Here is a 48,596-nt window from a genome sequence, read left to right on the forward strand (position 1 = left end):
AACTAGCTAATGCGACGCGGGTCCATCCATAAGTGACAGCCGAAGCCGCCTTTCAATTTCGAACCATGCGGTTCAAAATGTTATCCGGTATTAGCCCCGGTTTCCCGGAGTTATCCCAGTCTTATGGGCAGGTTACCCACGTGTTACTCACCCGTCCGCCGCTAACTTCATAAGAGCAAGCTCTTAATCCATTCGCTCGACTTGCATGTATTAGGCACGCCGCCAGCGTTCATCCTGAGCCAGGATCAAACTCTCCAATAAAGTTAGTTTGTCTAGCATCTAAAATAAAAATTGACGTTTCACGTTGTTTGTTTCGTTCAGTTTTCAAAGAACTACTTCGTCACTCGGAAGCGACTTTATCAATATAACATTTCGTTATATTTTCGTCAACAACTTTTTTTCAATAAGTTGTTTTTCGTTTGTTTTGTTTGTTACCTTTCGTGGCAACGAATATAAATATACCAGTTTGATTATTAAAATGCAATAGTTTTTCTAATAAAATTTTTAACTTAGTAAAAAAGTATAAAAACAGCACATTTCTTCTATATAAATATAATTTCTCGCACTATCAAGACTTACTATACCCACGCAACTCATGCTCAAATAAAAAAAGCTTTGGAGAAATCTCCAAAGCTTAGTCTTGTTTATGGCGCATAGCAGGGAATAATAATACATCACGAATAGATGGTGCATTTGTTAATAACATAACTAGACGATCAATACCGATTCCTAATCCACCCGTAGGAGGCATACCGTACTCAAGAGCTTCAATATAATCGTCATCCATCATATGAGCTTCATCATTACCTTGTTCGCGCTCTTTTAATTGCGCTTCAAAACGTTCTTTTTGATCGATTGGATCATTTAACTCAGTGAATGCATTTGCATGTTCACGCGCAACGATAAATAATTCGAAACGATCTGTAAATCTTGGATCTTCATCATTCTTTTTCGCAAGCGGCGAGATTTCTACCGGATGACCGTAAATAAATGTTGGTTGGATTAATTTATCTTCTACTTTTTGTTCGAAGAATTCATTTATAATATGACCAACTTCCATTGTATCTTTAATTTCTACATTATGTTCTTTTGCAAGCTCACGTGCTTCTTCTACACTCATCGGATTCCAGAAATCAGCTCCAGAGTATTGCTTAATCGCATCTACCATATGAAGACGTGTCCATTCTGGTTCTAGATTAATTTCATAATCACCATACTGGATTGTTGTTGTACCCAGTACTTTTTTCGCGATATGAGCAACCATATCTTCTGTTAACTTCATAATATCTTTATAATCAGCGTATGCTTCATATAATTCAATCATCGTAAACTCAGGGTTATGACGAGTTGATACACCCTCATTACGGAATACACGGCCGATCTCATATACTTTTTCCAAACCACCCACAATAAGACGTTTTAAATGTAGCTCAATTGCGATACGCATATATAATTCCATATCTAACGCATTATGATGTGTAGTGAAAGGACGCGCAGAAGCTCCACCTGCAATTGCATGCATCATAGGTGTTTCCACTTCAAGATAACCGTTGTCATCTAGGTATCTTCTCATCTCACGAATGATTTTACTACGAGTAACGAACGTTTCACGACTTTCCATACTTGTAATTAAGTCTAAGTAACGTTGACGGTAGCGTTGTTCAACATCTTTTAATCCATGGTATTTATCTGGTAATGGACGAAGAGATTTCGTTAATAGCGTAAAGCCTGTTGCTTTTACTGAAAGTTCTCCAACGTTTGTTTTGAACACTTTACCTTCAATACCTACTAAATCACCTAAATCTGCTGTTTTAAATAATTCATACTCGTCATCTCCAACAGCATCTTTACGAACATAAATTTGAACTTGTCCATGTAAATCTTGAACGTGTGCAAATCCAGCTTTCCCTTTTCCGCGTTTTGTCATAATACGACCAGCGATAGAAACAGCGATTTCCTTCTCCTCTAATTCTTCCTTAGAGAACTCTCCATATAGACTCACTAAATCAGTTGTTGAATTTGTGCGTTCAAATCTTTTACCGAACGGGTCAATTCCTTGTTCACGTAAATTATGTAGCTTTTCACGACGAACAATCAATTGGTCGTTTAATTCTTCGTGGTTCATGTTATCCATGATATTGATATCACTCCAGCTCTATTTAATTTTACAATATATACAGTATAGCATTTTCTACTCAACTAGAAAAACTGCCAGCAACTAACTGGCAGCTCTTCTTTCTTTCACGTAATTATAGGAAGTGTATAGAAGAATGTCAATCTCCTATGTCCATTATTAACCAACGTAAATTGTTTGTTGTTTCGCTTCCACTTCTTCTACAAATGTACCTAACACATTTGCAAGGTCTTCCCGTGTGTTACAAGCATTAATACCATTACGTACACTCGCATTACCACGAACACCTTTTAAATACCAAGCTGCATGTTTTCTCATCTCTCTTACAGCGACACTTTCGTTCTTTAAGTCAATAAGACGATCTAGATGTAACATACATACATCAATTTTCTCGCGCACTGTTGGTTCCGGCATTAATTCACCTGTCTCCAAATACTTTACCGTACGATAAATCATCCACGGATCTCCAAGAGCCGCACGACCAATCATAACACCATCTACACCAATTTCATCAAGCATACGCTTTGCATCTTGCGGCGTTGCGACATCACCATTTCCGATAACCGGGATATTTACAGATTGTTTTACTTGTTTAATAATATCCCAATCCGCTTTTCCTTCATACATTTGCACTCGTGTACGTCCGTGAACCGCCACAGCTTGGCCACCAGCACGCTCAACAGCCCTAGCATTTTCTATTGCGAAAATATGTTCTTCATCCCAACCGATACGCATTTTAACTGTAACCGGCTTTTCTACAGCATCTACAACCGCTGCTACCATTTCATATATTTTATTCGGATCTAAAAGCCACCTTGCCCCCGCATCACATTTAACGATTTTCGGCACTGGACAACCCATATTAATATCAATTATGTCTGCTGTCGTATATTTATCTACATATTTCGCAGCATCTACAAGAGTTTCTTTCTCTCCACCAAAAATTTGTAAACTTAATGGCTTTTCTCTCTCGTCGATATATAACATATCTAATGTTCTTTTATTATTAAGTAATATTGCCTTATCACTTACCATTTCAGCACAAACTAAGCCGGCACCAAATTCTTTTACTGTTAAACGGAATGCAGAGTTACACACTCCCGCCATCGGTGCTAGTACAACCGGATTTTTCATCTCGATATTTGCAATCTTTAACAATCAACCTACTCCTTCCTGTACAATCACTTTGGCATTAATTCCTCTATCGAAACATTTAATGCCTTAGCAACTTCTACTACAAAATCTTGAGAAGGCGATCTATTCCCTCTCTCAACCTCACCTAAAACAGATACAGATACCCCTAGTTCTTTAGCAAAACCTTCTTGTGTATAGCCTTTTAGCTTTCGAAAAGCACGAATGCGTCTTCCCCATTTTTCTGCTTCCATACCGTTACTCCCTCTCGCCTTTTCATTTCTTCTACTTGTGAACGTGAAATGTTTTGTTTTATGTCTTGATTAATCTCTAACAACGGAACGATAACAAAAGCTCTTTCAAACATCCGCGGATGCGGAACAATAAGATTCTCTGCTTCAATATTCTCTTGATTATAAAGTAAAATGTCAAGGTCGATAGTCCTCGGCCCCCACCTAATTTCCCTTTTTCTTCCTAGGTCATTTTCTACTTTTTGTGTTACTTTCAATAACTCTTGTGGTGATAAATTGGTAGAAATTTTTATAACTAAATTTAAAAAGCAACTTTGGTCAGTATAGCCAACTGGCTCAGTTTCATATACAGATGAAATATCATCAACCTGAATATAAGGATTTTTATTTAAAAACTGAATCGCTTCAGTTAGATACGTATAACGCTCTCCAATATTTGACCCTAATGCAATGTAAGCTATATTGTTCATGGACGTTCTCTCGTAATTTCTACTGCTACAGCACGATAATGACCCGGTATCGGTGGATCCGGCTTAATTACCTTAATTGTACAGCGTGAAATACTTTCATATTGTTTTAATATATCTGCAGCAATATTTTCAGCGATACTCTCCACAAGCTTATACTTTCTATCCTCAACAACTTTTCTACATAATTCGAAAAGCTCTCCATAATTGACCGAATGCTCTAAGTCATCACTTTCCCCTGCACGCTTTAAATCCAACTCCACCGTTAAGTCAACTTTAAATCTCTGACCTAATTTATTCTCCTCTGGGAACACACCATGATAACCATAAAACTCCATATCATGGATATAAATTTTATCCAATTACCTTACCCCCTTACCAATCATCGCATCCATCATTTTAGCCATACGCGCCATTTCTTTCACATCATGGACACGAACAAACTCACAGCCCTTTTCAATACCAAGACAAACGGTAGCTCCTGTTCCCTCAAGGCGTTCCTCCACTGGCAAATCTAATACGTGCCCAATAAAGGACTTTCTCGAAGTACCTAAGAGAACTGGATAACCTAGCACATTTAACTGTTCTAAATTACGCATCGCCTCTAAGTTCTGCTCAGGTGTTTTAGCAAAACCGATACCTGGATCTAAAATAATATTCTCATCTGGCACACCAGCATTTTTAGCAATTTTAATACTGTCATACAAATCAGCAATCATATCCGCCATTAAATTACGATAATTCATATTATCACGGTTATGCATTAAAATGATGGGTACATCATAATGAGCTGCGACTTCAGCAATTTTTGGCTCCGCCTTCGCTCCCCAAATATCATTAATAATATGAGCACCAGCCTCAATTGCTTGCTTTGCAACTTCAGCTTTATATGTATCGATAGATATAGGCAATTTTACTTCTTTTGAAACTGCTTGAATCATCGGGACAACTCGCTTTATTTCTTCTTCTACTGATACTTTAGCAAAACCTGGGCGAGTAGATTCGCCACCAATATCAATAATATGAGCACCTTGACCTTGCATTTCTTTTGCGTGACGTACCGCAGCATCTACCTCGTTGTAACTCCCACCATCAGAAAACGAATCTGGTGTTACATTTAAAATCCCCATAATTAATGTTTTTTCATTTAAATTCAATGTATATTCGCCGCAGCGCAAATCATAATCCCACTTCAAACTACACATCTCCTCTTCGTAATTCATTTCTGCTCCATAATTTCTCTCTTTGCATTCCATAAAGGTACATTAAACTTTTTGTAACCACTCCTACTTTACCCGGGAAATCCTGCGCTTCTATACGATAAAGCGGAACAATTTCTTGAATGGAGTTTGTTACGAAGACTTCATCCGCTGAAAGTAGCTCATCTTTTGTAAAGAAACCTTCCTTTACTTCTATATTTAATTCTTCAGCACTCTTTATAATAAACGCACGAGTGATACCATTTAAAATCCCTGTCTCTAACGAAGGTGTATATAAAACATCACCTTTCACAAAAAATAGATTCGAAACAATGCCCTCTGCAACATAACCTGCTTCAGTGAGGAAAATACCTTCCTTACTCACAACATTTCCAATTTCACGCTTCCCTAAAATATTATTTAAATAGTGATGAGACTTCAGGCGAAATGTCCCTTCCGGTGTATTTCGCACTTGTTTTAGAATAACACCTTCTTTTTCCACTACATCCCCTGGAGCTGTTAAAGGTTTTATAAAAACAATAACAGAAGGCTCTTCATACATTTCCGTTTGTAATCCTATTTCATCTATACCCGCCGATACATTAAAACGTACATATGCATGCTTCAATTCATTCTTAGCGAGTAAATCTTTCAAAATAAGCATCACATCATTTTTTGTCATTGTCCATTTAATTTGCAATGTATCCAGCGCCTCTATTAAACGGTTATAATGATCATCCAATAAGAAAGGATGACCATTATAAATACGAAACGTTTCAAAAACTCCAAGACCATATAAATAACCATGATCATAAGGAGAAATTCTCGCTTCACTTGCTTCTACATACTGACCATTTACGTAAATTAACATAATGTCGCACTTGGACTGTATTTACGAATGAAATTCTGCAACAGCTCTTTCCCATGAGAAGTCATAATAGATTCTGGATGGAATTGCACACCCTCTATCGGTAATGTCTTATGACGAAGTGCCATAATTTCCCCTTCCTCTGTCCAAGATGTTACCTCTAAGCAATCGGGTAACGTCTCTTTCTTAACAATAAGGGAATGATAGCGCGTCGCAGTAAACGGATTAGGAATATCCGAAAAAATCGTCTTTCCATCATGATGCATAAGCGACGTTTTTCCATGCATTAATCGCTCTGCACGGACAACCTCTCCACCAAACACTTGTGCAATGGATTGATGCCCTAGACAAACACCAAAAATCGGAATCTTTCCAGCAAAGTATTTAATAACTTCCATACTAATCCCAGCTTCATTAGGACTGCACGGACCTGGAGAAATCATTAGAAAATCTGGTTTCATATTCTCAATATCTGAAATGGTCACTTCATCGTTACGTTTAACAACGAGCTCTTGTCCAAGTTCTCCAAGAAACTGCACTAAATTAAATGTAAAAGAATCATAATTATCAATCATTAATATCATTTCTCTCACCTAACCGTTTCTTCACTACGTTCTTTTGCACGCCATAAAGCAATCGCCTTTTTTAACGACTCTTTATATTCATTTTCCGGATTTGAATCAATTACAATTCCCGCCCCTGCTTGTACATGAGCTTTTCCATCTTTAGCAAGAAGTGTTCTAATTACAATATTCAATTCTGTATCTCCAGAATAACCAATCCAACCGATTGAACCTGTATAAATCCCTCTTCGAACAGGTTCTAATTCCTCAATAATTTCCATCGTACGTATTTTTGGGGCACCAGTAATTGTTCCCCCAGGGAATACAGCCTTCACTAAATCAAAAGCATCTTTATCTTCTTCCACCTCACCACGCACATTAGAAACAATATGCATAACATGTGAGTATTTCTCAATTACCATAAATTCATCTACTTCTACAGTGCCATATTTACAAACACGTCCTAAATCATTTCTTTCTAAATCCACAAGCATTACATGCTCTGCTCTTTCTTTTTCGTTCTCAATTAATTCTCTTGCTAATTCTTCATCCTCTTGCTCATCCGCGCCTCTAGATCTCGTTCCAGCAATTGGTCTTGTACTTACTTCAGTTCCTTGTTTCTTAATTAACAACTCTGGCGATCCACTAACGATTTGAAAATCCCCAAGCTCCAGGTAACCCATATATGGAGATGGATTAATTTCACGAAGACTTGTATAAATTTCTAGTGGGTGTGTCTGTAACGTTCTTTCTTGTCTCGTCGACAAGTTTACTTGGAACACATCACCCGCTCCAATATATTCTTGAATACATTCAACTGCCTTCATAAAGCCAGCTTCAGTAAAAGCAACTGCTTCACTTTTCTTTTCAGGACTTTCAAAGGGCACGGTCACTTCAGGCGCTTTTGTCATCCAAAGACTCTTCCACTCATTTAGCCGTTCTTTCGCCTCTTCATATTTATCTACATAATGCGTAATAACCCATAACACTTGTTCTTTTTGATCATAGACAAATACGTCATCAAATAATAAAAAGAAGATGTCAGGTATATCAATATCATCTTCCGCAAGAGAAGGCAGCTTTTCAATATAACGGATACAGTCATAACTGAAATAGCCAATTGCACCACCTTGAAAAGGCGGATACTCTGGGTTATAGTCCGTCTTCCATTGTTCCATATATTCTTGCATTAAATCTAACGGATTCCCTCGTTTTATTGTTTCCTTACCACTTTCACTTATATGTAACGTTTCATCCTTCCCTCGGATTACCGCTACTGGGTTCAGCCCTACAATGTTATAACGACCGCCACGGCCGCTTTCTAACAAAATATGTTGCGATTTACCCTGAGAAAGAAATTTATATTGCTTAAAGAAATCTAACTGATATGGAATAGAAAGCGCTAAAGATTTTCTTCGTTGCATATCAACACCCCGTCTTCTTTTATCCCACCCTCTTAGATAAACCAGCTCAAACTACATAAGTTATTTATATAGAGATTGATTATACTCGAAGGCTAGTGAAAATAATTTAATTATACTACCTCTTATTTTACATGAAGTTTTCTAGTCATTCACTCTTTTCCTATTTCCAATCCCAAAAGAAAAAGCACCCTTTTTCAAGGATGCTTTTTCAATCGCGTTTAATTAGGATTCAAATTGATAAAGTGGTGTACTTAAATAACGTTCACCGTTACTCGGGATAATAACAAGTACCTTTTTCCCTTTACCTAACTTTTTCGCAACCTCTGTTGCTGCATAAATAACTGCGCCTGAAGAGATACCAACTAAAATACCTTCCTCTTTAGCCACTCTTCTCGCATATTCAAATGCTTGCTCTGTTTTCACTTGAATAATTTCATCATATACTTCTACATCCAACGTCTCCGGAACAAATCCCGCCCCAATTCCTTGGATTTTATGTGGACCTGGCTTCCCACCAGATAATACTGGTGAATCTGCAGGTTCTACTGCATAAATTTTAATATCTTTATACGCTTCCTTCAGTACTTCACCAGCACCAGTAATCGTTCCACCTGTACCAATACCTGCAATAAACGCATCTAATTGGTCGCCCATTTGTTCAATAATTTCTGGACCTGTTGTTAAACGGTGAATTTCTGGATTCGATTGGTTTTTGAACTGTTGTGGTATAAAGTAGCCATGTTCTTTTGCTAATTCAGTCGCTTTACGAATTGCTCCACCCATTCCTTCAGGCCCTGGAGTCAATACTAATTCCGCACCGTAAGCACGTAATAAATTACGACGCTCAATACTCATTGTTTCTGGCATTACTAAGATTGCATTATATCCTTTAGCAGCCGCTACCATCGCTAAACCAATTCCTGTGTTACCACTTGTCGGTTCAATGATTGTATCGCCCTCTTTTAATAATCCCTTTTTTTCAGCATCTTCAATCATAGCTAATGCGATACGATCTTTAACACTACTCCCCGGATTCATAAATTCTAATTTTAAGTATATATCTGCGCTGTCTGATTCTACGATGCGGTTCAACTTAACGATCGGCGTTTTCCCGATTAATTCTGAAACTGATTGTGCCACTCGCATTCCTGTCACTCCTAACACCGAGTATTTTTATTGGTTTTATCTATATTTAGATTTTGTCAGAAAATTCCCTGTTTGTCAATTCATTTGGAGGATTGCTCCTCTTAATTCCCTTATTACAAATTCTCGATTAAATTTGTAATATCTTCTTTAGAGAACTTGTATCGTTCATTACAGAAATGACAGTGAACTTCTGTCTCTTCCTCTTCTTCACGAACTTGCTCTAACTCTGTTTTACCTAAACTAATTAATACACTCTCAATACGCTCGCGTGAGCATGTGCAATTAAATTGAACATCCATTGTTTCTAATACTTTTACTTTATCTTCTCCAAGAACTGCATATAGTAGCTCTTCCGGAGAAAGACCTTGTTCAATCAACGTTGATACAGGTGGAATCTTTTGTAAACGGTCTTCAATAAATGAAATCGTTTCATCTTGCGCACCCGGCATAATTTGAAGGATGAATCCACCTGCCGCTAATATGCTATCATCTCCATTTACAAGAACACCAACACCTACAGAAGAAGGCGTTTGTTCAGAAACTGCAAAATAATACGTAAAGTCTTCTCCTAATTCTCCTGAAACGATTGGAGATTGACCAATAAACGGCTCACGCATTCCAATATCTTTAATTACAGTTACAAACCCCTCTGTACCTACCGCTTGATATACACGTAACTTCCCTTGTTCTGTTCCTTCAAAATCAACATGCGGATTCGTTACATAACCACGTACATCTCCATTTGCATGAGCATCTACTAAGATAGGGCCAATTGGACCGTTACCTTCTACCTTAATCGTTAACTTTTGCTCACCCTTTAACATTGCGCCCATCATTGTACCCGCAGTCAAAGAACGCCCTAGTGCCGCTGAAGCTGTTCTCCATGTATCATGACGTCTTTGCGCCTCACTTACTGTATTTGTTGTACGTACACTATACGCACGCACTTCTCCATCAAATGCTAACGCTTTTACTAAATAATCTTTCATACGTATTTATTCACCTTTCTCATGCTGTAAATTTGCATTACGTTCATATAACATATACAAACCTTTTAACGTTAAAAACGGATCTACAATATCAATTACATTCGATTCTTCGGAAATTAATTTTGCCAATCCACCTGTTGCAATAACTTTAGGTTCTTGTCTAGCTTCTTCTTTCATACGCTTAACAATACCTTCCACTTGTCCAACATAACCATAAAGAATACCAGATTGCATCGCACTTACTGTATTTTTCCCAACAACACTGCTTGGTTTTGTAATTTCGATACGAGGAAGTTTTGCTGCTCTGCTATATAAAGCCTCTGCTGAAATCATAATTCCTGGCGTAATAACTCCACCCATATAATGTTTTTCTTCGTTAATATAACAATATGTAGTAGCCGTACCAAAATCAACAATAATGAGCGGACTTCCATATAAGTGGATTCCTGCTACTGCATTTACAATTCGGTCTGCGCCTACTTCACGCGGATTTTCATATTTAATATTTAGTCCTGTTTTTATCCCAGGCCCTACTACAAGCGGTTTAATTTTAAAATATTTTTCACACATGCGCTCTAAAGCAAACATAATTGGTGGTACGACTGAAGACACAATAATACCTTTCACATCTTCAAACGAAAGACCCTCATGCTCAAGCAATTGCTTTACAAGCATTCCATATTCATCTTCTGTCTTATGACGATCTGTTTCCATGCGCCAATGCTGACGAAGTTCCCCCTCTTCAAACACACCTAGTACAGCATTTGTGTTCCCTACATCCAATACAAAAATCATATTCTCACCACTTATCTTATTTAATCTATATTTGTGCAGTATGTATAAAACTTATAAAAACATCATATCACACATACTTATATAATCAGCTTTCCTATCCTCATCATTTTACAAAAAGATTGCTCTCTATTTCAATTTTTAATACTAGTTTTACTTAAATTACTTTATCCACTAAGTTCTCAATAGTAATTAACAAAGATTTTAACAAACAAAAAAGGAGTGACGATAGTCACTCCTTCACTTCTTACTTATCTTCTTTATCCTCATCGTCTTTCTTCATGTTGATGTTTACTTTCACATCATCTGAAGATGTTGGACGTTCTGGCAATCTGCCGTAATCACATAAATGATTGATTTGCTCTGCATCTAACGTTTCTACTTCAAGTAACGTTTGTGCGATAATATCTAGTTTATCACGGTTTTCAGTAAGAATTTGTTTTGCACGAGCATAACATTCTTTCATAATTGATTGCATTTCCATATCGATTTCATGTGCAATCGCATCACTATAGTTTTGTTCTGAGTGGAAGTCTCTTCCTAAGAACACTTGACCACCTTGCGAGCTACCAAATTGCATCGGTCCAAGTTTGTCACTCATACCAAATTCCGTAACCATACGTCTTGCAATACCAGTCGCACGTTGGAAGTCATTATGAGCACCTGTACTCACTTCACCAAATACAATCTCCTCAGCTACTCGGCCACCAAGTAAACCAGTGATTTTATCAAGTAACTCTGGTTTCGTCATGAAGTAACGATCTTCTTTCGGAAGCATTACCGCATATCCACCAGCCTGACCACGAGGGACAATTGTTACTTTATGAACGACATCTGCTTCATCAAGAACAACACCAATTACAGTATGACCTGCTTCATGGAAAGCAACGATATTACGTTCTTTTTCAGAGATAACACGACTTTTCTTAGCTGGACCTGCAATAACACGATCCGTCGCTTCATCGATATCACTCATATCAATTTTCTTCTTATCTTGACGTGCAGCTACTAAAGCAGCTTCGTTTAATAAGTTTTCAAGATCCGCACCAGAGAATCCTGGTGTACGAGTCGCAATTGCTCTTAAATTAATATGCTCATCAAGTGGTTTATTACGCGCATGTACTTTCAGTACAGCTTCACGGCCATTTACATCTGGACGATCTACTGTAATTTGACGGTCAAAACGACCTGGACGTAATAACGCTGGGTCAAGAATGTCTGGACGGTTTGTCGCAGCAACGATAATAATACCTTCGTTTGCACCGAATCCATCCATTTCAACAAGTAATTGGTTCAATGTTTGCTCACGCTCATCATGACCACCACCAAGACCTGCGCCACGTTGACGACCTACTGCATCAATTTCATCAATGAAAATGATACAAGGAGCATTTTTCTTTGCATTTTCAAATAAATCACGTACACGTGATGCACCGACACCGACAAACATCTCTACGAAGTCAGAACCACTGATAGAGAAGAATGGAACGCCAGCCTCACCTGCAACAGCACGTGCTAATAAAGTTTTACCTGTACCTGGAGGTCCAACTAATAGGACACCCTTTGGAATACGAGCACCAACTTCAGAGAACTTACGAGGGTCTTTCAAGAATTCAACTACCTCAACAAGTTCTTGTTTCTCTTCATCCGCACCAGCAACATCTCTGAAACGAACTTTTTTCTTTTCATCATTATATAACTTCGCCTTACTTTTCCCGAAGTTCATAACACGGCTACCGCCGCCTTGAGCTTGGTTTAATAAGAAGAAGAATAAAATGAAGATGATGACAAATGGAATGATTGAAGTAAAGAATGTTACCCAAGCACTTGTTTCTTCTGCTGGTTGATACTTAACTTCGGCACCTTTCGCTTTATCATTAATTTTCTTTTGTAATTCCTCAGTATTTGGTGCATAAGTAACAAATTGTTCTCCTTGGCTAGAGTTATTAAATTGTCCTTTTACCTCAAATACACCATTTTTCGGTTGAAGTTGCACATTACGCACTTCACCGCTTTCTAGTTTAGTAATGAATTTGTCGTAGCTAACTGATGTCGTTTTTTGTGTCGAACCATTAAAATAGCTCACGATTCCAATTACTACTAAGAATATCAGTAAATAAAAGATGGTATTACGGAAGATACGATTCATTCCTAACCTCCTCTCACGGCATAAACACTATAGTAAATCGTAACATAGAAAAACTTTCCTATACAATTGTGAAGCCTATATTTAATTAATTTGAGTAAACGCTTGGTTTTAATACGCCTACATAAGGAAGATTACGGTATTGCTCTTTATAATCTAATCCATATCCTACTACAAATTCATGTGGAACAGTAAATCCAACATAATCCGCTTTCAGATCAACCTTACGGCCTGTTGGCTTATCTAATAATGTAACAATTTTTACAGACTTCGCTTTACGATATTTGAATAAGTCTACTAAGTAGCTTAGTGTAAGACCACTATCAATAATATCTTCGACGATTAAAATATCGCGACCTTCTACAGAAGTATCAAGATCTTTTAAAATTTTCACTTCGCCTGTTGAAACTGTAGAGTGACCGTAACTAGATACAGCCATAAAATCCATTTCAAGATATGTATCTGTTCTCTTTAATAAATCTGCCATGAATGGCATTGCGCCTTTTAATACACCAATTGCAAGAGGTACTGTGTTTTTATAATCCTCTGCAATAATTGCACCTAGTTCGCGCACCTTTTCTTGTATTTGCTCTTCAGAAATTAATACTTTTTCGATATCTTGATTCATCATTTCATTATCCTCCCGGAAGACTCCTTGCTTTTGTAGTGAATAATCATATATTTATCCTTCTTTGCCATCTCTTTCGAAATTGCAAATGCAGATCGTTTCAACAAGGGTACCCAAATAATAGTCCCACTTGCATCACAAACGACCGGCCATTCTTCTCTTTTTTCTTTCGGTACTTTCGCTTCGATAAAAATAGCTTTTATCTTTTTCGTACCATTCATACCTTGTATTGACATGCGATCTCCATTTTCTCTAGAACGAATACGAAGTGGATATGATATATCATTATACTTAGCAACAAATACTGTTTCATTCATGTTACTTGGTATATCTTCGCTCACCTCTGTTACAAATTCATCCCCGTTCAATAGCGTAATGGTCCCGGGTACTAATAAATCTTGTGAAAAAGGAGAGACAATTTCTTGTTTAAATCTAAAGCTACACTCCTCGTATGAACGAACAATTTTCAAATCACCCGGAAAATCAAGTGAACCTGAAGGTTGTGTCCGCTTAAAAAACTCAATCAACTTGTCAATATGTATAGAAGAAAGAGAAGATGGAATCTTATATTCATAAAGATAGTTTAATATTAGTTGAATCCCTCTTCTTTGTAAAGGCATAGACATGGATTCAAAGGCAGGAATTGATAAGCTAATTTGTTTATCACTTTTTTTTGTAATTACTTTATTCATTTTCTCAAAAGCTAATTCCTGCAAATAAGCCTCATCCTCTTGCATCTGCACGCTAAATTTTTGGAATTTCTCATGCATTTGTGGATTTTCTTCTTTCAAATGAGGAAGGACATATTTACGTAATCGATTCCTTGTATATACTTCCTTTTTATTACTCGGATCTATACGTGGCATTAAATTTAGCTTATTACAGTAATCAACAATTTCTTCCTTCGTTACGCCAAGTAACGGCCTAATTAAATATCCATTATGAAAAGGACGCTTCACTGCAATTCCTGCATATCCTTTCGGAGTACTCCCTCTTACAAGACGCATTAAAATTGTCTCGACTTGATCATCTCCATGATGTCCAAGAGCAACATATCTCGCATCATATTTCTTCATTATTCTTTCCAAAAATGCATATCTGCATTCTCTCGCAGCAACCTGTGCATTCATTCCGTATTGCTGTTGATATTGTGATACATTAATCCTTATCGTTTCACAAATAATTCCCAGTTCTTCACAAAGGCCCTGCACAAACTGTAAATCCTCATAAGATTCATCACCTCTAAACATATGATCCACATGAGCAACTACAATTTCCAACTGTTTTTCCGCTCTTTTTTCTAATAAATAATATAAAAGCGCTAACGAGTCAGGACCACCAGAAACTCCCACAACAATTGTTGAATCATTCTTTAATACATCATGCTGCTTTACAAAGTCATCTACTTTTTCAACAAATGTATCTTTCAACTTCGCAATCACCTTTCATTAAACAAGAACAGCAACCTTAGTCACCTTGTCTACAATGGTACAACTTTTACAAACATTGTGCAAAAAAAAGATATACAAAAATTACATTTTTATCTTACATCCTCCGTGTATATTCACAAAATTAATAACATTACCTTTTCCCACAAAAAAACCTAGGTATTCACCTAGGTTTTTAAAATCAAATTATAGATAAACATTCCACTTACATTTTACTGCGCCTGCATTCCTACAATCGGAATCGTAGCCCACTTCGGCATATTTTTCTTCACTTTTGCCACTACAATAGTCATATCATCATTTATATAACCATCACAAGAGCGAATCACTTCTTCCATAATGATATCAGCAATTTCTTGCGGGTCTTCGGTTTGCAATTCTTTAATTTTTCGTTTCATCCACAATTCATGATTCTCCACATGCTGTGCTCCTTCAAAAATCCCATCACTCATCATAATAAGAATATCGCCCGTTTTTAATTGTTCACCCACCACATCAACTTCAACATCTTCGATGATTCCCATCGGCAAATTACTTGCTTCAATTTTCAAAATATTATTTGCGCGTTTAACAAAACTCGGCGTTGATCCAATCTTTAAAAACCTTGCACTCGCATCCCGCAAATCTACCATAGCTAAATCTAATGTCGTAAACATTTCTTCTGTCGTTCTCAAAGAAAGAATTGAATTGATAGACTTAATTGCTATTTCTTCATCAATGCCTGATTGGAGTATTTTTTGTAATAATTTCACCGTTTCCTTACTTTCCATATGAGCTCTTTGCCCATTACCCATACCATCACTAATCGCAAGTGCGTATTTACCAACACTTAAATCCATCATCGCATAAGAGTCACCCGAAACAAATCCACCGCCTTTTGCAGCTGTAGCCAATCCTGTATCAAGAGAATACGTCTTCGCCGAACCAAATGATATTAAACTATGGCCATTTGGATAAGAAGACTTTTCTTCATGTTTAACGACAATATTTTCTTTAAGGATATCTGAAAGCATCGGTGCAACTAACTTTTCACACTCACCATGTTCATTAGATGCAACTGGAATTAACATTTCAATATCAATACTTCCTCTATCTAAACAATAAATATCAACATGCTCTACTTCGACACCAAAATCTCGGAACGCTTGCATAATCTGTTCTTCCTGCACTTGATGATTTTCACGCTCTCGTTGTATCTCCTTAGCAAAATCCTCCATAACCTTTGATACACCTAATAGTTGCTCCGCTACTATTCTACGATTTTCCTTCATTTGTTTTCGTAATTTTTGTCCCTCATAGAAGTGATCTAATTCACCGGCTACTAAATCCGTCACTTTTTTCCCTCTCACACAATGCTTGTCCCACTCACGAACTAATTTACGATTATGTTGCAGGGTTCCTTCTTCCGTTTCATTCATTATTTGTTTCATATAATCGTACGTTTTATCAAAATTCACTACCCAGCATTGATCCTTTTTAAAGCATGTTTGACATGTTTTCGCAGTAATTGTACTCAAAAACAAATCTGCTTCTGTCTCTTTATCTTCTTCCTCTACATACCCATATACAGAAAAGCTATTAGATAAAGCAGCAAATACATTTGCAAATTGGTTGATTTTATTTGCTGTAACATCACGTATCCTTCTTAAATATTGTTGTTGATCTTGCGAATGCTCTTGTGTACCTGGCATAAATTTAGCAATACGATCCAAAACAAGCTTCGGTGTTAATAAGAAGATAACAATCGCTACACCTGACTCAATTAAAGTTGTTACAATATTTGTCTGTTTGTCTACATATAATGTAATTAAGCTTGTCCCAATTAATAAACCTAAACTAACACCTAAACGCTTTCCTTCTTTTAACAATCCACCAAGCAATCCAGAAAAAGCAAGAAGGCTAAGCTGAGACAAGCTAGACACATTTGCTAAACTTAATATTAGTCCTGTTACAACCCCCACTGTAGACCCTGTGGCAGCACCCGCAATAAATGCAAATACTAGCACTAAATACCTTGTAAAAATATGTTGAATAGAAGCATCATATACAAACCAATCTGTTGTACCCGTTAAAACAGATGCTAGTAATATAATCAAACAAACAATTTCTTCCGTCTCTAATGCCTGTTGTTTTCCTTTCCTTTCCACTAAAAGTGGGACACTTTGTAAAAATATCATAGTTAATACAAAACTAAGCCCAGCCTCAATGGTACTAACGAGTAAATCGTACATGGTGACAGTTTGTTGTGCAAAATATACAACAACTAAGTGTGCGGTTAATGCGGAGATAAATACTTGAAATGGAACAAGTCCAACAGTTTTACGTGTAAATCGACTAAAGAAGATATTATAAATGAAGAAGGTAAAGATAGATGCAAAGGTAAAAAACAAATTATCTATCGATACTGAAAGAGCTCCTCCCATTAGAGCTAAAAATGCTAGCGGCATCTTATCCCGCTTCATAACATAAACAGCAGCAAAAAATGGCAGTGCAAACGGTAAAATATTTGTTAATATATATGCTCGTCCCAAAAGAAAACCAATAACAACAATAATAAATCCCCATCTAAAGAAAACTTGCTCAAATTTCATTCGCAACTTACTCGTCCACTTTATTCCATCAAGCTGACTCTCATTCATTGCCAATGCACTTGTATTCATAGTATTCCTTCCTGCTTTAGGCATATTTTTAACACCACCTGCATAGTTTAATTACTGTCATTATAAAAGATGATTGTTGGTTTTTTTGTCAAAACAACAGTTTTCACTTTTATAATCGTTCGACTTTTTATTCGAAATAACTCTACAGATATACAGGGTATGTAAGTTATTTCCGAGATTTTAATTAAACATTCAGAAAATATAGGGTGATTTTGTAGAAGTGTTGTATATCTTAATTTATTTAACAAAAAAAAGATCATGCAAATTTGCATGATCTTTTTAGATGACCCGTACGGGATTCGAACCCGTGTTACCGCCGTGAAAGGGCGGTGTCTTAACCACTTGACCAACGGGCCGTTAAATTAAATATAGCGGCGGAGGGGATCGAACCCCCGACCTCACGGGTATGAACCGTACGCTCTAGCCAGCTGAGCTACACCGCCATGTCGTCTTATTTAACGGACAATTAGTATCTTACATCAGATACTAATTAAAGTCAACACATCTCAAAAACTTTTTTGAAAATATTTTTTACATATAAAAAAGCACCCTGAGACATTACTCTGGGTACCTCTCTATATGTTAAAAACTAAACGTCCTTATTATCCGCGACGCGCGCCACGGCCACCACGTTTAGACTCTGTGTTACGCTTTAAAGAAGTTAAACGATCTTCGCTATCTTTTAAGAAGCGTGCCATCTTTTGCTCAAATGTTTCTTTCGGAGCTCGGTCGTTACCGCCACCGCGATTATCTCTGTTGAAAGAGCGATTATTACGTTGTGGACGTCCAGAACGTTGTTGATCACCACCGCGTTGGTATTCACCACGTGGACGATCTCCTTCTGTTTTTTCACGTTCTTTCGCTTTTTTGATAGATAAACCAATCTTTCCATCTTTTTCAACATTAATAACTTTTACTTCTACTTGGTCGCCCACTTTTAAGTGATCGTTAATATCTTTTACATAGTTATCAGCAACTTCACTAATATGAACAAGACCCGTTAAGCCCTCTGGCAGCTCCACAAAAGCCCCAAAATTTGTAATACCTGTTACTTTACCCTGTAACTTGCTGCCTACCTCGATTGACATAAAAAAAATGCTCCTCCTTAGTGGTTAAAAAGTCAAATTTTACTTTATTATATATAATCCTAAAATATAGTGTCAATAAGACATACTCTACTTAGAAACAGGAAAAATTATCTCCCCTTTACCAGAGAAGAAATAATCCCTTCTAGCAATCTTTAATACGTACTCTTCATCATTTAACTTTTGAACTTCGTCTTTTAGACTTTTTTCTTTATTCGTTAATGAATCCAGTTCTTTTTTCATGTCCTTAACTTTTGCTTCTTTTGCTTTAATGGAACTGTTTTGTTGATAAAACGTTACACTAATACTCGCAATAATTGTAAAAGTAAAGACAAGAAAAACCGCTAAACGGCGATAAAGTCGCTTCCTGTTCTCATCCGTTTGTATTATATGCTCTTTAACAGGATTTGGACTCTGTTTTTCGATTGTTCTTTGTCTCAGTTCCCTCATTTCCGAGGTCCCCCTAACTTCTTTTTTATATGCTCCCATAGTTGGAAGATATGTCCCTTCAATTTTGCTATATATTGCAGGAACCCTATATGTTTCACTATAAAAAGTTTAACACGATTAGGGAGAAGTTTCCATATGAGCGAAGCAATAAATCGAACAGGCCAGAAAAAAACTTTCCATATGAAAAGTAATATCCAAATCACCATTTTCCATAACACATGTCCAATTGAAAGCAGTATACGAAATAAGAATAATATAAATGCAATAAATAGCTGCGCTATAATAATAACAGGTTTTATCATGAGTAGCTGTATAATTCGAACAAAAAAATATGTTGTTTGCATAAAAATATAGATGAGAAAATTTAACAGCTTCATGTATAGTGCCTTCAATAAGCTTTGATATGCCGCAAAACCACATAATAATGCCAAAAACACATATATACGTAGCTCAGCTTCATTTACGAGAAGCAATACATAAAAGACGAATAATGCTTGGACAATCCAAAATAATATATCATGTATAAATACAAGCCAACGTTTACGTTCTTGGCGCTTTAAAAAACGTTGATATGTATCTAAAGACGCTCCAATCCAAGCACCCATTCCAATCATTGAAAGCATTGTATACAACTGAATTGTTAAGCTCATTTAAACAACTTACTAAAGAAACCTTTAGTTTTTTCCCCTTGATTTTCATCAATATACAGCATCTCATTAACTTTCCCTTTAATCGACACAATACCTTTTTCCACATCTAAATTTTTCATTTGTAAATTTTGACCACGAATCGTTAAAAAACCCATTACGGTCTCTAGTAAAAACTCTTCGCTATCAAAACTCTCTACCTGCTTCACACCGGTAATATCAATTATACGCCTGCCACGCATAATAATGTCATGCTCTACAGAAACATTTTGTTGATTAGAAGACGTAGGTGAGTAACCATTATTCACGTAAATCCCCCCATAGGTTTTTACTAGCTAATAGTAATGTATGAGGGGATACATGATTTTAGAACAAGCCTTCTTCCGCTTTTACTTTTTCTTCACGAACTAAGCTATACATATTTGCTGCATCTTCTTTTTTAGTTGTTTCTTTTAATTCATTTATTTTCACAGTCACTATTTTTTGACCAAAACGAATTGTTAATTCATCAGCTACTTTCACATCAGAACTCGCTTTTGCCACTTGGCCATTAATAGATATTCTTCCTTGATCAGCTACTTCTTTCGCTAATGTTCTTCTTTTAATTAAACGTGATACTTTTAAAAACTTATCTAGACGCATATCAAATCCCCCTATTAACGCTCTGTTTGTTTCGCTTCTTCCCATAAAACATCTAACTGTTCTAATGATAAATCTTTCATCTCTTTATTCATTTCAGCTACTTTTGCCTCCATGTATAAAAAACGACCAGTAAATTTCTCATTAGTTGAACGTAACGCCTCTTCTGGATCTATTTTGTAATGACGAGCTATATTAACAAATGCAAATAGTAAATCACCAAACTCACCCAGCATCTTTTCCTCATCCATATTTGTAACCTCTTGTTGGAACTCTTGCCATTCTTCCAAAGCTTTCTCTATCATCGGTTGCACATCAACCCAATCAAATCCAACCTTACCAGCTTTCTTCTGAATTTCATAGGCGCGTAGTAACTGTGGCAAACTTTTGGGAACGCCATTTAAAACAGATTCTTTCACGAATCCTTTTTCTTGTTTTTTAATTTCTTCCCAATTTGCAATCACTTCATCAGCGCTGTTTACATCCGTATTTCCAAACACATGCGGATGGCGACGAACCATTTTCTCAGATAGAGTTCGAATGATATCATCTATAGAGAACCAACCTTCATCTTCTCCGATTTGAGCATGAAGCATAACTTGTAATAATATATCACCTAATTCTTCTACTAAGTGATCATCATCCTCTTCATCGATTGCTTCCAACACTTCATAAGCTTCCTCAATTAAATATTTCTTTAATGATTGATGTGTTTGCTTTTTATCCCACGGACAACCATTTGGACCACGAAGTTCCGCAATAATTTCTCTAAGAACATCAAACTGTTGATACAAAGACGCACGCTCCTGAACTGGCGGCACGTACACACTCGTTAAATTATTCAATTCCGTTTCATGATCTAACATGTACAACGGTACCTTCTTTACTTGTTCAAATGAAGTTCCTGCAGCTGTTACGATATACACTTCATAATCATCTGGTAACATCTCCATTAATGTTAATTTCACATCAGATGCAACGAATGCATCATATACTTGGCAAAAGATTAAATGTTGACGCAGTTCTAATTGCCCTCTTTCAAATGATGTAGCATCAAGTAATTGGAATCCTTCAATCGGATCAATCTTTAGACTTGCAAACATAGGATCAAGGAAACTTTGTCCACCCTCAATTCGCACTTCAACATTTGAAACTTCTCCTTTTTCTAACAGTAGCTGAACTGTTCTTTCTGCTACAAGTGGATGCCCGGGAACAGCATAGATAATTTCTGTACCTTCAGCTTGTTCTAGCAATTTATTCGCAATTGTTTCATATACAATTTCAAACGTATCATGCGCTTCATATACAGCATCAAAAGACGTATATTGTACGCCTTCTTTCTCCAATTCTTCTATAACTGGATGTTCCTTCGTTCTAACAAACAGATGGTCTGCTTCTTTTATTTTTCGATATACACCCATCGTTAGCTGATCTAATTCACCAGCTCCTAAACCTAAAATAGTAATGATTCCACTCACAACCAGTCACCTCTATCCACTCTTCTTCAATGAACCTTCTTTTTTCTCTTGTTTCATAACGGTTCCTAATTCTTTTTTTGTAAATACACGTAATTTCAAAATAAAAAACATATATGTCAATCCGCCGATGGCTACACCTAACAACGCTTCAAGCGTCGCGCTTCCTCTATGTTCCGTATTAATTACTAATCCAGACATCTGTAACACACGTGTGAACATCATTAATACAAACCCCATACAGATACCACTAATTACTATCCCTAACATATTTCGCTTATTGATAAGTGACCCTGATACAGCTCTCGTAAGCAACAAACTATTTAATCCAGAGATTATAATTAACGCACATAAAGTCGCAAAAGCTGCACCTTTCACACCAAAATAAGGCATGAATATATAATTTAACGCTAACTTTAAGCAACCTCCAAATACAACAAATAACGCTGGCTTAAACGTTTGCCCTAATCCTTGTAAAATAGAAGCTGTCGTAATTGACAATGAACTAAATAAAATAGATAACGATAAAATAGATAAAACATCTGATCCATCACTGTTTTCAAACAACATAATATTGGTAGGTTGAATAATACAAGTTAGTCCAATAGCTGCTGCAAGTCCAATAACAAATGTTATTTTCATTGCTAACTTTACCTTTTCTTGAATAAAGGAAAGATCTCCTCTTTCCTTCGCCGCTGTAATAATCGGAATAAGTGACAACGAGAAAGAAGTCGTCACAACAGTACCTAATTGCATTAGCGGAATACTTCTATCATAAACACCCTTTAATACCTTTGCATTTTCAGCCTGTTCTCCCGCACCAATAAGTAAGCTGTAAAAGGACACTGAATCAGCCATCTGTATAAAAATAAGCACTAAATTACTAACACAAATCGCTAACCCCTGCCAAAAAAGGATTTTAACTATCTTCCTTTTACCCTTAATTCTCGCTGCACTTTTGAAGAATATAGAACGAAAATCTTGACGCATATACAATATAAGTACAATAATCCCAATAAGTCCACCCGCAATTGAGCCTAACATAGCCCCTGCACCAACTGTATATAAATCAAATCCGTGAGCAATTAGGAATAGCGATAAAAATACAATAATAGAAACTCGAATTGTTTGTTCTATTACTTGCGAAACAGCCGTTGGCATCATATTATTAAATCCTTGAAAATACCCTCTTGCTACAGACAAAAATGGCATCAATAAGAATGAAAATGAAATAACACGTAGTAACTTATCTAAGTGTATATCGCCCATAGCTACCGCAATTGTTTCGGCCCCAAAAAACAGTGTAAAGAAGCCTATAAAACCAATCCCTAATAAGAACCAAAAAGATACACAAATAATTTCTTCTGCTTCTTTTTGTTTTCCCCGCTCTAGTCGTTCTGCAACCATTTTCGAAATGATAACAGGAAATCCATAAGTAGCTAAAATTAAACAAAATCCATAAAACGGGTAAATTTGTTGGTAAATATAAAACCCAATATCCCCCGCTATATTTTGATATGGAATACGGTAAAAAGCGCTTAATACTTTTGTAACGAAACTTGCAATCGTTAATATAATAGCCCCACGCCAAAAGGCTTGATACTTCTTCGCTTCCATACAAGAAAACTCCTTTTTCTATTCTCACCTCTCGTATTATATCATAAAGAAAAGAACAAACTCCCTTACCAACACGGGTAATAATGAGTTCCTAAATGTTAAAAATATTCAACGAAAAAAGGTAGCAAAGTGCTACCTTCATTCAATATACATATATCTCCAAATAATTGATTTCTCAAAAAGAAAGATCATAATTAGGAAAGATTGCTACTTCTAAAATCAATATACCCTTACTGTTCCATTTGTTTCGCTAAGAAACTGGCAGCAGTATTAACCGCTTTATGCTCGATCTCGCTTATAATGGCTTCTTTTGAAAAAATAATGACGGCTCCAATCGGATCTCCGTTTGCAACAATCGGTCCAACTGTATAAGAATGAACCTTTTCTGTTACACCATCAATAATGGAAATATCACTTTCATCCGTCATAATAACAGACTTTCGTTCTTCCATCGTTTTTTCAATTAGATCGCCAACACTTTTATTTAAGTATTCTTTTTTCGATACGCCTGATACTGCGATGATAGAATCTCGATCACACACAAGCACATTATGTCCTAAGCTGTCATATAAAGCATCAGCATATTCTTTTGCAAAATCACCTAGCTCACTAATTGGAGAATACTTCTTTAAAATTACCTCTCCATCGCGATCAACAAATATTTCTAGTGGGTCTCCTTCTCGAATACGTAAAGTTCTACGAATTTCCTTCGGGATTACTACCCTGCCTAAATCATCAATTCGACGTACGATTCCAGTTGCTTTCATTCTAATGCTGCCTCACTTTCTACTGATGATCAAAGTGGTGAATTTACCTGTTCATGTAAAAATCACCAACTGTTAGACATAGTATTTTACACATTAGTTCTTCTATGCACGTCGAATTGTATTTTTTTATCTTATTTTAGGCATTTATTACTTCTTTTTTTACATCTGGTAAGCCTTTTAATAAATTTTCAGCAATTGTTAACCACTTCGATGTCTCTAAGCCATTTGTTTTCATAACAATTTTCAATTGTGATCCTTCCATTCCTAAACCGATCATACGTCCAAAACTATTTCCGAGCATGAATAATTTTCCACCATCAATATTTTGACTTGCTTGTTCAGAAAATAGGAATGTTACTTCAAATTTATTCTGCTTAATTAATTCAATTTGTTCTTTCATTGCCAACACTTTAATATTTGCAATTTGTAATAAATAACCAACTTCTTGTGGATAATCGCCAAATCTATCGATCATTTCTTCCTGCAATTCTTCAATATCCTCAATTGCAGAAACACCTCTAAATTGTTTATACATCATAATTTTTTGCTTACTATCTGAAATATAAGCATCTGGTAAATATGCATCTACCTCTAAGTCAATTTCAACATTAACTATATTTTCAGCCCCATCTGTTCCTCTACGCTGTTCAATTGCATCTTTTAACATTTGCGAATATAGATCAAATCCGACAGAATCAATAAATCCATGCTGTTCTGCCCCTAACAAATTACCTGCTCCACGAATAGATAAATCTCTCATCGCAATTTTGAAACCAGATCCAAGTTCCGTGAACTCTTTAATTGCTTGTAGACGCTTCTCTGCAACCTCTGACAGCACTTTGTCACGTTTATATGCAAAGTATGCATACGCAACACGATTAGAACGTCCAACACGCCCACGAAGCTGATACAACTGTGATAATCCCATACGATCTGCATCAAATACAATTAACGTATTTACATTCGGAATATCTACACCCGTCTCAATAATTGTTGTACTTACAAGAACATCATGCTGTCCTTCTAAAAATGATAGCATAACAGACTCTAATTCGCTTTCGTTCATTTTCCCATGTGCGTACGTTACGCGGGCATCTGGAACTAACATCGAAATTTCATCTGCTTTTCTTTCAATATCCTCTACACGGTTATATAGGAAGTAAACTTGACCACCTCTTGCAAGCTCTCGCTCTATTGCCTCTCGCATTAACGCTGGATTATACTCGACTACATACGTTTGGACTGGGAAACGATTTTCTGGTGGTGTCTCAATAACAGATAAGTCGCGCACACCAAGCATAGACATATGAAGCGTCCGCGGAATCGGAGTTGCCGTTAATGTTAATACGTCAACATTTGCCTTCAATTGTTTAATTTTTTCTTTATGTGTTACACCAAATCTTTGTTCTTCATCAATAATAAGAAGCCCTAAATCTTTATACGTAACATCTTTAGATAAAATACGATGTGTTCCGATTACGATATCTACTGTTCCATCCTTTAAGCCCTTAATTGTTTCATTTTGTTGTTTTCTCGTACGGAATCTACTTAATAAGCCTATATTGATCGGATAATCTTGAAAACGCTCTCGAATTGTTTCATAGTGTTGCTGCGCAAGAATCGTTGTCGGTACTAAAATTGCAACTTGTTTTTCATCCATAATTGCTTTAAATGCCGCACGAATAGCCACTTCAGTCTTTCCATACCCTACGTCACCACAAAGGAGCCTATCCATCGGGCGTCCGCGTTCCATATCTTTTTTAATCTCGTCAATAGAACGTAACTGATCCTCTGTCTCTTGATATGGGAAAGAGGATTCGAACTCTTGTTGTTCTGCCGTATCTGGCGTATATGCATAGCCTTTTGAAGCTTCGCGCTCAGCATATAGTTTAATTAGGTCATCCGCAATGTCTTGTACAGATTTTTCAACTTTCGTTTTAACCTTTTTCCAATCATTACCACCTAATTTATAAACTTTCGGATCCTTACCTTCAGATCCTACATATTTTTGGACTTGATCAATTTGTTCAATTGGAACGTATAGCTTATCATTACCTTGATATTTAATATTTAAATAATCTTTGTGAACACCATTAATCTCTAATGTCTCAATACCTAAAAATTTACCTATACCATGATTTACGTGAACTACATAATCTCCAACTTTTAATTCCGAATAACTTTTAATACGTTCAGCATTCGATAACTTTTGTTTACGTTGTGATTTTTTAACTTTCTTATGAAAAAGCTCCTTTTCAGTAATGACAACAAGCTTTTGCATCGGCATTTCAAATCCTGCATGTAAATCACCTACAGCAATTTGTAACCTTCCAGGCAATAAGATATCTGTACCTTCTACAATATCTGCCTCAATATCATAATCACTTAAAATATGTTGTAATTTTTTCACACGTTCATCATCTGTTCCAAGTACAACAGTCGTAAAATGCCCTTCATTCCATCTATCAATTTCTGTTTTTAACAAATTCATCTGTCCATGGAAATCTTGCATTGTTTTACATGTTACATTAACAATATTTTGCGGATGTGTGTGTGCGATATGACGCAAGAATAACGTTAAATATACAAAACTTCTTTTTTTATGATGAAGAAACCCCTCGAATGGGTGAGAGAAAGATAAATCTTGAATAATTGTTCCTTCACCAAGAAGTGATATATACCATTCCGCCTCTTCTGTTTCAAGATGCGATGCTGTTTCTTGAATACGGGAAATCTCGTCTAAAATTACAACACCGTCTTCTGGTAAATAATCTATCAGACTAGCAGGTTCTTTATAGAAAATAGATAAGTATTTAAACATCTGTTCTATACTTTGCCCGTTTTTCAACATCTCAATTTCATGACTTACCGTCTCAAGCACTGTAGTCTTTAGTTTATCATCAGAAAGTTTTTGCATCGTCTTAGTTAAACCTTCTTCAAGATGCTGAATTCCTGATTTTAATTCTTCCTGTGAAAATAAAAACTCTGTTGCCGGACCAAATCTAACGCTTTCTTTTTTACCTTGAGAACGCTGTTCATCCACATCAAATAATCGAATAGAATCGACTTCTGTATCAAAGAATTCAATACGAAATGGTAGTTCTTCAGTTAAAGGATAAATATCTAATATTCCCCCACGCAAACTGAACTCCCCTGGAGCTTCTACCATCGACTTACGTTCATAGCCAATATGATGTAAAGTATGCAAGAGCGCATCTAAATCAATCTCTTGCCCTAGATTGATTTCAACTTGCTTTTGCTTCCACAATTCTTTTATTGGTAAAAATCTACGCAATCCTGCCACTGGCGCTACAATGATTCCATTCTCTCCCGTAGCCAAGCGATTTAACACTTCTATACGTTGCGCCTTCAATTCTGGACTTGCAACCCCAATTTCCGATGCTATCAGTTCATTCACTGGATATAGCCACACATCTTTTTCACCAAGTAACGCCACTAAATCTTCATGTACTTTTTGTGCTTGGTATAAGTTATGTGTCACGATTAATTGTGATTTTTTTGTTTTTTTATATAAAGCCGCCATTAATAACGAACGAGAAGACGTTGCCATCCCTGATATAAGTTGTTCTTTTAACCCATCTTCTAATCCATTAATAACCGATTGTATCTCTTCATTTTTATAAAATTGCTCTAATAAACCTATCATTTTTAAAACTCCTCTCAACATAAAGAGCAAGTCATTCTATTTTATGCAAATATTTTGGAAAAGGAAAACAGAAAAATGCTTTGGACATGCCAAAGCGACAACATTTTATTGCAGAAATTTTTCATACTCATAATACTCAGGATAAGATGCGAGCGTTTCTTGACACGATTCACAAATCGTTTTTATATATATATTTCCATTCTCATGAAAATGAATCATTTCTACTACTTCTTGCTCTGTTAGTTGAAATAAAACGTCGCTATATACTTTTTCTGCGTTAATGGAGCCTACATTACCTCCGCAGTGTCTGCAATAATAATACCCTTCCATACTAGCCTCCTAAAAATTCAATTACTACTAGTATGGGTAAAACAAAAGAGAAATATTCCCAATCTCATTTTTAACTATTGAAAGTATTCATGATTTGGAGAAAAGGCTTATTTAGCCACTCTTCACATGCATCCGCTGCTTTTTCAATAGAATGGTTAACATCCGGAATCTCTTCAGATGTAAAGCGTCCTAATACATAATCGACTACCTTCATTCCATTTTTCGGGCGATCGATTCCCATACGGATACGTTGAAATTCTTGTGTTCCTAGGTGCGAAATCGTTGACTTTACACCATTATGTCCACCAGCACTACCTTTCATGCGAAGACGCAATTTACCTACAGGAATGTCCAAATCGTCGTACATAACAACGAAGTCCTCAACATCAATTTTATAATAATCCATGAGTGGACGAATACTTTCCCCAGATAAGTTCATGTATGTTAGCGGCTTTAATAAGATTACCTTTTCTCCATTAACAAACCCTGCACCAAATACACCTTTAAATTTTTGTTCATTCAAAGAAATGTTCCAACGCTTCGCAAGTTCATCAATGGCCATAAATCCAATATTATGCCTTGTTAATTCATATTCTCTACCTGGGTTCCCAAGTCCTACTATCAATTTCATTCTTGTACCACTACTTTCTTTTTTCGATACGAAAAGACGTAACCAATTTTGGTTACGTCTCATTCTATCCAATTAATTGAATAATACACTCACAGATTCTTCTTCGTATACACGAATGATTGCTTCTCCGATTAATGGAGCAACTGAAAGTTCATGTACTTTGTCGATTTTCTTCTCTTCTGGTAATACGATAGAGTTCGTTACAACTAACTCTTTAATATTTGAATTTTGAATACGCTCAATTGCTGGACCAGATAATACTGGGTGTGTACAGCAAGCATATACTTCAGAAGCACCGTTCTCAACAAGAGCGTTTGCTGCTAATGTAATTGTACCAGCTGTATCAATGATGTCATCAATTAAAATCGCTGTTTTACCTTCAATATTACCGATAATGTTCATTACCTCTGATACGTTCGGGCGAGGACGACGCTTATCAATAATAGCGATTGGCGCTTTTAGACGATCTGCCATTTTTCTTGCACGAGTTACACCACCATGGTCAGGAGACACGATTACGATATCTTTAAGACCTTTTGTTTCAAAGTAATCTGAAAGAATCGGTACACCCATTAAGTGGTCGATTGGGATATCAAAGAACCCTTGAATTTGTGGAGCATGTAAATCTAGAGTGATTACACGAGTTGCACCTGCTGTTTCAAGCAAGTTTGCTACAAGTTTCGATGTAATTGGTTCACGAGAACGCGCTTTACGGTCTTGACGCGCATAACCATAGTAAGGAATAACAATATTAATTGTTTTCGCAGATGCACGTTTTAATGCATCAATCATAATAAGTAATTCCATGATATGTTCGTTTACTGGGAAGCTTGTAGATTGAATAATGAATACATCGCAACCACGGATACTTTCTTCAATGTTAATTTGAACTTCTCCATCACTAAAACGATCAACAGAACATTTTCCTAGCCCTACTCCAATATGCTTTGCAATCTGCTCAGCAAGTTCCTTATTAGAGTTTAAAGAGAATACTTTCAAATTAGAATTTAGATATTGAGTCGACATCTAGATTAACCCTCCACATTATGATTTTTTCTTATTCAGCAATTGATCAACATAGTCTTCTTTGTTAACTTGACGTGCACGTGCTACCGATAATGCTTTTGATGGAACATTCTCTGTAATTGTAGAGCCTGCTGCCACATAAGCACCATCTTCAACTGTTACTGGAGCAACAAGGTTTGAATTACATCCAATAAATACCCCATTACCAATTACAGTTTTGAATTTATTCTTACCGTCATAGTTCACCGTAATTGAACCACAACCAAGATTCACGTCTTCTCCAACTTGTGCATCCCCGATATAACTCAAGTGTGAAGCTTTACTTCTATTACCAAAGACAGTTTTTTTGATTTCCACGAAGTTTCCAACGCGTACTTCGTCTCCAATAACTGAATCTGGGCGAATATGTGCAAATGGACCAACCGATACTTCTGTACCAAGCTTACTATCATGTACAGTAGATTGTCGAATTGTCGTACGATCTCCAATTTCACTATCGCGAATTACTGTATGCGGTCCAATTTCACAATCAGAGCCAATTACAGTGTTCCCCTCAATAATTGTTCCTGGATGAAGAACTGTATCACTACCGATAACTGCATCAGCAGAAATATAAGTGTTACTTGGATCAATAATTGTAACACCGTTTACCATGTTCTTTCGGTTGATACGGTTTTTCATAATAATTTCCGCTTGCGATAGAGCGACTCTGTCGTTAACACCTAACGTTTCGTCGAACTGCTCTGTTTGATAAGCTGATACGATATGACCTTCATTTTTTAAAATCTCAATAACATCTGGAAGGTAATATTCACCTTGCACGTTATCATTTGAAACTTTAGAAAGTGAAGCAAATAAAGCCTTATTATCAAAACAATACGTACCTGTATTGATTTCTTTAATAGCTAATTCTTTCTCATTTGCATCTTTATGCTCAACAATCTTTTCAACATGACCATTCTCATTACGAACAATACGGCCATATCCAGCAGGCTCTTCTATGTATGCTGTTAGCACCGTCGCCATTGCTCCTGCTTCTTTATGTTGCTGAAGTAATGCTTCCATTGTTTCAGCAGTTATTAGAGGCGTATCACCACAAATAACTAAAGTTGTTCCTTCTTCATTTGCAAGTACACTTGCAGCTTGATCTACAGCATGTGCTGTACCAAGTTGTTCTGCTTGTAATGCAAATTCACTTACGTTCCCTAGCTGTTCTTGTACCATTTCAGCACCATGTCCAACAACCGTTACAAGTTTCTGCAATCCTAATTGAGATACTTGATCGACTACGTGTTGTACCATAGGTTTTCCACATACAGGATGCAGCACTTTGTATAGCTTAGACTTCATACGTGTGCCTTTACCTGCAGCTAGAATCACTGCAAATCTGTTTGACATATAGACCCTCCATCGCAACCTATTTATCCATTAAAGATATTATCCTAAATCATCATATATTTCAAGAAACACATTTTAACTATTAAATTTTACCATAATTCTTATAAGATGTTTTACTCTTTAGTATCTTTTTTAAGAAATAAGCTATACTATTTAAAATGATTTTGAAAAAATTAGTAGTTTCTTCTTTTTATGTTAATAAATTGTGCAATTTCCAAATATAAAGCAAAAAAAACAAACTCCTGTAAATGCTTACAGGAGTTTGCTACAAAATTATAAGGCTTTTTGTCAAAAGCCCTTTTCATTCGAATTTTACGAAGCACCCGCTTCTTCAAACTCAACCTCTTCTAACTCGCCTAAACGATGATACTCTGTTAAAACCGCATCTTGAATTTTAGAGCGTGTACCAGAATTAATTGGATGTGCAATGTCACGGAACTCTCCATCTGGAGTACGTTTACTTGGCATTGCTACAAATAATCCATTATTACCATCAATTACACGAATATCATGAACAACAAATTCATGGTCTAGAGTAATAGAGGCAATTGCTCTCATGCGGCCTTCTGTGTTTACGCGGCGTAATCTTACGTCAGTCACTTCCATCTTGTGTTCACCACCCTTTTCTAAATAAGCGATATATTTGTATAAATTCCACAAATTTTCTATTTTCCCTTTAATTTTTTAAAAATTTTTAAGATAAAAATTTTTAAAGTAGTTGAATATAGAGATTAGTGGAGGTTATCGCTTACAAAAGGTTACTTAACTAGGGCGATTACTTCAATTTCAACGGAAACATCTTTCGGTAATTTTGCTACTTGCACACAAGATCGAGCTGGTTTATGAGTAGAGAAATAAGAGCTATACACTTCATTCACAGCATTAAAATCATCCATGTCCTTTAAAAATACTGTTGTTTTTACGACTGTATCAAATGAAGCACCTGCTTCCTCTAATACCGCTTGTAAATTTTGAAATACTTGTTCTGTTTGTACTGTTACATCTCCTGTTACAAGCTCCCCATTTGCCGTCAATGGAATTTGTCCTGAGCTATAGAACATGTTATTTACAATAATCCCCTGTGAATAAGGTCCAATTGCTTGTGGTGCCTTGCTTGTTTGAACAACTTTCATACTTTTCACCCTTTTATTATTTATTTTACTCTTTAAAAATAGTGTACGAAAGGCAGTTTGTCCATCTATTTTATAATCTATAAATAAAATAAAAAAAGATAGAGCTATCTGCTCTATCTTTTATTCCGCCTCTACAAGCCCTTCATCAAATGGCGCAAGAGAATAATTCCCTTTTTCCACTTGAATCGTTTTTTCTTTCACATCAACTTCCGATAGACGAATTAATGATACAAAATTATTAATTAGTCGTTCTTCAATATCTGTGGATTCTACTAATACACCAATACCAACAACATTAGCCTTGAACTCTTCTAACATACTCATCATACCTTGAATTGTTCCGCCAGCTTTCATGAAGTCATCAATAATTAAAACATTCGACCCTTCTGGAAGACTGCGTTTTGCTAACGTCATTGTTTGAATTCGTTTAGAAGAACCCGACACATAGTTAATACTAACAGTCGGACCTTCTGTTACCTTATTATCTTTCCTTGCAATTACAACTGGTACATCTAAGTAATTTGCCACTGCATAAGCAAGTGGAATCCCCTTCGTTGCCACCGTCATAACTGCATCAATTGGTTGCCTAGCAAAAACAGAAGCAAACAAACGACCTGCGCCATTAATATGGCGAGGATTACTCAATAAATCTGTCATGTATAAGTAACCGCCAGGCAAAATACGATCTGGGTTTTCAAATAAGCCACAAAGCTCATCAATAATTAGATCTGCCTCTTCTTCACTTATATACGGTATATATTTCACTCCTCCTGCTGCTCCTGGTATCGTTTGCAATGTGCCGACCCCTTGTTGTTCAAACGTTTGCTTAATAATAACTAAATCTTCACTAATGGAAGACTTAGCCGATTGATACCTTTCAGCAAAAAAAGTGAGAGATACTAGCTGACGAGGGTTTTGTAGCAAGTAATAAGTCATATCGACTAATCTTGTACTTCTTCTAATTTTCATACTCTCACCTCAAATCACGAATATTCTAAACAAATCATAACGTATTATACGTCTTTATTCAAGCGTTTCTCGCTCTCCTAATAAACGTACCGCATAGACTTGTTCACAAAATCCTTTTAATCCGTTATAAATGCGATGCATTCGTGAATCATGGTGTACAAGTCCAAATACAGTTGGACCACTTCCACTCATTAATACAGCATCCGCTCCAAATCGCTTCATCTGTGATTTAATACGGGCAACTTCAGGATGCATTCCAAATGTTACATCTTCTAAAACGTTACCAACAGTATCACAAATTCCTTTATAATCACCAGAATTTATGACATCAACCATTTTATCTACATTCGGATGTGTAACTCGATTTAACTTTAAATTTCCATACACATCAGCAGTAGATACACCTATATGTGGTTTCGCTAAAATAACCCAACAAGAAGGCGGAGTCTTTATATGCTCAATTTTCTCTCCTCTTCCAGTGGCAATTGCTGTGCCTCCGTATACACAGAACGATACATCTGATCCAATTTCTGCGCCAAGCTCTGCTAACTCATCAATTGTAAGCCCTAAATTCCATAATTTATTAAGACCACGTAATGTCGCTGCTGCATCACTACTTCCACCTGCTAATCCAGCTGCTACTGGAATCGTTTTTTCAATAGTAATAGATACACCTTTTTTTACATTAAACTTCTCTTTTAATAATTTCGCTGCCTGATAAGCTAAATTTCGTTGGTCGTCTGGGACATACCGATTATGGGATAAAATTTCAATACGGTCTTCTGCTAATTCCGTTAGTTCTAGACGATCTGCTAAATCAATGGTTGTCATAATCATTTTCACTTCATGATATCCGTCTTGTCTTTTTCCCAGTACATCTAACGACAGATTAATCTTTGCTGGTGCTTTCACTAGTAGCTTCAATCTATTCACCCACTCTATGTACTCAATCTTTTATCGTTTATTTTACCATAAATTTATAGTAAGACGATGACACTTCCCTAATTATAACGAAAAGCATTCAGAATGAAACTACTTATGTAAAATGATGGCACCTTTTAGAGTACAAAAAGCCGAGGAATGTCTCCTCGGCTACCGTAGCATAGAAAGTATCTTACAACTACTGGTTTCGTTTCATTAATTGCTGTTCTGCAATTTCTATAGCACGTTTCACCATGTTACCAGCATCTTTCGCACGAATTCCGCCCCATCCTTCTTTCTGAACAACATCATAAAAGCCAAGCTCTTTTGCTAGCTCTTCTTTAAATTGGTTTGACATGACACCTCTTCGTCTACTCAATGCAGAGTCCCTCCTTATTTTGCTACGGTATAGTTAGTATGCAAAATAATATAGCTTTTCATTTATGGGAATATATGTAATGATATACGGATTATAAAATGACCTCATTATGAGGGTCTCCATAAAATGTTAACTCTACTGTCTCTGTTAAAACATCTGCATAACTATAAGATACACGTTGCAACGCATCTTCTTGTTGATCTAATTGTACAACAAAAACGGAACGGTATGTTTCTGCTAGTACACCTGATTGCTCCACAGTTTTTCTTCTTCCACTATTTGCTTTTAACATAAGTCGCTGTCCAAGATGGTGATCTAATTCGCTTTTAATTTCATCTAAACGTTTTGACATATACTTCGCTACACCTCGCTGTAATTTAGATTGAACACTTAAAGCACGATATATCTATCCTAATTATTAACCGCGATTCACAGCTAATATCATCCTGCGTTTGAATAGATAGAAGAAATACTATATTGTAAAAGTATCATTACGTAGTCTGCACGTTCTTACCTCTTTTTATCCAAATTCATTTAAATCCTTCCATACAAAAAAGCAAGATACATATGTATCCTGCTTACTCTTCGTAATGTTGAAAAGGTAATCCCGTTCGTAAAATCCCTCTCGTTTCAATTCCACCTAGTCCCTTTTCACCAGTAATTGTATTACGTACGACATCCCATACATTGACTCTCTCCATAAATGAAGTAAAACTAATTTTACCAACTACATATACAGGATCTAGTGCATGAATATTAATTCTAGATGGTGAACTAGCGAAATTGGCCCCTGCACGAATTAGTGCCTCAAAATGTGATTGACATGCCCCAGCAAAAATAACAAGTTGATCCAATGATGGATATTTTTTTCGCACTTCACGAACAGCCTGTACAAAATGTCTTGAATGCCTATATGCCGCTAAATCTCCCTTCACTCCTTTTGATTTTGTATATGCATCATGCCCTGTAATAACGAGAATGTCTGGGCGAAAGTGATCTATTAAGTCTACTACTTTTTCATGCATCTCCGTTTCTTTACAATGAATACCTTGAACAGGAACGCCAATTTTATTATATAAATCTAAGCACTTGCGCAAATATAAAGGGTCTCCATCTATATGCAATACACGTCCCGGCATTTGAAAATAATTCACCTCACTTGTGTATCCACCAGTTGAAGTATGTTCATGCCTTTGTTTCATCAGTACATAATCTTGTTGAAACAAACGATACGTGCGCTCCATTGTTTCTTTCTCACGCTTCACCCTTTTTTTATGTTCTCTTTGATCTATACTAATTAAATCTTCAAGTGGCGCATCCGCCACCAGTCTAATTTCCTCTCCAAACAATATAGCTATCTCGCCTTTTATTTCTATAATACGAAAAAGAATATCCCTCTTATGAGAATATCGTTCCACTAATTCTCCAACATGTAAAACCATTCTCCTACCTCCAAACTCATTAGGCCATCTTACCTGTTTTTAAAGTATGAATTTAAAGAGAGAAAGGTGACAAAAGGGACCGTTCAACTTGAACTGTCCCTTTCATATTCTTATGATAATTTATGAAGAACTAATGCATTACTTAATGTTGCAAACTCTTCAATAGATAGCGTTTCGCCTCTTCGCTTTGGATCAATTCCTACTTCTGTTAAAATTCGATCCAATAATTCCTTATCTTTCGGGAAACCATTTAAATTATTTGATAAATTATTCATCAAAGTTTTACGGCGCTGTGCGAAACTTGCTCGTACTACTTCAAAGAAGAATGTTTCATCTGTCACCTCTACAACCGGTTTCGGACGCTTTAGAAGGCGAATAATTGCAGAATCAACATTTGGCTGTGGTACAAACACTGTACGCGGTACAGTCATAACTGTTTCAACTTCTGTATAATACTGAATAGCAATCGATAAAGAACCATACTCTTTCGTTCCAGGTTTAGCAGCTAAACGATCTCCAACTTCTTTTTGCATCATAACAACAAATCCACGAACTGGTAACTTTTCTTCAAGCAATTTAAATAAAATGGGCGTTGTAATATAGTATGGTAAGTTAGCTACTACCATTACATCTTGCCCTTCTTCAAATTGCTCATTAAATACTTCATGTACATCTGCTTTTAGTACGTCTTTATTAATAACTGTAACGTTAGCATATGGCGCTAACGTCTCATCTAAAATTGGTAATAGTCTTTGATCAATTTCAAAAGCCACTACTTTTTTAGCACGCTTTGCTAATTGCTCTGTTAATGCACCAATACCTGGTCCAATTTCAATTGCACCACTTTCTGAACCAATTTCTGCATGATCGACAATACGATTTAATACATTTGTATCAATTAAAAAGTTTTGTCCTAAACTTTTTTTGAATGAAAATCCATACTTTTCAACAATGTCTTTTGTACGATTTGGCGTTGCGATATCCTTCATTTTTTTTCCTCCTGTATTACTTGCTTATAAGCTTCTGCAAATGATTCCTTTGAAACTTGAAACATCTGTAATCGTTTATGTAACTGTTTTGCATTTGTATAACCAATCTTTAATAGCTTACCCATTCTTTCTCTGCGGCTCTTTGCCATTTCTCCGCCCACTAAGCCTGCATCGACTAAATCACTCCAACTAATTTCACTTGTGTAAGCTTCCATTTCTTCATGTATATTCTCTAGAGCGCGGCGAATCGACTCATTAGAAGCGTGTTCGATCCCGACACCCTTTTTCCTTTTAGCAAGCGCTTCTTCCTTCGGTAAAAAGGCATGCTTACAGCCAGGAACCTTGTCAGAAATAATTTTTCGAATACGCTCTCCAGGATAATCCGGATCTGTGAAAATAATAACGCCCCTTTTTTGCTGCGCTAATTTAACTTGCTCAATAACATGATCACCGATTGCTGAACCGTTCGTTTCAATTGTATCCGCATCAACAGCACGCTTAATCGCAACTGTATCATCTTTACCTTCTACAACGATAATCTCTTTTATTTTCATGCTTGCCTCCACACTCATTTCGTCTCTACTTAGTAAAACAAAAAAATGACGACTTTTCCATTATTATTTTCCCCATTCTTATATTTTAAAAAATAGAATAGAAAAATCTTTGTTCTCTGTCCTTATTGTAACACTTCATCATTCACATTTATTTTCTTCATCACTTCTACTAGTTTTTCTCAAAATAAAAAAGAACAGGTTTCCCCATTCTTTTTTATTCAACACCAAATAAAACTTTTGCATTTTTAGTTGTCATTTCTGCTACTTCCTCATAAGAAATTCCTTTTAAATTCGCAATTTCTTCTGCCACGAGTTTTACATAACTCGGTTCATTTCGTTTCCCTCGAAATGGATGCGGTGTTAAATACGGACAATCCGTCTCTATTAACAATTTCTCTAATGGAATCTCCGTAGCAACCTCTTTCGGCTTCTTAGCGTTTTTAAATGTAACTGGTCCACCTAACGAAATTAAAAAGTTCATATCAACACATCGCTCTGCTACCTCTACGCTGCCGCTAAAGCAATGCATAATGCCTCCTACTTCAGCTGCATTCTCTTCTTCTAGAATATCAACAATATCTTGAGTTGCATCGCGGTTATGTATAATAATCGGCAATTTTACTTTTTTCGCTAATGCAATTTGTTTACGGAATACTTCTTTCTGTATTTCTTTTGGAGACTTATCCCAGTGATAATCTAAGCCCATTTCTCCAAGTGCAACGACTTTAGGATGAGAAGCAAGTTCTTCTAACCAAGCTAAATGTTCTTCTGTCATGTCGATTGCATCAACTGGGTGCCACCCAACCGCAGCGTAAATAAAATCATAGGCTTCAGCTAATTCCATCGCCTTTTTTATCGTTACTTCATCAAAACCAACAACAACTGTATAAGTAACTCCCGCTTCTTTCATTCGGGCAATAACCTCTTGCAAATCTCCTTCGAATTGCTCTGCATTCAAATGTGAATGTGTATCAAACAACATAATACATAACTCCTTTTATATTGAAATCAAGTTTATTCTACAAAAATAAGTTCTTTAATAACTTAACGATAACAATACTACAATCTTAATGCAAAAATAGAGAGTGTAAAAAGAAAAAAGACGCTTCACACATGTTACACGTGAAACATCTCTTTTCTTGTCTTAATTACTTGATTTTTGTACCATTTGGTAGATTTTGGTCAATTGATGCTAATGACAATACGCCATTCTCTTCACCCGCTAAAATCATACCTTGCGATAATTCACCGCGTAATTTTACAGGTTTTAAGTTTGTTACACAAATAACCTTTTTACCTTTTAAGTCTTCCGGCGAATAGAATTTTGCAATTCCAGAAACAACTTGACGCTTTTCTGTACCTAAGTCTAGTTGAATTTTTAACAGCTTGTCTGCTTTTTTCACAGGTTCAGCAGATAGTACTTCAGCTACGCGTAATTCTACTTTAAAGAAATCATCAATTGTAATTTCTTCTGCCTTCGGTTCTTCTTCTTTTTTCTCTTCTACTTTAGGAGCAGAGCTTTTCATTTGTTCTTTAATGTACTCTACTTCCACTTCCATTTCTAAACGAGGGAAAATTGGGTTTCCTTTTTCTACTTTTGTTCCAGCTGGAATGCAGCCAATTGTAGATAGACTTTCCCAAGATTTATGAGCTTCATCAGTAAGGCCAAGCTGAGCAAACATCTTGCTTGGTGCTACTGTTAAGAATGGCATAAGCATAATACCTGTTTGACGAAGTACTTCTGCTAAATGAGCCATTACAGAGGCTAACTTTTCACGATCATTCTCATCTTTTGCTAATACCCATGGTTGTGTTTCATCAATATATTTATTCGTACGACTAACTAGTTGCCAAATAGATCCTAACGCTACAGAGAACTCCATATTCTCCATTGCTTCTTCTACTTTTTTCAAAGTATCTTGTGCAAACGCTACTAACGTTTCATCAAATTCCGTCACATTTGCTTTAAATGCAGGGATTTCTCCGTTAAAGTACTTATCAATCATAGCTACTGTACGATTTAATAAATTACCTAAGTCATTTGCTAAGTCGAAATTAATACGCTCCACAAATCCTTCTGGTGTAAATACGCCATCAGATCCAAATGGAACTTCACGAAGTAGGTAATAACGTAATGCATCTAATCCGTAACGATCGATTAATGTAACTGGATCTACTACGTTTCCTTTTGACTTACTCATCTTTCCATCCTTCATTAAAATCCAGCCATGAGCAAAGACTTTCTTCGGAAGAGGTAAATCTAATGCCATTAAAATTATCGGCCAATAAATTGTATGGAAACGAACAATTTCTTTCCCAACTAAATGCACATCTGCAGGCCAGAATTTTTTATATTTCTCTTCATTTGCTGTTCCATAACCTAACGCCGTAATATAGTTAGATAATGCGTCAACCCATACGTAAATAACGTGTTTTGGGTTACCAGGAACACGAACTCCCCAGTCAAATGAAGTACGAGAAACTGCTAAATCTTCTAATCCTGGTTTAATAAAATTATTAATCATTTCATTTTTACGAGACTCCGGCTGAATGAAATGTGGATTATCTTCATAGAACTTTAATAGTCTGTCGACATATTTACCCATTCTAAAGAAATAAGATTCTTCACGAACAAGTTCTACATCATGACCACTATCTGGGCTTTTTCCTCCAACTACTTTGTCGCCTTCCATAATTGGATCTACTAATTGATGCTCTGTATAGAACGTCTCATCTTGTACAGAATACCAACCTTCATATTCATCAAGATAAATGTCACCTTGATCTACTAATTGTTTAAAGATTTTTTCGACAACATCTTTATGACGATCTTCAGTTGTACGAATAAAATCATCATAAGAAATATCCATCTTCTCCCAAAGCTCTTTAATTCCTGCAACAATGTTATCAACATATGCCTGTGGCGTAATATTTAACTCTTCTGCTTTCTTTTGGATCTTCTGTCCATGTTCATCAGTTCCTGTTAAATAATGCACATTATAACCTTGCATACGCTTATATCGTGCCATCGCATCTCCTGCTACTGTCGTATAAGCATGTCCAATGTGTAATTTTCCACTTGGATAATAAATTGGGGTAGTAATATAAAAGGACTTATTTTCCTCTGTCATTGTTTTGGACCTCCCGAATAACCTCATATGTATTTATAAACAGTATATCAAAAACTCATATATAAAGTGAAACTTTAATCAGTAGGGTTTTTGTTCCTCCCCACTAATTATTAGCCTACGTTAATTGGGCTTTTACGAGCAGCCCAAATCTAACTTATCTTCTTTACGCCAACCTAATTTTCAATTTAGATCTTAATGCTCAATATCTTTATCATCTATTGCTCATATTTCAAAAAAATATACAATATCCACTTTTAATTTATTATTTTTTCAGAAAATAATGTAAATAATTGTGGAATTTCCTCTCAATCTATTATATATAAGAAATAAGAAATCTATAAATCTTTTTAAAAAATATAGAATTTAAGAATTGACGGAAATGTAAATGATTGGTATCATATGTCCATAGGGTATTTTGTCGAAAAATGACGAATCTAAAAATAGACTCGAAACTTATAAACTATTTATTTAGGAGGAAAAAAATTATGAAATCTACTGGTATTGTTCGTAAAGTTGATGAATTAGGTCGTGTAGTAATTCCAATCGAATTACGCCGTACTTTAGGTATTGCAGAAAAGGACGCTCTTGAAATCTATGTTGATGACGAAAAAATCATCTTAAAGAAATATAAACCAAACATGACTTGCCAAGTAACTGGTGAAGTATCTGACGGTAACCTTTCTTTAGCTGAAGGTAAAATCATCTTAAGCAAAGAAGGCGCTGAGCAAATCTTAAACGAACTTCAAGATTATATCGAAACAGCAAAATAAGCTTCTCAATTATGAGAAGCTTATTTTTTATCGACATGATAGATTTGATATACATCTCTTTTCGACAAATCTCGATCTTTAGCGACTGTTTTAATCGCTTCTTTTGAATTCATACTTTTTTCATTTATATAATATTCAATATGATCATATACCGAAAGAGATTCCCACCATTGTTCTTCTGGAGCAGGTTCTTCTGTTGAACCAGCTACTAAAATACAAAACTCACCACGTACTTCATTTTGCTTCGTCCACTCAATTGCTTCTTCGATTGTTCCTCGAATAAATTCCTCAAATTTTTTCGTTAACTCTCGACATAATACAATCTCTCTATTTCCCAACACTTCCTGCATCGAAATTAAAGTATCATCTAAACGATGAGGTGCTTCATAAAACATCATTGTAGTTTGTACATAACGAAGCTTTTCTAACTCCATCTTCCGTTCCTTTTTGTTTCTCTGCAAGAAACCATAGAAATAAAACTGCTTTGTTTCAAGACCGGATGCAATTAATGCTGTAAGGGCTGCATTTGCTCCAGGAAGCGGAATTACATGATATTGCTCAGCTACTGCCTCAACGACAATATCGTAACCTGGATCAGAAATACACGGCATACCAGCGTCACTAACAAGTGCTACATTCTTTCCATCCTCTAATTTCTCTAATAGTTTCTTCCCACTTACTTCTTTATTGTGCTCATGATAACTCGTGACAGGTGTTTCAATTTCAAAATAATTACAAAGTTTTTTCGTTTGTCTCGTATCTTCAGCAGCAATTAAATCAACTTCTTTTAAAATTCGGATTGCACGAAATGTCATATCTTCTAGATTTCCAATAGGAGTTGGTACTAAATATAAAACTCCCTTTTCATTTTGTTGAAAGCTTTTTTGTTGCCACATAGCGTTCTCCTTTTTGCATATATGCCTCTTTTTGTTTTCTCGTTAATTGCTTAAAGTAATACTCCGCTTGCATAGCTGTACGCTTATCATCGTGGGTCTCTACATATTTTAAAACGACAGGAAGCCTGACGCGTGTATACTTAGCCCCTTTGCCGCTATTATGAGTCTGAATTCTCTTTTCTATATAGTTTGTATATCCAGCATAATAACTTCCATCAGAGCACTCTACCACATAAAAAAAGTGCTTATTCTTCTCCATATAAAATTGAACGTAGCTCCTTTGTATATTCGTTATTGTTCTCATATACAACGAGAGGCGGTAAAATTTTCAAATCTGCATTTCCATCCTTAATTCCTTCAATTAACAATGTATTTGCTTCTTTTCCAACCTTAGGATAAACAAATTGCACACGCTTTGGTTCAATTTTATATTTACGCATTAATGTGACAATGTCTAGTAATCGCCCTGGACGATGTACAAACGCTACTTTCCCACCTTGTTTTACTAACTGACTACTTGCAGATACAACATCTTCTAATGTACACATAATTTCATGACGAGCTATCGCTAAATGTTCATTCATATTTTTCTCTGAAGTTTGAGGTGTTTGAAAATATGGTGGATTACATGTAACAACATCATATTGATGACGTCCAAGTTTCTCTGGCATATCTTTCAAATCTCCATGTATGAGGTGAATTCTTTCTTCCAACCCATTGTATTGAACACTTCTTACTCCCATATCATATAAGCGTTCTTGAATTTCCACACCAGTAATATTTCCTTTTGTTCTTGTACTTAATAGAAGGGGAACAACCGCGTTACCTGTACACAAATCAAGTAAATTCCCCTTTTGAATTGGTACCCATGCAAAATCTGCAAGTAAAACGGCATCTAAAGAAAAATTAAATACTGATGGGCTTTGTATAATCTTCATGTCTTGTGCTAATAAGTAATCTAAACGTTCATCTTCATATAAATTCATATACTGCTCCTTTTCTTACCCTTAACCTACCCTATTTCATGTATAAAAAATTACCTTTCCAATTATAATTGGAAAGGTAATTTCACTTTTTATTTAAGAATGAAAGACAGAACAAACAATCTCCCTCTTTACGTACACTTCCATAATGTAGATTGCAAATATGAAAACCTTCTTGATATAGTCTCGCTAAATTGTCATAGCCTTCACCAATATCTGTTTTCGGCTTCACTTCTTTACGTTTTTGAGTTTTTTGTTTTTCTTTATTCTGCACTTCTTCAAAACGGTGTCGCAAATTGTTATTTTCCATTTTTATATGCTGGTTTTCTTCCAACAACTCTGCAAGATGCTGTTTTAACTCTCCCAACTGTTTATATAAATGTCCAATTTGCTCTTCCATACTAGAAACCGATTCAAAAATATCTTTTTTCTCCACAAGCACCCACCTCATTAATCTGTGGTTTGACTCGAAACGACCCCTTTATTCACTAACTCATCTAACGTATATTCTACTATCCGTTCCTTGTCTACTAGTTCCACTTGAATTAATCTTTCTAAAATATTTAATCCGATAACACGGCCAGTACCATGCGGGGTTTGTATACGTTGATCTAAATCAGGAAGTTGTTCCTTTGCTGCCTCATATTCATCATTCTCATATTTTAAGCAACACATTAAGCGACCACATAAACCAGAGATTTTTGCAGGATTTAATGATAAATTTTGATCCTTTGCCATTTTAATGGATACAGGTTCAAAATCCCCTAAAAAAGTAGAACAACAAAGCATACGACCACATGGACCAATACCACCTAGCATCTTCGCTTCATCACGAACACCAATTTGTCTTAGTTCAATTCTTGTTCTAAAAATTGCGGCTAAGTCCTTCACTAGTTCGCGGAAATCGATCCGACCATCCGCAGTAAAATAGAAAATAATCTTATTACGATCGAATGTATACTCTACATCTACAAGTTTCATATCAAGATTATGCTCTACTACCTTTTGTTGACAGACTTGATATGCTTCTTTGGCAGCATGTTTGTTCTCTTCAACAATGGTACGATCATTTTCATTTGCAATACGAATAACCTTTTTTAGCGGTAATACAACGTCGTTTTCATCAACTTGTTTTTTGGTAATAACTACTTTTCCGTATTCAATACCTCTTACCGTTTCTACAATGACAAACTCATTTTCAGAGATATCGAACTGGTTTGGATCAAAGTAATATACCTTTCCGGCCTTCTTAAAGCGAACACCTACTACATCATACAAAACGGTCATCCCTCCTGCAACCGCAACACTAACTGTTCGAACACAAGCTGCGCATTTACATTAGCGTTGATTCTATTTTTTGCCTCTAATATATTAAAGAGAGCTGATACAATGCGCTTCTGAGCATAGGAAAACGATTCAAACATCTCTTTCTGCTCATGAAAAACAAGACGATCTTCTTCTCCAAGTTGAACATATAATAAATCCTTATAAATAAGGAGTAACATATCTAAACCTTGCTGTAATTGTTCTTTCTCTCCAAAGTGTTTTCCCCATTTTTCTTGTACAAAAAAAATAGAGGTTTTATCTTTTTCGAGCGCTTCACATAATTTTATCACTAAAGCTCGTGCTTGTGCAAACCATTCATCACTACATAAAGCTAAAGCTTCATCAAAACTATTTGTAAGTTGAGCAGCAAGTGTCGATAAAGATGCTGTAATCCCTTCATCCTGTAATCTTCTAATTAAAGATTCCGTAGGTAACGGTCTAAACGTAACAACTTGGCAGCGAGATAAAATCGTATTTAAAATTTGATGACTTTGTTCAGTAAGTAAAATAGCAGTTGTATCACTACTTGGTTCTTCTAAAAATTTCAAAAGTGTATTTGCCGCATTTGCTGTCATACGATCTGCGTGCTCAATAATATATATTTTTTTATTTGCCTCTAATCCTGTTTTGGAAAACTCTTCTTGTAAATCATGAATTTGCTGCTTCTTAATAGATAATCCGTCTGGTTTTACAATATGTAAGTTAGGGTGGTTACCTGAATCAATTCGCTTACAGTTTGTACATACATGGCAGGGCTCTACTCCATTCCGCTCAGAACAGAGAAAACTCTTTGCCATTTGAATTGCTGTCGCAAACTTTCCTGTCCCTTTCCCTCCCTCTAACAAGTAAGCGTGGGATATACGCTCTTTTGCAATGCTATTCATCAACATTTTTACACCGATGGGTTGTATAGCAGAAAGCTGCTCCCACGTCTTCGTCATAATGCATACCTCACTTATTTCATTCTTTCCTTCTATTATAACAATTTATCTTCTATAATCTGAACAACTTCTTCTATAAGTTTTTCCATCGGTTGATCAGCATTTACCAATACAATACGATCCGAGAAACGTTCTACAACTTGTAAATACCCTTCGCGCACACGTTTATGGAAAGAGATATCTTCCATATCTAGTCGATTTACTTCACGTCCTGCATCTTTTTCAATCCGAGCCAAACCAACCTCAGGCTCAATGTCTAGATAAATTGTTAAACTAGGCATACAGTCCTCTGTTGCGAAACGATTTATTTCAAATATCTTATCCATACCCAATCCTCTTGCATAGCCTTGGTATGCTAAAGAGCTATCTATAAAACGATCACATAACACGAGGTAGTCCTCATTAAGTGCTGGCATAACTTTTTCTACTAAATGTTGTCTGCGCGCAGCAGCATAAAGAAGCGCTTCTGTACGTGCTTCCATCATCGTATATTCTTGTTTATGTAAAATCGTCCTAATGTCCTCAGAAATTGCAATACCGCCTGGTTCCCTTGTCGCCATTACCTTCTGTGCTTTTTGTTCAAAATATGGCAATAAGCTTTTAATTAACGTTGTTTTACCTGAACCTTCTGGGCCCTCAATTGTTACAAATAATCCCTTCATCCTAAAACCTACTTTCTATATCATACACTTTCATATATTTCGTATTACCTTGAAAACGAGCTCCTGCTCTTTCTAAATACATAATTTGCTCTTTATGCTCTGAAGTAATTCTCTCTCCATACATAATTAATGGAATTCCAGGTGGATACGGAATCACCATTTCCGCCGCTATCATTCCAACAGCCTCTTCTATAGATACTATCTTTGTTTCATATCCGTCTAGTTGTTTATACGTATACGGTAAAAGAGAGAATTCACCATTATAAGTATAACGAATAGATTCCCTCTTGTCTTTCACCTCATAATGTTGCAATGCTACTCGGATCATCTCTATAACCTTCATATATCCCTCATTTACTTGTAAGGGTAAAATAAATAGGACATTGTACGGATCAGCCATCTCTGTATATATACCGACCTTTTCAAATACAGACTGTAATTCGTACCCTGATAACTGACAACGAGTTTGTACGGTGACCTTTAACTCATCTTGCAACGGATATTCTAAAATGGCGATTTGGGGAATAGAACGTAATTGTTCCTTAAATCTTCGTAAAAACTCAACAATTTCACTGTGACCTTCTTCTTTTATACGCGCCATTGTAAAGCGTGCTATATCCAAGGAAGCCATAATTGGATACGATGGACTACTAGATTGTAGCATACTTAAATAAGTAGTAACCTTATCTTCGTCTACTAAATGACTATTTATATGTAAATAGGAACCCATTGTCATTGCGGGTAATGTTTTATGTGCAGAATGAACTACAATATCTGCACCATATGTTAATGCTGACTTCGGAAATGGTTCTCCCAAACATAGATGTGCCCCATGTGCCTCATCTACCAAAACAGGGATTTTATGTGCATGTGCAAAAGCGATGCTTGCCTCTAAATCCATCCCCATACCATAATAATTAGGATGCGTTAAAATAAGTGCTTTCGCATTTGGATACTTTCCAATTGCGTTCTTAATAATTTCATTACGAACTCCCACTGGTACGTTATAAGCTTCATCAATCCATGGATCTAAAAAAATGGGATTTGCTCCCGCAAGTTTTAAACCATTAATAATTGATTTATGACAATTTCTTTGTACAAGAACAATATCATGTTCCCCGCAACAAGACAAAATCATTGCTAAGTTCCCGACTGTTGAACCATTAATTAAAAAATAACTTCTCTTTGTATTATAAACTTCAGCCAATAATTGTTGTGCCTCATCTATACATTCAAACGGACTATGCAAATCATCTAGTCCTGCTAATTCAGTTACATCAATAGATAGAATACCTTTAAACTCTCTTATTGCCTCCTGAGGGAAGTTTAAACCATTCTTATGACCAGGAACATGAAAGGATAACGGCCCTCTTTCTTTAAACTCTATTAACGCCTCATATAAAGGCATACGATTTTGATTCATCTACATCTCTTCCTTATTATTCATTCTCTATCTATTATACAGAACAAAAAAAATAATAGGCATATGCCTATTTAAAAATATGATACTTCTAATTTTCGAAGCTGCTTTAAATAATATATATATTTCGGATCATCTGTCTCTGTATTCACCATATCCTTTTCACATTCATGGCATATTAAATTATTATAAACATATATACCTTCTTTTCTTTTTGTCTCACAAACAATACAAACTTCACTTTGTAATTTCATAATCTTCCCTCCCTATTTAAGTGAACCTATTTTATACTTCTAATCCTTAACAATTTACAGAAAAATATACACCCATCTTTTATATAATATGATTAACTCTTGGGCAACGTGTTTGTATTTCCATTACTTCTTTCCCATTCTTTTTAACAATACAAAAAAACACAAGTCAAATGACTTGTGTTTTTAGTTGCTTGGCGACGTCCTACTCTCACAGGGACAAGGTCCCAACTACCATCGGCGCTAGAGAG

General features: G+C 36.0%; 50 protein-coding genes, 2 tRNA genes and 1 rRNA gene. 1 reads left to right on the forward strand and 52 read right to left on the reverse strand.

The window, feature by feature from the left end:
* From BLT20_RS27460 to metG, 43 genes are all read right to left on the reverse strand, one after another.
* A 16S ribosomal RNA gene (locus BLT20_RS27460) occupies positions 1-261 on the reverse strand; the annotation flags it as partial.
* Positions 262-634: 373 nt separating this feature from the next.
* The gene (gene lysS / locus BLT20_RS27465; protein WP_000369668.1) at positions 635-2,134 is read right to left on the reverse strand and encodes a lysine--tRNA ligase; all 1,500 of its coding nucleotides are present in this window, start codon (positions 2,132-2,134) and stop codon (positions 635-637) included.
* A 159-nt stretch (positions 2,135-2,293) separates the two neighbouring features.
* Positions 2,294-3,292: a tRNA dihydrouridine synthase DusB gene (gene dusB / locus BLT20_RS27470; protein WP_000912251.1), complete on the reverse strand. Its 999-nt coding sequence runs from the start codon at positions 3,290-3,292 to the stop codon at positions 2,294-2,296.
* Between the two features lie 23 nt (positions 3,293-3,315).
* Positions 3,316-3,519, reverse strand: coding sequence for a helix-turn-helix domain-containing protein (locus tag BLT20_RS27475; RefSeq protein ID WP_000387031.1), 204 nt, complete (start codon positions 3,517-3,519; stop codon positions 3,316-3,318).
* Positions 3,471-3,986 carry a 2-amino-4-hydroxy-6-hydroxymethyldihydropteridine diphosphokinase gene (folK, locus tag BLT20_RS27480; protein WP_001059450.1) on the reverse strand — a complete coding sequence of 172 codons (516 nt, stop codon included), beginning with the start codon at positions 3,984-3,986 and terminating at the stop codon, positions 3,471-3,473. Before folK ends, BLT20_RS27475 begins: the two co-directional genes overlap by 49 nt.
* Positions 3,983-4,345, reverse strand: a complete 363-nt coding sequence (folB, locus tag BLT20_RS27485; RefSeq protein ID WP_000358062.1) for a dihydroneopterin aldolase — start codon at positions 4,343-4,345, stop codon at positions 3,983-3,985. Before folB ends, folK begins: the two co-directional genes overlap by 4 nt.
* On the reverse strand, positions 4,346-5,206 hold the full coding sequence (folP, locus tag BLT20_RS27490) for a dihydropteroate synthase (protein ID WP_002164656.1): 861 nt from the start codon (positions 5,204-5,206) through the stop codon (positions 4,346-4,348).
* Complete coding sequence (gene pabC, locus BLT20_RS27495) at positions 5,181-6,053, reverse strand: aminodeoxychorismate lyase (protein WP_000909884.1); 873 nt, start codon at positions 6,051-6,053, stop codon at positions 5,181-5,183. The genes folP and pabC overlap by 26 nt, the downstream gene beginning before the upstream one ends.
* Complete coding sequence (pabA, locus tag BLT20_RS27500) at positions 6,047-6,634, reverse strand: aminodeoxychorismate/anthranilate synthase component II (RefSeq protein ID WP_000602297.1); 588 nt, start codon at positions 6,632-6,634, stop codon at positions 6,047-6,049. Before pabA ends, pabC begins: the two co-directional genes overlap by 7 nt.
* A gap of 5 nt (positions 6,635-6,639) precedes the next feature.
* Positions 6,640-8,037 (reverse strand): aminodeoxychorismate synthase component I, encoded by a 1,398-nt coding sequence (gene pabB / locus BLT20_RS27505; RefSeq protein WP_001189716.1) that lies wholly within the window; start codon positions 8,035-8,037, stop codon positions 6,640-6,642.
* Positions 8,038-8,259: 222 nt separating this feature from the next.
* Positions 8,260-9,183, reverse strand: a complete 924-nt coding sequence (gene cysK, locus BLT20_RS27510) for a cysteine synthase A (protein WP_001261712.1) — start codon at positions 9,181-9,183, stop codon at positions 8,260-8,262.
* Between the two features lie 113 nt (positions 9,184-9,296).
* Positions 9,297-10,172: a redox-regulated molecular chaperone HslO gene (gene hslO, locus BLT20_RS27515; RefSeq protein WP_000656372.1), complete on the reverse strand. Its 876-nt coding sequence runs from the start codon at positions 10,170-10,172 to the stop codon at positions 9,297-9,299.
* Positions 10,173-10,178: 6 nt separating this feature from the next.
* The gene (locus BLT20_RS27520; RefSeq protein WP_000578368.1) at positions 10,179-10,967 is read right to left on the reverse strand and encodes a type III pantothenate kinase; all 789 of its coding nucleotides are present in this window, start codon (positions 10,965-10,967) and stop codon (positions 10,179-10,181) included.
* 244 nt (positions 10,968-11,211) lie between these two features.
* Positions 11,212-13,113, reverse strand: a complete 1,902-nt coding sequence (gene ftsH, locus BLT20_RS27525; protein ID WP_001079674.1) for an ATP-dependent zinc metalloprotease FtsH — start codon at positions 13,111-13,113, stop codon at positions 11,212-11,214.
* A gap of 85 nt (positions 13,114-13,198) precedes the next feature.
* On the reverse strand, positions 13,199-13,741 hold the full coding sequence (gene hpt, locus BLT20_RS27530) for a hypoxanthine phosphoribosyltransferase (protein WP_000981842.1): 543 nt from the start codon (positions 13,739-13,741) through the stop codon (positions 13,199-13,201).
* Positions 13,738-15,168 carry a tRNA lysidine(34) synthetase TilS gene (gene tilS, locus BLT20_RS27535; RefSeq protein WP_000655463.1) on the reverse strand — a complete coding sequence of 477 codons (1,431 nt, stop codon included), beginning with the start codon at positions 15,166-15,168 and terminating at the stop codon, positions 13,738-13,740. Before tilS ends, hpt begins: the two co-directional genes overlap by 4 nt.
* A 230-nt stretch (positions 15,169-15,398) precedes the next feature.
* On the reverse strand, positions 15,399-17,870 hold the full coding sequence (gene spoIIE, locus BLT20_RS27540) for a stage II sporulation protein E (RefSeq protein WP_061685283.1): 2,472 nt from the start codon (positions 17,868-17,870) through the stop codon (positions 15,399-15,401).
* Positions 17,871-18,130: 260 nt separating this feature from the next.
* A tRNA-Glu gene (locus tag BLT20_RS27545) sits at positions 18,131-18,202 on the reverse strand.
* 13 nt (positions 18,203-18,215) lie between these two features.
* Positions 18,216-18,289, reverse strand: a tRNA-Met gene (locus tag BLT20_RS27550).
* Positions 18,290-18,448: 159 nt separating this feature from the next.
* Positions 18,449-18,934 carry a S1 domain-containing RNA-binding protein gene (locus BLT20_RS27555; RefSeq protein ID WP_000021451.1) on the reverse strand — a complete coding sequence of 162 codons (486 nt, stop codon included), beginning with the start codon at positions 18,932-18,934 and terminating at the stop codon, positions 18,449-18,451.
* Positions 18,935-19,021: 87 nt separating this feature from the next.
* Positions 19,022-19,381, reverse strand: coding sequence for a cell division protein DivIC (divIC, locus tag BLT20_RS27560; protein ID WP_001208739.1), 360 nt, complete (start codon positions 19,379-19,381; stop codon positions 19,022-19,024).
* Positions 19,378-20,031 (reverse strand): spore cortex biosynthesis protein YabQ, encoded by a 654-nt coding sequence (yabQ, locus tag BLT20_RS27565; protein ID WP_000059772.1) that lies wholly within the window; start codon positions 20,029-20,031, stop codon positions 19,378-19,380. Before yabQ ends, divIC begins: the two co-directional genes overlap by 4 nt.
* Positions 20,028-20,336, reverse strand: coding sequence for a sporulation protein YabP (yabP, locus tag BLT20_RS27570; RefSeq protein ID WP_001059104.1), 309 nt, complete (start codon positions 20,334-20,336; stop codon positions 20,028-20,030). The genes yabQ and yabP overlap by 4 nt, the downstream gene beginning before the upstream one ends.
* A 58-nt stretch (positions 20,337-20,394) precedes the next feature.
* A complete protein-coding gene (locus BLT20_RS27575; RefSeq protein WP_001234876.1) occupies positions 20,395-20,670 on the reverse strand; it encodes an RNA-binding S4 domain-containing protein in 276 nt (91 codons plus the stop codon).
* A gap of 14 nt (positions 20,671-20,684) precedes the next feature.
* Positions 20,685-22,145, reverse strand: a complete 1,461-nt coding sequence (gene mazG, locus BLT20_RS27580) for a bifunctional methyltransferase/pyrophosphohydrolase YabN (protein WP_000014239.1) — start codon at positions 22,143-22,145, stop codon at positions 20,685-20,687.
* Positions 22,146-22,157: 12 nt separating this feature from the next.
* A complete protein-coding gene (locus BLT20_RS27585; RefSeq protein WP_000387586.1) occupies positions 22,158-23,759 on the reverse strand; it encodes a putative polysaccharide biosynthesis protein in 1,602 nt (533 codons plus the stop codon).
* Between the two features lie 230 nt (positions 23,760-23,989).
* Positions 23,990-24,526 (reverse strand): stage V sporulation protein T, encoded by a 537-nt coding sequence (spoVT, locus tag BLT20_RS27590; protein WP_000648302.1) that lies wholly within the window; start codon positions 24,524-24,526, stop codon positions 23,990-23,992.
* A 136-nt stretch (positions 24,527-24,662) separates the two neighbouring features.
* Positions 24,663-28,193: a transcription-repair coupling factor gene (gene mfd / locus BLT20_RS27595; protein WP_000579700.1), complete on the reverse strand. Its 3,531-nt coding sequence runs from the start codon at positions 28,191-28,193 to the stop codon at positions 24,663-24,665.
* 105 nt (positions 28,194-28,298) lie between these two features.
* On the reverse strand, positions 28,299-28,523 hold the full coding sequence (locus BLT20_RS27600; RefSeq protein WP_000399438.1) for an anti-sigma-F factor Fin family protein: 225 nt from the start codon (positions 28,521-28,523) through the stop codon (positions 28,299-28,301).
* A 70-nt stretch (positions 28,524-28,593) separates the two neighbouring features.
* Positions 28,594-29,154, reverse strand: a complete 561-nt coding sequence (pth, locus tag BLT20_RS27605; RefSeq protein ID WP_000767702.1) for an aminoacyl-tRNA hydrolase — start codon at positions 29,152-29,154, stop codon at positions 28,594-28,596.
* Positions 29,155-29,226: 72 nt separating this feature from the next.
* Positions 29,227-30,180, reverse strand: a complete 954-nt coding sequence (locus BLT20_RS27610; protein ID WP_000107420.1) for a ribose-phosphate diphosphokinase — start codon at positions 30,178-30,180, stop codon at positions 29,227-29,229.
* A gap of 18 nt (positions 30,181-30,198) precedes the next feature.
* The gene (gene glmU / locus BLT20_RS27615) at positions 30,199-31,578 is read right to left on the reverse strand and encodes a bifunctional UDP-N-acetylglucosamine diphosphorylase/glucosamine-1-phosphate N-acetyltransferase GlmU (protein WP_000071041.1); all 1,380 of its coding nucleotides are present in this window, start codon (positions 31,576-31,578) and stop codon (positions 30,199-30,201) included.
* A 312-nt stretch (positions 31,579-31,890) separates the two neighbouring features.
* A complete protein-coding gene (gene spoVG / locus BLT20_RS27620; protein WP_000454041.1) occupies positions 31,891-32,184 on the reverse strand; it encodes a septation regulator SpoVG in 294 nt (97 codons plus the stop codon).
* A gap of 152 nt (positions 32,185-32,336) precedes the next feature.
* Positions 32,337-32,711, reverse strand: coding sequence for a RidA family protein (locus BLT20_RS27625; protein ID WP_000869815.1), 375 nt, complete (start codon positions 32,709-32,711; stop codon positions 32,337-32,339).
* A gap of 120 nt (positions 32,712-32,831) precedes the next feature.
* A complete protein-coding gene (gene purR, locus BLT20_RS27630; RefSeq protein WP_000702466.1) occupies positions 32,832-33,680 on the reverse strand; it encodes a pur operon repressor in 849 nt (282 codons plus the stop codon).
* A gap of 54 nt (positions 33,681-33,734) precedes the next feature.
* Positions 33,735-34,604, reverse strand: a complete 870-nt coding sequence (ispE, locus tag BLT20_RS27635; RefSeq protein WP_000772104.1) for a 4-(cytidine 5'-diphospho)-2-C-methyl-D-erythritol kinase — start codon at positions 34,602-34,604, stop codon at positions 33,735-33,737.
* Positions 34,605-34,800: 196 nt separating this feature from the next.
* On the reverse strand, positions 34,801-34,980 hold the full coding sequence (gene sspF / locus BLT20_RS27640) for an acid-soluble spore protein SspF (protein WP_002094215.1): 180 nt from the start codon (positions 34,978-34,980) through the stop codon (positions 34,801-34,803).
* Between the two features lie 91 nt (positions 34,981-35,071).
* Complete coding sequence (veg, locus tag BLT20_RS27645) at positions 35,072-35,332, reverse strand: biofilm formation stimulator Veg (RefSeq protein ID WP_000044347.1); 261 nt, start codon at positions 35,330-35,332, stop codon at positions 35,072-35,074.
* 226 nt (positions 35,333-35,558) lie between these two features.
* Entirely contained in the window at positions 35,559-36,422 is an 864-nt protein-coding gene (yabG, locus tag BLT20_RS27650; protein WP_000242868.1) for a sporulation peptidase YabG, read from the reverse strand.
* A 110-nt stretch (positions 36,423-36,532) separates the two neighbouring features.
* Positions 36,533-37,411 carry a 16S rRNA (adenine(1518)-N(6)/adenine(1519)-N(6))-dimethyltransferase RsmA gene (rsmA, locus tag BLT20_RS27655; RefSeq protein WP_000651546.1) on the reverse strand — a complete coding sequence of 293 codons (879 nt, stop codon included), beginning with the start codon at positions 37,409-37,411 and terminating at the stop codon, positions 36,533-36,535.
* The gene (rnmV, locus tag BLT20_RS27660) at positions 37,408-37,965 is read right to left on the reverse strand and encodes a ribonuclease M5 (RefSeq protein WP_000692835.1); all 558 of its coding nucleotides are present in this window, start codon (positions 37,963-37,965) and stop codon (positions 37,408-37,410) included. The genes rsmA and rnmV overlap by 4 nt, the downstream gene beginning before the upstream one ends.
* Before the next feature lie 214 nt (positions 37,966-38,179).
* Positions 38,180-38,947: a TatD family hydrolase gene (locus BLT20_RS27665; protein WP_000895851.1), complete on the reverse strand. Its 768-nt coding sequence runs from the start codon at positions 38,945-38,947 to the stop codon at positions 38,180-38,182.
* A gap of 166 nt (positions 38,948-39,113) precedes the next feature.
* Entirely contained in the window at positions 39,114-41,096 is a 1,983-nt protein-coding gene (gene metG, locus BLT20_RS27670; RefSeq protein ID WP_000134132.1) for a methionine--tRNA ligase, read from the reverse strand.
* 485 nt (positions 41,097-41,581) lie between these two features.
* On the opposite strand from metG, the gene BLT20_RS27675 reads away from it, so the two are divergent.
* Entirely contained in the window at positions 41,582-41,866 is a 285-nt protein-coding gene (locus BLT20_RS27675) for an AbrB/MazE/SpoVT family DNA-binding domain-containing protein (RefSeq protein ID WP_000843036.1), read from the forward strand.
* A 20-nt stretch (positions 41,867-41,886) separates the two neighbouring features.
* Here the strand turns inward: BLT20_RS27675 and rsmI are convergent, their stop codons facing one another.
* The 9 genes from rsmI to BLT20_RS27720 form a co-directional block, all read right to left on the reverse strand.
* Entirely contained in the window at positions 41,887-42,762 is an 876-nt protein-coding gene (rsmI, locus tag BLT20_RS27680; protein WP_000267821.1) for a 16S rRNA (cytidine(1402)-2'-O)-methyltransferase, read from the reverse strand.
* Positions 42,731-43,021 (reverse strand): GIY-YIG nuclease family protein, encoded by a 291-nt coding sequence (locus tag BLT20_RS27685; RefSeq protein ID WP_000414354.1) that lies wholly within the window; start codon positions 43,019-43,021, stop codon positions 42,731-42,733. Before BLT20_RS27685 ends, rsmI begins: the two co-directional genes overlap by 32 nt.
* Entirely contained in the window at positions 43,008-43,748 is a 741-nt protein-coding gene (locus BLT20_RS27690; RefSeq protein WP_001055366.1) for a tRNA1(Val) (adenine(37)-N6)-methyltransferase, read from the reverse strand. The genes BLT20_RS27685 and BLT20_RS27690 overlap by 14 nt, the downstream gene beginning before the upstream one ends.
* Positions 43,749-43,830: 82 nt before the next feature.
* On the reverse strand, positions 43,831-44,181 hold the full coding sequence (gene yabA, locus BLT20_RS27695; RefSeq protein ID WP_000412063.1) for a DNA replication initiation control protein YabA: 351 nt from the start codon (positions 44,179-44,181) through the stop codon (positions 43,831-43,833).
* 14 nt (positions 44,182-44,195) lie between these two features.
* Entirely contained in the window at positions 44,196-45,023 is an 828-nt protein-coding gene (locus tag BLT20_RS27700; protein ID WP_000272429.1) for a PSP1 domain-containing protein, read from the reverse strand.
* Between the two features lie 5 nt (positions 45,024-45,028).
* Positions 45,029-46,012, reverse strand: a complete 984-nt coding sequence (gene holB / locus BLT20_RS27705) for a DNA polymerase III subunit delta' (RefSeq protein WP_000169561.1) — start codon at positions 46,010-46,012, stop codon at positions 45,029-45,031.
* 35 nt (positions 46,013-46,047) lie between these two features.
* Positions 46,048-46,674 carry a dTMP kinase gene (gene tmk, locus BLT20_RS27710; protein ID WP_000677216.1) on the reverse strand — a complete coding sequence of 209 codons (627 nt, stop codon included), beginning with the start codon at positions 46,672-46,674 and terminating at the stop codon, positions 46,048-46,050.
* Position 46,675: 1 nt separating this feature from the next.
* Positions 46,676-48,097: an aminotransferase class I/II-fold pyridoxal phosphate-dependent enzyme gene (locus BLT20_RS27715; RefSeq protein ID WP_001075300.1), complete on the reverse strand. Its 1,422-nt coding sequence runs from the start codon at positions 48,095-48,097 to the stop codon at positions 46,676-46,678.
* 71 nt (positions 48,098-48,168) lie between these two features.
* Positions 48,169-48,348 carry a sigma factor G inhibitor Gin gene (locus BLT20_RS27720; protein WP_000776278.1) on the reverse strand — a complete coding sequence of 60 codons (180 nt, stop codon included), beginning with the start codon at positions 48,346-48,348 and terminating at the stop codon, positions 48,169-48,171.
* Positions 48,349-48,596 lie beyond the last annotated feature (248 nt).

Source organism: Bacillus sp. cl96, from assembly GCF_900100505.1.
GTDB classification, from domain to species: domain Bacteria; phylum Bacillota; class Bacilli; order Bacillales; family Bacillaceae_G; genus Bacillus_A; species Bacillus_A cereus.

Coding starts and splice junctions, on each gene's coding strand:
- holB (WP_000169561.1), bottom strand. CDS start 46,012: ATGACGAAGACGTGGGAGCAGCTTTCTGCTATACAACCCATCGGTGTA.
- BLT20_RS27555 (WP_000021451.1), bottom strand. CDS start 18,934: ATGTCAATCGAGGTAGGCAGCAAGTTACAGGGTAAAGTAACAGGTATT.
- rsmI (WP_000267821.1), bottom strand. CDS start 42,762: ATGTGGCAACAAAAAAGCTTTCAACAAAATGAAAAGGGAGTTTTATAT.
- veg (WP_000044347.1), bottom strand. CDS start 35,332: ATGTCAAAACGTTTAGATGAAATTAAAAGCGAATTAGATCACCATCTT.
- mfd (WP_000579700.1), bottom strand. CDS start 28,193: ATGATAGGTTTATTAGAGCAATTTTATAAAAATGAAGAGATACAATCG.
- BLT20_RS27665 (WP_000895851.1), bottom strand. CDS start 38,947: ATGTTGTTTGATACACATTCACATTTGAATGCAGAGCAATTCGAAGGA.
- BLT20_RS27575 (WP_001234876.1), bottom strand. CDS start 20,670: ATGCGTCTAGATAAGTTTTTAAAAGTATCACGTTTAATTAAAAGAAGA.
- BLT20_RS27685 (WP_000414354.1), bottom strand. CDS start 43,021: ATGGAGAAGAATAAGCACTTTTTTTATGTGGTAGAGTGCTCTGATGGA.
- pabC (WP_000909884.1), bottom strand. CDS start 6,053: ATGTTAATTTACGTAAATGGTCAGTATGTAGAAGCAAGTGAAGCGAGA.
- BLT20_RS27720 (WP_000776278.1), bottom strand. CDS start 48,348: ATGAAATTACAAAGTGAAGTTTGTATTGTTTGTGAGACAAAAAGAAAA.
- folK (WP_001059450.1), bottom strand. CDS start 3,986: ATGAACAATATAGCTTACATTGCATTAGGGTCAAATATTGGAGAGCGT.
- pabA (WP_000602297.1), bottom strand. CDS start 6,634: ATGATATTAATGATTGATAATTATGATTCTTTTACATTTAATTTAGTG.
- yabG (WP_000242868.1), bottom strand. CDS start 36,422: ATGGTTTTACATGTTGGAGAATTAGTGGAACGATATTCTCATAAGAGG.
- BLT20_RS27610 (WP_000107420.1), bottom strand. CDS start 30,180: ATGTCGACTCAATATCTAAATTCTAATTTGAAAGTATTCTCTTTAAAC.
- hslO (WP_000656372.1), bottom strand. CDS start 10,172: ATGAAAGATTATTTAGTAAAAGCGTTAGCATTTGATGGAGAAGTGCGT.
- glmU (WP_000071041.1), bottom strand. CDS start 31,578: ATGTCAAACAGATTTGCAGTGATTCTAGCTGCAGGTAAAGGCACACGT.
- BLT20_RS27520 (WP_000578368.1), bottom strand. CDS start 10,967: ATGATTTTTGTATTGGATGTAGGGAACACAAATGCTGTACTAGGTGTG.
- ftsH (WP_001079674.1), bottom strand. CDS start 13,113: ATGAATCGTATCTTCCGTAATACCATCTTTTATTTACTGATATTCTTA.
- hpt (WP_000981842.1), bottom strand. CDS start 13,741: ATGATGAATCAAGATATCGAAAAAGTATTAATTTCTGAAGAGCAAATA.
- yabQ (WP_000059772.1), bottom strand. CDS start 20,031: ATGAGCTTAACAATTCAGTTGTATACAATGCTTTCAATGATTGGAATG.
- divIC (WP_001208739.1), bottom strand. CDS start 19,381: ATGAGGGAACTGAGACAAAGAACAATCGAAAAACAGAGTCCAAATCCT.
- spoIIE (WP_061685283.1), bottom strand. CDS start 17,870: ATGCCTAAAGCAGGAAGGAATACTATGAATACAAGTGCATTGGCAATG.
- BLT20_RS27625 (WP_000869815.1), bottom strand. CDS start 32,711: ATGAAAGTTGTTCAAACAAGCAAGGCACCACAAGCAATTGGACCTTAT.
- BLT20_RS27600 (WP_000399438.1), bottom strand. CDS start 28,523: ATGGAAGGGTATTATTATTGCAGACACTGCGGAGGTAATGTAGGCTCC.
- cysK (WP_001261712.1), bottom strand. CDS start 9,183: ATGCGAGTGGCACAATCAGTTTCAGAATTAATCGGGAAAACGCCGATC.
- BLT20_RS27690 (WP_001055366.1), bottom strand. CDS start 43,748: ATGAATTTATATGAAGATGAACGTTTAGATTACTTATTAGCACAAGAC.
- BLT20_RS27675 (WP_000843036.1), top strand. CDS start 41,582: ATGAAATCTACTGGTATTGTTCGTAAAGTTGATGAATTAGGTCGTGTA.
- purR (WP_000702466.1), bottom strand. CDS start 33,680: ATGAAAATTAGAAGAAGTACAAGATTAGTCGATATGACTTATTACTTG.
- folP (WP_002164656.1), bottom strand. CDS start 5,206: ATGAATTACGAAGAGGAGATGTGTAGTTTGAAGTGGGATTATGATTTG.
- BLT20_RS27475 (WP_000387031.1), bottom strand. CDS start 3,519: ATGGAAGCAGAAAAATGGGGAAGACGCATTCGTGCTTTTCGAAAGCTA.
- spoVG (WP_000454041.1), bottom strand. CDS start 32,184: ATGGAAGTGACTGACGTAAGATTACGCCGCGTAAACACAGAAGGCCGC.
- rnmV (WP_000692835.1), bottom strand. CDS start 37,965: ATGAAAATAAAAGAGATTATCGTTGTAGAAGGTAAAGATGATACAGTT.
- spoVT (WP_000648302.1), bottom strand. CDS start 24,526: ATGAAAGCAACTGGAATCGTACGTCGAATTGATGATTTAGGCAGGGTA.
- lysS (WP_000369668.1), bottom strand. CDS start 2,134: ATGGATAACATGAACCACGAAGAATTAAACGACCAATTGATTGTTCGT.
- rsmA (WP_000651546.1), bottom strand. CDS start 37,411: ATGAAGGATATCGCAACGCCAAATCGTACAAAAGACATTGTTGAAAAG.
- tmk (WP_000677216.1), bottom strand. CDS start 46,674: ATGAAGGGATTATTTGTAACAATTGAGGGCCCAGAAGGTTCAGGTAAA.
- metG (WP_000134132.1), bottom strand. CDS start 41,096: ATGACAGAGGAAAATAAGTCCTTTTATATTACTACCCCAATTTATTAT.
- BLT20_RS27715 (WP_001075300.1), bottom strand. CDS start 48,097: ATGAATCAAAATCGTATGCCTTTATATGAGGCGTTAATAGAGTTTAAA.
- pth (WP_000767702.1), bottom strand. CDS start 29,154: ATGAAATTGATAGTAGGACTTGGGAACCCAGGTAGAGAATATGAATTA.
- pabB (WP_001189716.1), bottom strand. CDS start 8,037: ATGCAACGAAGAAAATCTTTAGCGCTTTCTATTCCATATCAGTTAGAT.
- BLT20_RS27585 (WP_000387586.1), bottom strand. CDS start 23,759: ATGGAAGCGAAGAAGTATCAAGCCTTTTGGCGTGGGGCTATTATATTA.